The following is a 55,749-nucleotide window of genomic DNA, read 5'->3' as shown; positions in this document are numbered from 1 at the left end:
ATGTAGTCAGGTCGATATCAGCCATGTTGCAGTGCTCCCTTGTCGAGCGGCGCAGGCGACGCCGTCAGCCTGATCTTCCAGGCCGCGATACGCCCGCCCAGGGCTTCCCAGAGCAGCAGATTGGTGAACAGCAGACCTTCAAGAATCAGCGTGGTGGCGTCCGGCAGACCGAGCCGTCGTTGTAGCAGTCCGCCACTGGCTTCCAGCCCGCCAAGCAGGATGGCGCAGACGATAATTGCCAGCGGATGATGGCGAGCGGCGAAGGCCACGAGGATGCCGCTGGTGCCATAGCCTGCGATCAAGGCGGCGTTGGCGCTGCCTTGTACTGCGGTGACCTCGAACATGCCGGCCAGGCCAGCCGCCGCACCGCCCAGCAGGCAACTGAGCATGATCAGCCGGTCCACCGGCAAGCCGATCATCAGCGCGGTCCGCACGTTGCCGCCGACCACGGCGAGGGCAAAACCCTTGACGCTGTGGCGCACCAGCACATACGCCAGCACACAGGCAGCGACGCCCGCCACCAGGCCCCAGTGCACCTCAAAGCTGTCGCTGATCGTGCCGATCATATAGGCATCGTCCAGCGGCGGAGTCGAAGGCTTGTTCAGGCTGGCCGGGTCGCGCAGCGGCCCTTCCACCAACTGCCTGAACAGCGCCAGGGCGATGTACGAAAGCAGCAGGCTGCTGATCGTTTCATTGACCCCGCGCCGCTGGCGCATCCAGCCACTCAGGCCGATCCACAGTGCGCCCACGGTCATTGCGGCGACCGCCATGCAGGCGAGCATCAAACCGGCTGGCAGATGGCTGAGCCACAAGGGGGTCACTGCGGCAGCCAGGCCGCCCAGTACCAGCGCACCTTCGCCGCCGATGATGATCAGCCCGGCCCGCGCGGGCAGGGCAACGCACAGTGCGGTCAGCATCAGCGGCGCGGCGCGTTGCAAGGTGTTTTCCAGGGCGAACCACGAGCCGAACGCACCTTCGCCGACCAGGTGCAGCGCCTGCCAGGCAGGCTTGCCCTGAACCGCCAGAAACAGCCCGAACAGCACGCACGAGGAAAACACTGCCAGCACCGTAGGCAGCCCCGGCAACAACGCGCTGGCCAGGCGGCGCAGACTTATCGATGAACTCATGAACGTTCCTCAGAGCTGGCCAAGCACACCTTCGACCAGGTAATTCATGCTCTCCAGAGCAATGTCGGTCTGGCCTTGGGCAACGCCATCGGCAATCACCACGTTGCCCTTGTTGTCCTTGAGCGGGCCTTTGAAAATCACGAACTGACCGGCCATCATCTGCGCCTTGATGGCATCCGCTTTCTGCCTGGCGTCGGCGGTTACCGCAGGCCCGTAGGCGGACGTCTTGACGAAGCCTTCCTTCAGCCCGCCGCGCAGGAAGTTGATCATCGGCGCACCACTCTGGGCTGCCGCGATGTGAGCACGATAAGGTGTTTCCCAATTCCATTCGGCACCGGTCAGGTAGCCTTTGGGGGCCAGCGCAGCCTGGCTGGCGTGGTAGCCACAGGTCATGACACCGCGTTTTTCAGCGGTCTCGACAATCACCTTGGGCCCGTCGACATGGCAGGTCAGCACGTCACAACCCTGGTCGATCAGGCCGTTGGCAGCTTCTGCTTCCTTGACCGGCAACGACCAGTCACCGGTGAATATCACGGTGGTGACGATGCTTGGGTCGACCGAGCGGGCACCCATGGCGAACGCGTTCAGGTTGCGCAGCACTTGCGGCACAGGTTTGGCGGCGACGAACCCGAGCTTTTTGCTCTTGCTCATGTGCCCGGCAATCACGCCGTTGAGGTATTGCGCTTCATCGATGTAACCGAAAAAGCTCCCCGCGTTCATCGGGTCGCGACCTTTCTGCCACAGACCACCGCAGTGCGCGAAACGTACATCCGGGTACTTTTTGGCGACCTTGACCACGTGCGGTTCGAAGTAGCCGAACGAGGTCGGGAAAATTAACGTTGCGCCGTCCTGACGGATCATGGCTTCCATGGTCTTCTGTACGGCCACGGTTTCCGGAACGTTTTCTTCCTCGATCACTTTGACGTTGGGCAGCGTCTTGATGATGGCCGCTGCCTGGGCGTGGGCCTGGTTGTAACCAAAGTCGTCGCGAGCGCCGACGTAAATAAAACCCACTACCAGCGGTGCATCGGCTGAATAGGCGCGACCGAAAGGCAGCGCTGCGCTCAGGCCGATAATGCCCGCCAACTTGATGAAACTGCGACGATCAACATTCGACATGTGTGCTACCTCTGGTCATTGAGCGATGGAAGATGTGTGCGCAGCGCGGTAGGCGCGCCAGCCTTTGTAGTTGGTGATGTCCAACGCGCCTTCAAGGCCGCCAGGCTCACAGATGAAACCCTTGACCCACTGGCCGTCGGCCAGTTGCAGGGAGCCGATGCCCAGTGGCGCGGGAATGGCCGCGACGAAAGCGCCGAACTGGCTAAGCGGCATTTCCCAGACTTCTATTTCGATGCTTGCGCCTTGTTCAGCCACGCGCACCAATCCAGGTTTCGGCGGCGACGTTTCTGCCAGCGCATACAGGCGGTAATCCGCGCTGGTGGTTGTGGTGCGCAGCAGACGTGCGCCGCCTTCGAGCAACTGCCAGTTGAGTGGCTGGCCGACCAGGTGTGCACCGACAACCGCCACCTGCACGGTCGGGCTGTTATAGGGCAGGGGAGCCATCGCCACGACGTCACGCTGGTCAGCCTGGCCGAACAGCGGCTGCCAGGCTGCGGCGATCTCTGCCAGGCGCTGATCGGCACCGGCCGGGCCAATCAGTGTGATGCCCGCAGGCAGTCCGTCCGCGCGACAATCTGTCGGGATGGCGATGGCGCACATGTTCATCAGGTTGACGAAGTTGGTGTAGTAGCCAAGCTGTGAGTTGAGCGCGACCGGGTTGCCGAGCACCGCTTCGATGGTTGGCATGCACGGCGCGGTCGGCACCACCAGCACATCGATGTCGGTCAGCAACTGCTGCGCAGCGCGAGTCAGTTCTGCCAGGCGATAGCGGGCCTTGAACGTATCCACGGCGTCGAATGAATCCGCGCTCTGCACAATGTCGCGCACCACAGGATGAATATCAGCAGCGTTGCTGGCGAAGAATTCGCCGATGGCAGCGCGGCGTTCTGCCACCCAAGGGCCTTGATACAGCAGGGCAGCTGCTTCGGCGAAGACGTCGAACTCGATAGCGCTGATAGTCACCAGCGGGTCGTTCTGCAGGGCTTCCAGGGTTTTGAGGTAAGCCGCCTTTGCCTGCTCGTCACCAAAGAACTCGCAGTGCCGTGCGACGGCGACACGCCGAACCCTGCGCTGCACCGGCAATGCCTGTACGGCCACACTGGACGCATCCAGCGGGTCGTAAGCTGCAATGACCTGCGCCACCTGCCATGCTTGCATGACATCCCTGGCAAATATGGAGGGGCAGTCCAGCGTGCGGCAGGCAGGCACGATCCCTCGACTGCTGAACAGGCCAAGGCTGGGCTTGAGCCCGACGATGCCGTTGAAACCGGCCGGCACGCGGCCTGAACCTGCGGTGTCTGTGCCCAGTGCAAAACTGACGTAGCCACGCGCTACCGCCACTGCCGAGCCGGAACTCGAACCGCCGCTGACGTAGGCCGGATCATGCGCATTGCGTACCGCGCCGTAGGGCGAGCGAACGCCCACCAGGCCAGTGGCGAATTGATCGAGATTGGTCTTGCCCATCAGGATTGCGCCGCTGTCGAGCAGCAGCTGCACAACGTGCGCATTGTCCTCGGCCACGTAGGCGAACGTCGGGCATGCAGCCGTGGTCGGCATGTGCGCCACGTCGAAATTGTCCTTGACCGCAAAGGGCACGCCGAACAGCGGCAGCCGCTCATAAACCGCATCGCCCAGTTGTACGGCAATGCTCTCCAGCGCCTTTGCCCGCTCGACCAGCTGTGCCAGAGGAACGCGATGAATCCAGACCTCTGCCCGGTCATCCGTATCAATCTGTGCGGTCAGGGTGTGCACCAGTGTCGTCAGCGTGGTTTCGCCCGAGCGGAGCGCCGACTGAAGTTCAGGGATATCGAGTGCGGTCATGGTGGTGTTCATTCATGTATACAAGATGAACTGACGCGTTTGCACGTTACGGGCCAAACTCGGCCGGAGGATGATTTACGGAGAGATTATTGAGAATTGACGGGGTGTTTCGCTGCAGGCATGCGTCATGTTTGCGCCTGAGTGCATCGGCGTGCACAAAGATGGGTCGTGCCAGCCGGGGGCAAATGTATCGCCCTGCGGCTGACATTAACGCGGGGTTCTCAACTCTCGCAGAACCTCAGACGGTTACCGAACGGGTCGCAGACTTCCAGGGTTTTTCCCCAGCCTTGCTGAACGATGTCCGGGCGGGCATAGCCATACTGCTTGCCGATCAGCTCGTCGCGCAATTGCTCGATGTTTTGCGTGGGGATGAACACCGCCGCACCTGGACAGGCATCACCGTGATGCTCGGAGAGGTGCAGGTTCAGCCCGTTACGGCTGATGCCCAGATACAACGGCAGGTCCGCTTCGAAGCGGTGCTCGAATTCGATGCTGAAACCGAGAAAGTCGATGTAAAACTCACGCGCTTTGCGTTCATCGAATATCCGCAGAATCGGGATGGCACTGGTGAAGGTCACGGTGGCTGGCTCCTTTGCAGACATTGCTATTCCTTTATTTGAAATGATGGGCGTGCAGTCATTAATGCCGATGCACGCATTGATACCTGACGGTATCTGCGGCGACAGCCAGGCATCGCTATGCGGGCTGCTTTACCGGGAACGAGACGAACGGTTTTATTTCCTTGAGCACGAACATGCTCTGCATTTCCTTGATGCCGGGTAATCGTCTGACCACGGTCATGGCGAAGTCAGCAAAGGAATCCAGATCGGGCGCTACGACCTGAAGCAGAAAGTCCGCATCGCCGCCGATGCTGTAGCACGCCACGACATCTTCCAGTTGCATGACCTCCTTCTCGAACTTTCTGGCCTCGGCCTCACTATGACTGTCGATGCTGATACGAATGAACACCATCACGCCAAGCCCGATCTTGCGGCGGTCCAGTACGGCTCTGTAACCCTGGATATAGCGATGTTCTTCAAGCTGCCTGACCCGTCGCCAGCAGGGCGAGGCAGACATGCCGATCTGGTCGGCCAGGGTCTGATTGGTGATACGGCCATCCTGCTGCAGCGCCGTGAGTATCCTGACATCAATCGGGCCCAACGTCGGTTTGGTCATAAATACCGTTACTCCGCATAGAGCAGGAAATTTATACCGATTTTAGCCATTCAGCCAGTAAGAACAGATGATTTTTTCCGCATTGAAACGCGTAGTATTTTTCGGCACAGGGGCTCGTCTGATGGAGCTCAGGAACTCTGCAATCAGCGCCATGACTCAAGGAGTGCGACATGCTTGATCTGACTCAGGTTCTTACCTATTCGGCAGCGTTGGGCATCGCCGCCGCCATCCCCGGCCCCGGTATGGCCGCGCTGGTCGCACGGAGTGTCAGCGGCGGGGCGGTGTCAGGCTTTTGCCTGCTGTCCGGGCTGATCCTCGGTGACTTGACCTATCTTTCATTTGCAGTATTTGGCCTTGCCATGATTGCCGAACACTTCAATGCGTTGTTTCAGGTAGTGCGCTGGGGGGCGGCGATTTATCTGTGCTATCTGGCCTGGCAGTTCTGGTTCGCAGATCATCAAGCCATAGACATCGGAAAATCTGCGAGGAAAAAAGAGTTGCTGTCCGCGGCCGCGTCCGGACTGACCATCACCTTGGGCAACCCCAAGACTATTGCCTTTTATCTGGCGCTTTTGCCGTTGGTCATCAATCTTGAAACGGTCTCTTTGCAGACGTGGGGGCTGGTTCTGGTGCCGCTGACGGTGCTGGTACTGCTAGCGGTCGGGGCCGTGTTCATATTTGCCGCCTTGCGCATTCGACATTTGCTGTCGAGTGAGAGTGCGCAAAGAAAACTGTTTCGCGGTGCGGCGGCAATCATGGTTGCGGCGGCAGCTTCGATGCTGGTGCGCTGATCTGCCTGGAGGGTGGATGAGGCCGTTGATGACCTCATCCGGTCGCCGTTACAGCTCTTTCTTCAAATGCTTTTCGATCTGCTCCAGCGACTTGCCCTTGGTTTCCGGCAGGCACAGGAACACGAAAATCAACGAGCCAATGTTGATGGCGGCGAAGATGAAGAACGTCGGGTTGCCGATGGTATCGACTGCAATCGGGAACGTGAACGCTACCGATGCGTTGAACAACCATTGCATCGATACCGCTGTGCCGGTCAGCAGGCCGCGCACCTGCATGGGAAACAGTTCTGACATCAGCAACCAGTAGACCGGCGAGATGCACATCTGCATGAACAGCAGAAACACCAGAATGCAGGCGAGGGCGGTGTAGCTCTGGGTCATGTTCTGGGGCATGAACTGCAACACGCAACCGAGCGCTGCCTGCATCAGAATGACGATGACCAGACCAGTCATCAGCAAATGCCGACGCCCGTAGCGGCCGATGGCCCAGATCCCCAACAGGGTCGCGATGACTGACACCACGCCGTTGCCGATCGTCGCGGTCAACGCAGCGTTGGTGCCCATTCCGGTGTTCTTGAGAATGATCGGCGTGTAGTACATGAACGCGTTCACCCCCGTGAACTGCGCGGTAAAGCCCAGACCTATACCGATCAGCAACAGCTTGATGACCCAGCGCTTACGCAGCAATTCTCTTGCTTTCGGACGATGGCGAGCTTCTTCGTCCTGTGCTTTCATCTCGTCGACTTCGCGCTGCGCGTCCTGTGTGCTGGGGCGCAGTTGCTCCAGCACATCCTGCGCTTCGTCGAAACGGCCTTTGGAGGCCAGCCAGCGTGGCGACGCTGGTACGAAGAACGTACCGACCAGCAGCAACACCCCTGGCACCATGGCGATGGCCAGCATGTAACGCCAGATCCCCGGCGTATGCAGCAAGGCCGCCATCACCGCACTCAGCACATAGGCGAGCAACTGGCCGCTGACGATCATCAATTCGTTACGGCTGACCAACCGCGCACGCCGTGACGGGCCTGCGATCTCGGCGATGAACACCGGCACTGTTGCAGAGCCGCCGCCCACTGCGATACCCAGCAGGAAGCGCGCTGCGATCATGACCGGAATCGACGGTGCAATGGCGGTGCCGAGTGCTCCGGCGATAAACAGCACTGACAGCAGGCGCAATGTGAGGCGACGTCCGAAACGGTCGGAGATATAGCCACTGGCAAGCGAGCCGAATGCGGCGCCGACAATCAGTGACGCGGTGACCATTCCTTCGCTGTAGGCATCCAGACCCAGTCCGCCCTGATCGGCGGGCAGGGTCATGAACGGCAGGGCGCCGGCGATGATGCCAGTGTCATACCCGAACGCCAGCGCGCCCATGGTCGCCACAAGCACGGAGATAAAGATGAGTCGATTCGATGAGGCGCGTTGCCGGCTTTGCTGACCCGCCGCTGCTGAGGTGCTACTAGAAGACATGAATCTGAAGTCCTTGGCTTGAAACCAGCGTTGCGCCAGTACATGGATGTCACGCTTAGGGCGACGTCGGTCGCGCTAGTTCCCTACAAACCCGCTCGGGATTGTTTTCTTGGTGAAAGCCTTGCGCACAAGGCTGCTGAAACGATTAACTTTCTCTGGTCATAATGACAAGAAATTTCGCAATTATTGTCAATAAGACTCAGTCTTTTCGACTCTAGAAAAATGCTTTTCATTGATTTTCAAGTAGTTTTTATCTGGCATGCGCGTTGCTATCACTACAGGAACCTGCCTGAGTATTCCTGGAGTCGATCATGCTCACCACCACCCAGCGCGACATCATCAAAGCCACCGTACCGATCCTTGAGACGGGTGGCGAAGCGCTGACCACGCATTTCTATCGAATCATGCTCGACGGCTATCCCGAGGTTCGCCCCCTGTTCAATCAGGCCAACCAGGCCAATGGCGCACAGCCGCGAGCGCTGGCCAATGCAGTGTTGATGTACGCACGCAACATCGATCACCTGGAAAACCTCGGGCCGCTGGCGTCGCAGATCGTCAACAAGCATGTCGCGCTGCAGATACTGCCGGAGCACTATCCGATTGTCGGTGCCTGTCTGTTACGGGCCATTCGCGAGGTATTGGGCGCAGAGACCGCCACGGATCATGTGATTGATGCCTGGGCTGCGGCGTATCAGCAACTGGCTGACCTGCTGGTCAATGCCGAGCACGACGTTTACCAGAGCATCGCCGCTGCGCCAGGTGGGTGGCGGGGCGCACGGCAATTCAAGGTCACCCGCAAGGTCGCGGAAAGCAGCGAAATTACCTCGTTCTATCTGCAGCCTGTGGATGGTAAACCGGTGATCGCGCACAAGGCCGGTCAGTACATCGGTATTCGTCTGAACCCGGAAAGTGGCGAGGTTCGTCGAAATTACTCGCTCTCTGCGCCGGCCAATGGCCTCGGCTATCGCATCAGCGTCAAGCGCCAGCAAGGCGGGGTTGCCTCCGGCTATCTGCACGACCGGATCATGGTGGATGACACCGTCGAACTGTTCCCGCCCTCGGGCGAGTTTGTCCTCATCGACAGTGCCAGGCCGTTGGTGCTGATCAGCGGCGGCGTTGGCATCACCCCGACGCTGGCCATGGCTGAAACAGCGTTGCGGACAGGCAATCGAGACGTCGTGTTTATCCACTACGCGCGTAACGCCAGCGTACAGGGATTCCAGACTGTCATTGATGAATGGCGCGAGCGCTATCCGCAGTTCGCTGCACACGTCGTGCATAGCGACGTGACGCCCGGCGATGTGTCTGCGGGGCGGCTGACAGGGCGTCCTTCGCTGGCACATCTGAGGCAGTGGTTACCTGCCAGTCGGGATATCGAGGTCTACTTTCTCGGCCCGCAGCCGTTCATGGCCTTCATGAAACGTGCGCTGCACGAGGTGGGCGTACCGGATCGGCAAAGCCATTACGAGTTTTTTGGTCCGGCGCAGGCGTTGGCATAAGCGCTACAGTAAGGCCGCAATTGTATGCAGCCTTTTCAACGAGGCTGCGTCGGTATCTTTTGAAAAGGAGGGCGCAACATGAACCTGGCCGATCAGTACCGTGCCTACATCGCCTGCCTCAACGACCGTCGCTGGCAGGACCTGAGCGATTTCGTCGACGACGGCGTGCACTACAACGGCGAGCGGATCAGTCTGGCCGGTTACCGGGCGATGCTGGAAAACGATGTCAGGATCATCCCCGACCTGCGTTTCAATATCGACCTGCTGGTGGTCGAAGCACCACAGGTTGCCGCCCGTCTGCTCTTCAACTGCTCGCCGCAAGGCCGTTTTCTCGGGCTGGAGGCGCGTGGCCAGCGCATTACCTTCAGCGAAAACGTGTTCTACACCTTTGGCGACGGCAAGATCGTTGGCGTCTGGTCGGTCATTGATAAAGCGGCAGTGGAACGCGAGCTTCGTGGCGAAGCGGCGGGCGCCTCGAGTGACAGAAGCGCCTGAACGATTCCTGTACGTTCATCGAAGTAAAATCATTTCAGGGCACTCCGGGGTAGTAGCGCAGTCTTTTTTAGACACTCTCACCCGGCGGAGCCCGACATGATCACTGTCCATCACCTGAACAACTCACGTTCGCAGCGTATTCTGTGGTTGCTCGAAGAGCTCGACCTGCCCTACGAAATCAAGCGTTATCAGCGCGACCCGAAAACCAACCTGGCGCCACCCGAGCTCAAGGCCGTGCATCCGCTGGGCAAATCACCTGTCATCGAAGATGGTCCGCATGTCGTCATCGAGTCCGGCGCCATTGTCGACTACCTGATTCGCCGTCATGGCGACGGTCGTCTGCAGCCTGACCCTGCCAGCGCTACCTACGACGAATACGTGCAATGGCTGCACTTCGCCGAAGGCTCGGCGATTCTTCCGCTGATGCTCAACCTGTATGTCGGACGCCTGGGTGACGCGGGTGCGCCGCTGCATCCGCGTATCCAGTCGGAGCTGGCCAACTATCTGGGCTATCTGAACGAAGCCCTGGGGCTGACGCCTTATCTGCTTGGCGACGAGTTGAGTGGTGCGGACATTCAGATGAGCTTTATCGGCGAGTTCGCCAAAGCCCAGGGAATGCTGCAGTCCTACCCGAACGTGACCGCGTGGGTTGAACGACTGCAAGGCAGGCCTGCGTACCGCAAGGCGTTGGAGCAGGGCGGGGAATATTCTTTTGCCAAGTAACAGCCGCGTCTGAAGCGCTTGCGCTGCGCATAGTTACGAGAAGTGTTCTCCCGGACACCTCTCGTTCCGCACGCTCTGCGTCGCAAGAGGACGCAGAGCGTCCGGAACGGCATACGACGCGGAGCGCCGCACGATATTGGGGCTGATCGTTCCTCACGCTCCAGCGTGGGAATGCAGTTCTCGACGCTCTGCGTCGCAAGAGGACGCAGAGCGTCCGGAAAGGCATGCGACGCGGAGCGTCGCACGATATTCGGGCTGATCGTTCCGCACGCTCCAGCGTGGGAATGCAGTTCTCGACGCTCTGCGTCGCAGGAGGACGCAGAGCTTCCGGAAAGGCATACGACGCGGAGCGTCGCACGATATTCGGGCTGATCGTTCCGCCGCTCCAGCGTGGGAGTGCAGTTCTCGACGCTCTGCGTTGCAAGAGGACGCAGAGCGTCCGGAACGGCATACGACGCGGAGCGCCGCACGATATTGGGGCTGATCGTTCCGCACGCTCCAGCGTGGGAATGCAGTTCCCGAAGCTCTGCGTCGCAGGAGGACGCAGAGCGTCCGGAAAGGCATACGACGCGGAGCGTCGCACGATAGTTGAGATTATCGTTCCTCACGCTCCGCGTGGGAATGCAGCTTTCGACGCTCTGCGTCGCAGGAGGACGCAAAGCGTCCGGAAAGGCATGCGACGCGGAGCGTCGCACGATATTGGGGCTGATCGTTCCGCACGCTCGAGCGTGGGAATGCAGCTTTCGACGCTCTGCGTCGTCAAGAGGACGTAGAGCGTCCAGAAAGGCATGCGACGCGGAGCGTCGCACGATAGTTGAGATTATCGTTCCTCACGCTCCGCGTGGGAATGCAGCTTTCGACGCTCTGCGTCGCAGGAGGACGCAAAGCGTCCGGAAAGGCATGCGACGCGGAGCGTCGCACGATATTGGGGCTGATCGTTCCGCACGCTCCAGCGTGGGAATGCAGTTCTCGACGCTCTGCGTCGCAAGAGCACGCAGAGCGTCCGGAACGGCACAAGACGCGGAGCGTCGCACGATAGTTGAGATGATCGTTCCGCACGCTCCAGCGTGGGAATGCAGTTCTAGACGCTCTGCGTCGTCAAGAGGACGCAGAGCGTCCGGAACGGCATAAGACGCAGAGCATCGCACGATGGCGCTTACGTTGCGGGTCAGCCTTCGGACGGGCTGATCGAGTCCTGATCCGCTTCTGCCGCCAGCTTCACGCGGTCGGCCTTGCTGATGTATTTGGCCTTGCTCTGCGGGGCCAGTTTGGTGCTGGCCTTTTTGGCATGGGCTTTCAGCAACTGCTGGATTTTCTTGCGACGATTCATGTTCTTCAACTCGCTTGTACAGGCGCGAAGCATAGCAGTTTGCCTGTCGCGCCAGGCACCCGGCTACCCGCCGTTCTGAACCATCTGCCACAACGACGCACCTACGCCGGTAATGCTCTCGCCGGCAATCAGGCCAGCCGCAGCGGTGATGGCGAAGCGTTCGGTAAGCGATGGCCAGCGACAGTTCACCAGCCAGGTGAGCACTGCACCGAGCGCCATCATCAACGACACCGAGGCTGGCAGTACGAAGGCCAGGCCCAGTGCTGCGGCGCTGGGCAGGTACCTGGCGCGGTGAGCGGGCAGTGTGCTGTCAAGGATGCCCAGCAGCAAACCGGCAAGACCACCGATGAAAATTGCCCAGCGGATGCTCGCCGACAGCGAGTCCAGACCGTGCGTCAGCGTCTGCGCCACCGCTTTCCAGGTCGCCACTGCCGGGGCTGGCCACTCTTCGGTGAGCAGCATCGATTGCGGGTCCGGGATCAGCGCCATATAGGCCAGGACCCCGACGATACTGCCGACGAAAATCCCCAGGGTCTGGGCAATCAGCTGTTTACGTGGTGTGGCACCGATCGCCCGGCCTACCTTGAAGTCATTCATCAAATCGGTGCATTGCCCGGCTGAACCGCCGGCCGTGTTGGCGCTCATCAGGTTGATTGGCACCTGACCGGGCGCGACGATGCCGAAGCTCAGTTGCGACAACTGCCCGATTGCCCCGATAGGCGGAATACCCGTGGCACCCACCACGCGAGCCGCCACGGCCGCCAGGCAGATCGCCAGAGGAATGGTCAGCAATGCCATCCATAGATTGATACCGAACAACAGCGCCTGCAGGCTGACGACCAGCAGGATCGCCAGCGCAAAACCGGCGGCCGGTCCGGGCCTGGGCATTGACCAGGGCGTCCCGCCGCTGGCCTTGGTGGAAGCGTGCAGTGTCCACAGGCGGATGGCCAGAGAAGCCAGCGTCGAACAGACCATCAGACTCACGCCTGGCCACAGCAACCATTCCACCAGCGCAGCGAACTGCGGGCCGCTGCTGTCGGCCGGTAACGTCACCAGCCCCTGTTCCAGCAGCCACGGCGCCAGGCCGCCCCAGGCCAGCAAGGCACCGATCAGCAGGGTCAGGCCGACGCGAATACCGATAATCGCCCCGAACCCCACCAGCAGCAGCGAAGGGTCAGCGCTGAAGGTCAGGCGCTCCAGCTGAGCCGTTGGCGACCAGCGCGGGAACGCCCATATGAACGTGTCGATCCATTTGGCCAGCGCCGACAGCAACGCGGTACTGAGCAGGACCTTGAGGCGCGTCGCAGCTTCACGTCCATGATTGTAGATGTGCAGAAGGGTTTCCAGAGTGGCCATGCCTTCGGGAAATTTCAGCGATGTGTCATTGAGCAGTGACGGCCGCAAATACCAGGCAATCCAGATCCCCAGAAAGCTCACCGAGAAGACCCAGGCGATCATCGGGATGGCATCGAGTTGTTGGCCGGTCAGCAAGGTATAAGCCGGAATCGGCGCGACCAGTCCGCCGGAAATGATCGACGCAGCGGCGGAGGCGACAGTCTGATTGATGTTGCTCTCATGCAGCGTCCACGGCAGCTGCGCGGACGAGCGCTTTGACAGCCCTTGCCAGATCGCATAACCGATCAACAGCGCAATGATCGACATGTTGAACGACCAGCCGATCTTCAACCCGGCGTACACATTGGAAGGCGTCAACAGGATACCGAGCACAACCCCGGTAATGACCGCGCGTAGACTGAGTTCACGCTCGACAGGGCTGGCAAGAGGGGTCGCTGGTGAGGTCGAAAGCATGCGAATTCCTTTCGGCAATGAGACAAGGCAACCTATAAAGTGAGCGCCATATCGGCCGAAGGTTCATATGACAGGTTTCGTTGCTTGGTGGCGTGAAGGCATACGTCTGTTCCGATCTTCGCCGACCGGCTAAGCAGGGTGCCTGTTGCAGGAACCTCAGAAAACAGAGTGCCGGAAGGACATCGCCACGCACCCTTTGGTGAGTTACAGGCGGTGAGTTACAGGCCGTGAACCAGAATATCCAGCCCCTCATCAGTGTGGGGAGTCTGGAAGTAGCGGGTGATGAGCCTGAACTGCGCATCTGTAGCCGCAAAGTCATGCTCGGCTCTTTCGTTGCGGGCATGCAGTCTGGCAAGGCAAATATCATCTTCCACATCAAGAAAGTGCAGTCGATGCTTAACCTGCGCGTCGTCAGCCAGGCTGCGAAGCCACTGGCGGTCGGCGAGCGTATTGGCAGGGAAATCCAGAACCACGCACATGCCGGCCTTCAGCATGTCGATGACCAGAGGGCCGATGATGTCGCGAATCCGGTGGGCCAGGCGCACGTAGTCCGCCACTGATGTGATCTCGTCGGGGTAGAGCCGAGAGAGCCATTGATCTTCACTCAGCAGGATCGCTGAATGCTCGGTCGCGATTGATTTTGCCAGTGTCGATTTACCGGATGCGATCTTGCCGCACAGGAGGTGAAGTCTGGTGGCGAGCATCAACGTGTCCTTACTCTGTGGGTGCCTGTCAACCAAGCACATTCAGCCCATCATTGAAATGGCACTCGCGATCATCACCGCCAAGGTTTTCCGGCAGAAAAGCGGTGAGGTCGTAGGGCAAAAGCAGCGTATCCAGCGCCAGAGAGAACGGCACGTCTATCAGCCAGGGCCAGGTCGATGCGACGTCTTTAGTACCCCATGCCCAGCCGTGCCGTGTGCCGGGATAGACGCAACGTTCACCATCGAGGTGATACATCAGGCTCCAGCAGCCGCTCAGTGATATCGACGCAGCGAGTAACAGGCATTGCTTGAACATACATTCCCTTGTTTCCGGATTGATGCAACATGTGCGTCATTCTAGTCGCATAACCCTGCGGCGATCATCCTGCGCACGGCGCGGGCAATATCTTGCGTAGCCTGCGTGGTCTGCTCCCCCGGCAACTGATCGAACATATGTGGCACGCCTGGGTAGACATGCAATTCCACCGGCACCCCCGAGCGTGACAGGCTCAGCCCGAAGGCCAGATCCTCTTCCAGAAACAGATCGAGTGCGCCGACGCCGATAAAGGTGGGCGGCAGATCGCTCAGTTCGTTGGCCAGTGCCGGGGAGAACAGGGCCTTGCGATCATCGTCCAGTGCGTAGTCACCGCGCAGGCATTCCCAGCAAAAATGATTGGCCTGACGCGACCAGCTGAAAGTGCCGGTAGTCGGGTTGGCTGGCGGAGTGTCGGGCGCGCCTGTGCGGTGATCCAGCATCGGGTAGATCAGCACCAGGCCGGCGATTGCCGTAATCCCCCTGTTTCTTGCAAGCAGGGCAAGCGCGGCAGCAAGCCCGCCGCCGGCGCTGTGGCCCATGATCACCACGTGGCCGGTGTTCATGCCGTGCGCCGGCCCATTGCAGAATATCCACTCCAGCGCTGCGTAACAGTCCTCCAGCGGGATCGGGAACGGATGCTCGGGGGCAAGCCGGTAGTCGACGGCAATGACTATTGCCTTGAGCTCGACGGCCAGCTTTGCGAGGTAATCATCGGCCATCTCCGGGCTGCCAAGCACAAAGCCGCCGCCATGGATATACAGGATGACGGGGAGCCCCTTATGAGGGAGCGAAAGGTTCGGGCGATAAAGACACAGCCTGATGCCGTTGTCTGAATCGGAGGAAGTCCAGTGTTGTTCGCTGCATGCTGTGGCGGCGGCTGACCAGGTGGCGCTGACGCGAGCCCTTATCTCGGCAAGCGTGTGCAGTGTCCAGTAGCTCGACGGCTCATCCATGAACGAGCGATAGGCCGGATCCAGTAGTTCATTGGCGTTCAATACGTGCTCCCGAGGCACAAGGGGTATAAGCCCCTGCGCCTGCCAGTGCTTAAAGCCACGCCTTGATTTGCGTACAGACGGCGGGCGTGGAAATGCCATAACGGTCATGCAGTGTAGGCAGCGCGCCAGCGTCGAGAAAAGCGTCCGGCAGTGCGATCTGCCTGAACGTGGGCGTCACGCCATTGCGCAGCAGCACCGTCGCCACTGCCTCGCCCAACCCGCCAATGACCGAATGGTTTTCGGCCGTCACCACCAGTCGGCCTGGCTTTCTGGCCTCAGCGAGAATGGTCTGTTCGTCCAGCGGTTTTATGGTGGGTACGTGCAGCACTGCCACGTCGATACCGTCAGCCTGCAGCTGCTTGGCCGCTTCCAGTGCGCGCATGGTCATCAGGCCGGTGGCAATGATCAGCACGTCGTTGCCAGTGCGCAGTGTCTTGGCTTTGCCGATCTCGAATGTGTAACCGTACTCGTCCAGCACCAAAGGCACGTTACCGCGCAGCAGGCGCATGTACACCGGGCCCTGATGCGCTGCGATCGCCGGTACGGCCTGCTCGATTTCCAGTGCATCACAGGGGTCGACGATCATCAGATTGGGCATGGCGCGAAAGATCGCCAGGTCGTCGGTGGCCTGATGGCTGGGTCCGTACCCGGTGGTCAGGCCCGGCAGACCGCAGACGATTTTGACATTGAGGTTGTCTTCGGCAATCGCCATACAAATGAAGTCATACGCGCGGCGGGAGGCGAACACGGCATAAGTGGTCGCAAACGGTACGAAACCTTCCCGGGCCATGCCGGCCGCTGCGCTCATCAGCAACTGTTCGGCCATGCCCATTTGATAGAAACGCTCGGGATGCGCCTTGGCGAAGATGTGCAGATCTGTGTATTTCGACAGGTCAGCCGACAGCCCGACGATGTCCTGACGTTGCTCCGCGAGTGCCGCCAATGCATGGCCGAACGGAGCCGGGCGAGTGGCCTGACCCTCGGACGCGATAGACGCGATCATCGCCGAGGTGGTCAGTTTTTTCTTCGTGGCCACGGACGGAGCCGAGGTGTGATTGGCAGAACTCATACGGTTTTCCCCTCGTCGAGATTATTCAGTGCGACGTCCCATTCATGCTCATCCACACGGATGAAGTGGGTCTTCTCACGGGTTTCCAGAAACGCCACGCCCTTGCCCATTTTTGTGTCGCAGATGATCACCCTGGGCTGCGTGCCGTCATGCTGGCGCGCCTTGTCGAAGGCGGCCACGAGCGCGTCAAGATCGTTGCCGTCGACCCGTTGGGTAAACCAGCCAAACGCCTGCCAGCGATCGACAATGGGTTCGAAAGCCAGTACTTCACTTGAGTGGCCATCGGCCTGCTGGTTGTTCACATCAATAATCGCGATCAGGTTGTCCAGCTCCCAGTGCGAGGCGGACATGGCCGCTTCCCAGGTGGAGCCCTCGTTCAATTCACCGTCCGACAGCAGGTTGTATACGAAGGAACTGGAGTTCTTGCGCTTCAAGCCCAGGCAGGCCCCCACGGCAATGCCCAGCCCATGACCCAGTGAGCCGCCGGTGATTTCCATTCCCGGGGTATATGTGGCCATGCCTGACATGGGCAGTCGGCTGTCGTCGGAGCCGTAGGTTTCCAGTTCGTCGAGCGGGATGATGCCGGCCTCGATCAACGCCGCGTACAGCGCAATGGCGTAGTGGCCGATCGACAGATAAAAGCGGTCGCGCTGTTCCCAGTCAGGGTCTTCAGGGCGATAGTTCAGCGCGTGAAAATAGGACACGGCGAGCAGGTCCGCAGCGCCCAGCGCCTGTCCGACGTAACCCTGGCCCTGAACCTGACCCATGCGTAATGCGTGCCGGCGAATGTTATGGGCACGCTGCGCCAGTGAGGTGGCTGGCGCAGATAAAGTAGTGGCTGTCATGGTGATTACTCCGTGGACTCAACGATTGACCGAGGCGGCAGGGATGCGCAGCACCAGATAAGCGCCGATGAACAGCACGCCGGTAATCAGGTACATGCCGATGGCGCTTGAGCCGGTCGTGGTGGTGATCCAGCCGATCAGGTAGGGCGAACAGAAGCCCGCGAGATTGGCGAAGCTGTTGATTCCGGCGATCCCGGCGGCCGCCGATACCCCGCCCAGCAGGGTGGTGGGCAGCATCCAGAACATTGATGATGCCGAGAGAATGCCCGCTGCGGCGAGGCACAGACTGAGCACCGACAGCAGCAGATTGCCGCCGAACAGCGCCGCCAGACTCAGCCCGAGCGCGCCTGCGATCATCGGGCCGACCAGGTGCCAGCGGCGTTCTCGATGCTTGTCGCCGCTGCGCCCCATCAACAGCATCACGACGATTGCGCACAGGTAGGGAAGGCTGGTCATCAGGCCGATATGCAGCGGGTCGGAAACGCCCGCGTTGCGAATCAGCGTCGGCAGCCAGAAGGTGATCGCGTACTGGCCCATCACCACGCAGAAGTAGATGCACGCCAGCAGCCACAGACGCTTGTCGCGAATGAAGGCGCCTACCGACGCGTGTACCACTTTCTGGCTGTTGTCTTCTTGCAGCTCCTTGTTGACCAGCTCCTTTTCTTCAGCGGACAGCCATGTCGCCTGATGCACTCCGTCCTTCAGATAGCTCAGGACCAGCAGGCCGACGATCACTGTCGGGATCGCTTCGAGGACGAACATCCATTGCCAGCCGGCCCAGCCATGAACGCCTGCGAAGCGGGTCATGATGTAGCCCGACAGCGGGCCGCCGATCATGCCGGACAGTGGGATGGCGATGAACCACAGCACGGTCATGCGCGCGCGGCGATAAGAGGGGAACCAGTACGTCAGGTACAGCAGCAGACCGGGTGCCAGTCCGGCTTCCGCCACCCCGAGCAGAAAGCGCAGGGCGTAGAACTGCCAGGCGGTTTCGACGAAGGCGAAGAGTGCGGAAATGATCCCCCAGGAGATCATGATGCGGGCGATCCAGCGTCTGGCACCGACCCGGTGAAGAATCAGGTTGCTGGGCACCTCACAAAGAAAATAACCGATGAAAAACATGCCTGCACCCAGCCCGTAGACGGTTTCGCTGAAGGCCAGGTCGTTCATCATCTGCAGCTTTGCGAAGCCGACATTGACGCGATCGAGATAAGCGCACAGGTAGCACAGCATCAGGAACGGCATCAGTCGCCAGGCGGTCTTGCGGTAGGCATTGGCGCGCGTGGTCGACACCGCGTCGAGGGTCATGGTGGTTATCATGATGGTCTGATCTCTTGTTTTTATAGACCGCCAGGCAACCGCCTGGCGTATCGTCGATCCAGAACAAACACAGGCTGTTTGCCAGCCCGTCCACTCGCGGTCAGTGAATCAGCATGCCGCCGTTCACATCCAGCGTGATACCGGTGAGGTAGGACGACAGGTCGCTGGCCAGAAACAGCGCGGCATTGGCCACGTCCTGCGCCGCGCCCAGACGACCCAGCGGGATGCCATCGATAATCGTGTGGCGTCGCTCGTCCTGCATCAGGCCGCCGGTGATGTCGGTATGGATCAGGCCGGGGGCGATGGAGTTGACACGCACCTGATCGGGGCCGAATTCCCGGGCCATGGCTTTGCCGAGGCCCAGTACGCCGGCTTTCGCTGCGCTGTAATGAGGCCCGCCGAAAATGCCGCCGCCGCGCTGGGCGGAGACCGAAGACATGCACACGATACTGCCCGAGGCTTGGGCGCGCATGGTCGGGATCACCGCTTGCGACATGAGCAAGGTGCCGCGCAGGCTGACGTCGAGCACCTTGTCGTAATCGGAAGGGCGGATGTCCAGGGTCTTGATCGGCTGTGTGATACCGGCGTTATTCACCAGGATGTCAATGCGACCGTAGTGCGCGATGATTTTCGTGACGGCCTCGTGAACCTGTTTTTCGTCAGCGACGTTGGCTGCCAGACCCAGATGGCCTTCGCCCAGTGCGGCGGCGGCATCACGTGCCGCGGACTCGTCGAGATCGATAATCACCACGCGTGCGCCGTGGCTGGCGAAGGTGATCGCGGTTGCGCGACCGATACCGCGCGCCGACGCCGCGCCGGTGATCACTGCAATTTTGCCTTGAAGAAGCATGAGGGTTACCTCTGATTATTGTTATGGGTTCGATTCGGGTGATCGATGACTTCAGAGTGTTCCCGGTGCCGGTCCTGAGCAATGCCGCAAAAATCACTGGATGCTGAAAAAAATTCACCTCTCGTCAATTCGGCAGGCGAGTGGTTGAATGAAAGAAACTCAAATAATCGGACACATCGGAGCATCCATGCGGCCTGATGACGATGCACCTCAGAGCCTGCCACCGCTGAAAGCGCTTCAGGCCTTCGAGCAGACGGCGCGCTTTGGCAATCTGGCCAGAGCAGCCGAAGTGCTGGACCTGACGCCGTCGGCAGTCAGCCACCAGCTGGCTCGTCTGGAGGCATTGATTGGTCGCCAGCTGTTCGTTCGGGCCGCCCGTGGTGTGACCCTTACGCCAGTCGGTGAGCAGTACCTGAAAGATGTCTCTGGCGTGCTGCACAGTCTTGCCGTCGCCACCGAGCGTGCCGCCAGTGATGTCAGCCTTGATTGCCTGCGTCTGCATTCCGCGCCCAGTTTCGGGCTGCTGTGGCTGATGCCGAGGCTGGAAGCCTTTCGGGTAAGCCACCCGGACATTCAGATCAACCTGTCGTGTTCCTATGAGTCGTTGCATTTCAGCAGGGACAAGATCGACGTGGATATCCGCCATGGCAGGCCGAACTGGCCAAGCTATGAAGTGCGCACCTTGCGTGACGAGAAATTTGCTGTGCTGGCGTCTCCGCAATTATTGGCGCGGCGCCCGGTAGAGAGCGCCGCAGGCTTGCTCGACTGCGAACTGATTCTCTCCGAAGCCACATTGCTGAAATGGCCTGAATGGTTTGCCCGGCATGGCTTGGCTCGCCCGGAAAAACCCTACGCGCTGAGTTTCGACCGCTCGTACATGACTCTCGAAGCGGCCAGCCACGGGTTGGGGTTTGCGTTGGAAAGTACGCTGCTGGCGCAAAAGTACCTGGCCACTGGCGAGCTGATCGAAGTCGCCCCCCAAACCCTGACTGCACCAGTCGCAGCGCACCATCTGGTATTCCCCAAAGCGCACTCCGGCTTTCCCAGAGTCAGGCGATTTCTGGAATGGATGGAAAGCGAACTGGGGCAGGGATTTGTGTTTTGAATCGCACTGCCTGTGGTCTGGCAATGTGATGCTCAATGTCCGGCGTGCCGACGTGGAGCATGGGCACGCCAGTCAACTGCTTCTAAACGACCAGTCGATGCGGTTGCCAGGCACTGCCCTGCGGGTCTTGCGGGTCAGTCATCAGCTTTTGCCTCGCCGGCGCATCAAACATCGAGCGCAGGTTCTTCTCGATGGTGTTGCACAGGTCTTCCATGCGGATCCGGTGCTGGCTGGCGCCGAACGGGGCTTGCAGGTCAGTGCCGATGCGGTCCATTGCCAGCAGCATGCAGCCGACCACCGTGGATATCGCCGGGGTGAACCAGCCCAGGGTGGTCACCATACTCAGCGGCATGATGATGCAGAACAGGGTGCTGAACAGTCTGGGGAAATAGACGTACGGGTAGGGCAGCGGTGTATTGGCGATGCGCTCCATGCCGCCCTGGCAGTTGGACAGTTCGACCATGGTCGACTCCAGTCGCGCCAGGCGAATGCTGTCGATTCGCCCTCCAGCAAACTCCTCGGAGATCATGGCCGCCGAGCCGTTGAGGATGTCATTGGGAAAGTTGTTGCTCTCTTGTGCGCGCTGAATCTCGGAATCCGATAACAGCCCTTCGAGTCTGGCTTTGCTGACATCGCCTTTCAAATGAGCGCGCAGTGCCCGCAGATAAGCCACGTGGCGATTGAACAGCATTTCTTTCACCGGATTGCCGCGCTCATCGGCATTGCCTTCAATGTTGCCTTCAATCAAGGTCAGCACCTGGCGGCCATAGCTGCGCGAGCTGTTGACCATCGCGCCCCATAACGTGCGTGCTTCCCACCAGCGGTTGTAGGCGCTGGTGTTGCGAAAACTGATCAGCACGATCAATGCCGAGCAAAGAAGCGTGAGTGGCATCAGTGGGAGATCTATCCCCGCACCCTGAATCAACATGAAGTCCATGGTCACGGCCACGTCCCAGAGCAGAAGCCAGAACAGTGACCAGCCAACGTAGGTGACCGTTCTGCTGATGCACAGCCATTTTTTTTCAAAAGGACCAGGCATTGCGGCACTCCTTTGCTGGGTTGGAAGAGGTTTGGCGCGGTCAATCAACACACCACGCTGCAAACTTACTGACCGAGGCTTAAAGCTCGCTTAATTCTCCATGGTGGCGAAACAGTTACGCCTGTCTTGACCATGACGGCCCATGCCAACAGCTGTAACCCCCGGCGACAGTCCAGTCTTCGGACGGACGACGATAATGTATCGATTCGCACGTTAAGCAATAAAAAACTCATCACTCTGCCTATGACTAATTTTCAAGAGCGCAGGTCTAAAACTGCACCGCACAAGCGTTCGGGATTAGACGGGCTCGGAGCGTCTGGTAAATGAACTAGAGCCAGACGGTCTGACTGACGGATCACGGTATTCAATCACCCTCGTACTTTTCCTCTACCTTCAGGGATAAACAGTGATGCGTGCGTATAAAACTCTGACTGCAAAGATCGGCGGCCTTCTTCTTGCGTTGACCATCGTGGGGACTTCATTACCTGCTTACGCTGTAAACGATTGTGATCTGGACAACGACAACAGCACCGACGCCACCTGTGGCGGCAACGACAGAGACCTGGATAACGACAACGTGACTGACGCGGCATTTGGCGGTAATGACAAAGATATGGACAATGACCACCACACCGACGCGGCGTTTGGTGGCAACGACCAGGACCTTGACAACGACAATCACACGGATGCGGCGTTTGGTGGTAACGACAAGGACATGGACAACGATCACCACACGGATGCGGCCTTCGGCGGAAATGACCGCGATCTTGATAACGACAACAACACCGACAAATACGGCGGTGGAGCGTCCTCTGCCGCCAAAAAGTAGCAACGCGACCTGTCGTGTTATTTCGTGGAAGCGAGCGTCTTGCGCTTGCTGATACGGGCAGGTCTTTTGCGCGTGAGCACGCTTGCCGCTTGTTGAGGCAGGCGTTTTCGTATCAAAGGGCAGAGCGGCGTCAGTGACAGGAAGTCACTATTATTTATTCAGCTTGCAGATGACTGAGATTTTTTCGCCACCAGAGTCACACCTTCGGTGAAGCTGTAGCCATAACCGAAGACATATGACTGATCTCCTGAGTTCAAGACAGATCTATCGTGACGTATTTCGTATCGGTATTTGAGCGCATAATCATACGCCCCGGACAATATAGGCAATACCGTTTGAATCTCATAACCGTCAGCATTGAGTCGCGCCACTGCGTCTTCGACGTCTTTCGATAGCCGTTCACCGTCTATCTCACAGTCAGACCAGCCGGTTTGCTGCCATTGGGTCTCTTTTCTCGTTACTTCTTTCTCGCCGAAAAAGCCTTGTTTGATTTCGCCGGTAGGCACCTTAACCGTGACCTCTTCTCCAATGGGTTTGAAGTAAGCTTTTACGTAGACGATCTTGTTCATGGCGTTATCCTTGGTTGTGTGACTTCCGTTCCCACATGCTGCGCCGGAAGGCGACTCTGGGTGTTCTGCGGCCGATTCCGGGCAGGTGGGCAAATCGCGGATTCAGTCAGGGCACTTTCCAGCAGACGAAAAAAAAGACCTTGAAATTCAAGGTCTTTTTTAAAGGTGGTGCCCCGAGGGAGAATCGAACTCCCACTTCTTTCGAAAACGGATTTTGAATCCGCCGCGTCTACCAATTCCGCCATCAGGGCTCAATGGCGGCGAAGTATAAGGATGAGTTTTCTGTTGGTCAACAGGGATTTACGCAGGTTTTTTACTAATGCCGTCAAACCGGATAAACTTCCCGGCCCTGCTAAACGAACCCGATCATGCGCGTCGCTGACTTTACCTTCGAACTCCCCGATTCCCTGATTGCTCGCCATCCACTGGCCGAGCGTCGCAGCAGTCGTCTGTTGACCCTTGATGGGCCGACGGGGGCGCTGGCACACCGTCAATTCACTGATTTGCTCGAGCATCTGCGCCCGGGCGATTTGATGGTGTTCAACAATACCCGTGTCATTCCCGCACGCCTTTTCGGGCAGAAGGCCTCCGGCGGCAAGCTGGAGATTCTGGTCGAGCGCGTGCTGGACAGCCATCGTGTGCTGGCCCATGTGCGCTCCAGCAAATCGCCAAAGCCGGGCTCGTCGATTCTGATCGATGGCGGCGGCGAGGCCGAGATGGTGGCGCGGCACGACGCGCTGTTCGAGCTGCGCTTTGCCGAAGAAGTGCTGCCGCTGCTGGAGCGTGTCGGCCATATGCCGTTGCCTCCTTATATAGACCGTCCGGATGAAGGCGCGGACCGCGAGCGCTATCAGACCGTTTATGCGCAGCGTGCGGGTGCTGTGGCTGCGCCGACTGCCGGCCTGCATTTCGATCAGCCGCTGCTCGAGGCGATTGCCGCCAAGGGCGTGGAAACCGCGTTCGTCACCCTGCATGTCGGGGCAGGTACGTTCCAGCCCGTGCGTGTCGAGCAGATCGAAGATCACCACATGCACAGCGAATGGCTGGAAGTGGGCCAGGACGTGGTCGACGCTGTGGCCGCGTGCCGTGCACGGGGCGGGCGGGTGATTGCCGTCGGGACCACCAGTGTGCGCTCGCTGGAGAGTGCCGCGCGTGATGGCGTATTGAAGCCGTTCAGCGGCGATACCGACATCTTCATCTATCCAGGCCGGCCGTTTCACGTGGTCGATGCCCTGGTGACCAATTTCCATTTGCCTGAATCCACGCTGTTGATGCTGGTTTCGGCGTTCGCCGGTTATCCCGAGACGATGGCGGCCTACGCGGCGGCCATCGAACACGGCTACCGCTTCTTCAGTTACGGTGATGCGATGTTCATCACCCGCAATCCCGCGCCGACGGCCCCACAGGAATCGGCACCAGAGGATCACGCATGAGTCGCACCTGTCGTATGTCTTTCGAGTTGTTGGCCACCGATGGCAAAGCCCGTCGCGGTCGGCTGACCTTCCCGCGTGGCGTGGTGGAAACCCCGGCGTTCATGCCAGTGGGCACCTATGGCACGGTCAAGGGCATGCTGCCCCGTGATATCGAGGCGACCGGTGCGCAGATGATTCTGGGCAATACGTTCCACCTGTGGCTGCGTCCGGGTACCGAGGTCATCAAGGGCCACGGCGACCTGCACGATTTCATGCAATGGCAGGGGCCGATCCTGACCGACTCCGGCGGTTTTCAGGTGTTCAGCCTGGGCGCCATGCGCAAGATCAAGGAAGAGGGCGTGACATTTGCCTCTCCGGTCGATGGTGCCAAGGTGTTCATGGGGCCGGAAGAGTCGATGCAGGTCCAGCGCGATCTGGGTTCGGACGTTGTGATGATCTTCGACGAATGCACGCCTTACCCGGCCGATGAAGATGTGGCGCGTGTCTCCATGGAGCTGTCGTTGCGCTGGGCCAAGCGTTCCAAGATTGCCCACGGCGAAAACACCGCCGCGCTGTTCGGCATCGTTCAGGGCGGCATGCACGAGAACCTGCGCAAGCGCTCGTTGGAAGGCCTGGACGAAATCGGTTTCGACGGTCTGGCGATCGGTGGCCTGTCGGTAGGCGAACCCAAGCACGAGATGATCAAGGTGCTGGACTACCTGCCAGGCCTCATGCCGGCAGACAAACCTCGTTACCTGATGGGCGTAGGCAAGCCGGAAGATCTGGTCGAAGGTGTGCGTCGTGGCGTCGACATGTTCGACTGCGTGATGCCCACCCGCAATGCCCGCAACGGCCATCTGTTCACCGATACGGGCGTATTGAAAATCCGTAACGCGTTCCATCGCCACGACAATACGCCGCTGGACCCGACCTGCGATTGCTACACCTGCAAGAACTTCTCGCGCGCTTATCTGCATCACCTGGACAAGTGCGGGGAAATGCTGGGGAGCATGCTCAATACAATCCACAATTTGCGGCACTACCAGCTGCTTATGGCTGGTTTGCGCGAGGCTATTCAACAGGGTACATTGGCCGCCTTCGTCGATGCCTTCTATGCCAAACGCGGCCTCCCAACGCCGCCTCTGGGTTGAAACAGAACGAGTTTTTCCTGCTTTTTATACTAATTATGTAACTGGAGCGACAAATGAGCTTTTTCATCTCTCCCGCTTTTGCGGATGCTGCTGCACCGGCTGCCGGTCCTGCGGGCAGTGGTTTCGAGTGGATCTTCCTGGTCGGCTTCCTGGTCATCTTCTACCTGATGATCTGGCGTCCACAGGCCAAGCGCGCCAAAGAGCAGAAAAACCTGCTGGGCAACCTGCAGAAAGGCGACGAAGTTGTCACCAGTGGCGGTATCGCGGGCAAAATCAACAAAGTGACCGATGACTTCGTGGTTATCGAAGTGTCTGACACCGTTGAGCTGAAAATCCAGAAGGGCGCCATCGCGGCCACTCTGCCTAAAGGCACCCTGAAAGCGATCTGAGCAACAACTTTTTACCCATCGACGGGGCGCGCAAGGCGCCCCGCGTTTTAAGCGGGCGGCGTGATGCTGAACAAATACCCTCTGTGGAAATACGTACTGATCCTGGCGGTGCTGGTGGTCGGTTTTATTTATTCCGCACCCAATCTCTACCCTGATGATTCTGCCATTCAGATCAGCGGCGCAAGCACTGCGCTGCAGGTCAATCAGGCGGACGTGGATCGTGCAGCCAAGGCGCTTGCCGATGCTGGCATCTCGGTCAAGGCTTCTTCTCTGGCCGAGAATGGCAAGGGCGGTTTGTTGCGTCTGAGCAAGCAGGAAGACCAGTTGCCAGCCAAGGATGTCGTGCGCAAGGCGTTGGGTGACGACTACGTCGTCGCACTGAACCTGGCGCGTACCACGCCGACCTGGTTGCGTAACCTGGGTGCAAGCCCGATGAAGCTCGGTCTCGACCTGTCCGGCGGTGTGCACTTCCTGCTGGAAGTCGACATGGACAAGGCAATCGATGCACGTCTGAAAGTCTACGAAGGCGAAGTCAAATCCCTGTTGCGCAAGGAAAAGGTGCGTTATCGCAGCCTGCCGCAGCTGGGCAATGTGATTCAGCTTGGCTTTACCGACGATGCAGAGCGTGAGCAGGCGCGTGCACTGGTACGCAAGACCTTTACCGATTTCGAAATCACGCCTGCCGAGCTGAACGGTATCCCGGTACTGCGCATGGCGTTGACGCCGGCCAAGCTGGCCGAGATTCGCGAATACTCGATCAAGCAGAACCTGACCACTGTGCGTAACCGGGTCAACGAGCTGGGTGTTGCCGAGCCGCTGGTTCAGCGCCAGGGTGCCAACCGCATCGTGGTCGAGCTGCCGGGTGTGCAGGACACGGCCGAAGCCAAGCGTATTCTGGGCAAGACCGCCAACCTCGAGTTCCGTCTGGGTGCAGGCCCGGATGATTCGAAAGGCACCACCGAGATGTTCGAGTTCCGCGAAGGCGGTCGTCCGGCAGCGGCGGTGGAGCGTGGTCTGATCATTACCGGTGATCAGGTGACTGACGCCAAGGCCAGCTTCGACGAGCATGGTCGTCCTCAGGTGAACATCAACCTCGATGGTCACGGTGGCGAACTGATGAGCCGTGCAACCCGCAGCAATGTGGGGCGCAGCATGGCGGTGATCTTCATCGAGCAGCGTCCGACCACCACCTATACCAAGCAGATGGTCAACGGCGTCGAGAAAGACGTGCCGGTGCAGACCTTCAAGGAAGACAAGAAGATCATCAGCCTGGCGACCATCCAGTCGCCACTGGGCAGCCAGTTCCGGATTACCGGTCTGAACGGCCAGGGTGAATCTTCCGAGCTGGCGCTGCTGTTGCGTGCCGGTGGTCTGGCGGCACCGATGTACTTCGCTGAAGAGCGCACCATCGGTCCTAGCCTGGGTGCCGACAACATCACCAAGGGTATCGACGCTTCCCTGTGGGGCATGCTGTTCGTCTCGCTGTTCATCATGGCGATCTACCGCTTCTTCGGTCTGATCGCTACCGTGGCACTGGCCCTCAACATGGTCATGCTGCTGGCATTGATGTCCTTGCTGGGCGCCACACTGACCCTGCCGGGTATCGCCGGTATCGTGTTGACCATGGGTATGGCGGTGGACGCCAACGTGCTGATCTTCTCGCGTATTCGTGAAGAGATCGCCAACGGCATGACGGTTCAGCGTGCTATCAACGAAGGTTTCGATCGTGCCTACACGGCGATCCTCGACGCCAACCTGACGACGCTGCTGGTCGGCGGCATTCTCTTTGCGATGGGCACCGGCCCGGTCAAAGGGTTTGCGGTGACCATGTCGCTCGGGATCTTTACCTCGATGTTCACGGCCATCATGGTGACCCGCGCTATGGTCAACCTGATCTACGGCGGTCGTGACTTCAAGAAGTTGTGGATTTAAGGGGCTGCCATGTTACGTACCATCAACTTCATGGGCGTTCGCAATGTTGCGTTCGCCATCACGATGCTCCTTACCGCACTGGCGTTGTTCAGCTGGTTCCATAAAGGGCTCAACTTTGGTCTGGACTTCACCGGCGGTACGCTCATCGAGCTGACCTACGAACGTCCCGCCGACCTGGGCAAGGTCCGTCAGGAGCTGGTTTCGGCGGGCTATCACGAAGCCGTTGTACAGAGCTTTGGCGCCACCACTGACTTGTTGGTGCGCATGCCGGGCGAAGACCCGCAGCTGGGCACTCAGGTTGCCGAGGCGCTACGCAAGGCTGGTGCCGATAACCCGGCGGTGGTCAAGCGTGTCGAATTTGTCGGCCCACAGGTGGGTGAAGAGCTGCGCGATCAGGGCGGCCTCGGCATGCTGATGGCGCTGGGCGGTGTGCTGATCTACCTGGCATTCCGCTTCCAGTGGAAATTCGCAGTCGGGGCGATCATCTCGCTGATCCACGACGTGGTGGTGACGATGGGTATCCTGTCGTTCTTCCAGATCACCTTCGACCTGACGGTGCTGGCGGCAGTGCTGGCGATCATCGGTTACTCGCTGAACGACACCATCGTGGTCTTCGACCGGGTACGCGAAAACTTCCGTCTGCTGCGCAAGGCTTCGCTGATCGAGAACATCAACATCTCCACCACGCAGACACTGCTGCGTACCATTGCTACCTCGGTTTCGACCCTGTTGGCGATCGTGGCATTGTGGGTATTTGGTGGTGACAGCCTGGAAGGCTTCTCCATCGCGTTGTTCATCGGTGTACTGGCGGGTACCTACTCGTCGATCTACATCGCCAACGTGGTGCTGATCTGGCTGAACCTGACCACCGAGGATCTGATTCCTCCAGTGGTTGTCGAGAAGGCTGACGACCTCCCGTAGGTCCGGCCATCATAAAAAAGGCGCGAGTGCTGAACTCGCGCCTTTTTTTATGCTCCAAGGCTAGGCATTGCGCAGTCATGCTGCGTTTCGATTGGTCAGGAGGTTCAAGTGAACAAGTCTATGCTTGTTGGTGCTGTGTTAGGTGCTGCTGTCGTGACGGCTGGCGGCGCCGTTGCCACCTATAGCTTGGTCAAGGGTGGTCCTGAGTATGCGGATGTATTGGCGGTAGAGCCGATCAACCAGCAGATCAAAACCCCCCGTGAAGTTTGCAAGGACGTAACCGTTACCCGTCAGGCGCCGGTCAAGGACCAGCACCAGATCGTCGGTAGCGTTATTGGCGCGGTTGCCGGTGGCTTGCTGGGTAACCAGATCGGTGGCGGTAACGGCAAGAAGATCGCTACAGTCGCGGGTGCGGTAGGTGGTGGCTATGCGGGCAACAAGGTTCAGGAAGGCATGCAGGAGCGTGATACCTACACCACTACGCAGAACCGCTGCACAACGGTCAACGATGTGAGCGACAAGGTTGTGGGCTACAACGTCAAGTACAAGTTGAACGAGAAGGTGGGTCAGGTTCGTATGGAGCGTGATCCGGGTAGCCAGATTCCGGTCGACAAGAACGGTCAGCTGATATTGGGTCAGGCGCAGTAACGCCAGCCGCTGAGCTTCACAAGACATAAAAAAACCGGCTTGCGCCGGTTTTTTTATGCCTGCAGCTTAACGCTTGAGCGAAGCTGGCAGGTGCGGTGCGATCGCAGTCAGTACTGCCTTGAAGCACTTGGTGTTGCCGGCAACGATGTGGCCTTTCTCGAGGAAGTCGTGACCACCGGTGAAATCGCTGACCAGACCGCCTGCTTCCTGAATCAGCAGAGCGCCTGCAGCCATGTCCCACTCGGACAGGCCCGACTCCCAGAACGCATCGAAGCGACCGGCAGCTACATAAGCCAGGTCGAGGCTGGCAGCACCGGCGCGGCGGATGCCGGCGGTCTGGCCTACCAGGCTGCGGAACATGCCCAGGTAGTTCTCGATGTTGTCCATCTGGTTGTCACGGAATGGGAAGCCGGTACCGAGCAGGGCGCCTTCCAGGCTCTTGCGCTGGCTGACGCGCAGGCGGCGACCGTTCAAGGCTGCGCCACGACCACGGCTGGCGGTGAATTCTTCCTGGCGGACCGGGTCGAGAACCACGGCGTGCTCAAGGCGGCCGCGGTATTTGCAGGCGATGCTGACGGCAAAGTGCGGGATGCCGCGAACGAAGTTGGTGGTGCCGTCCAGTGGGTCGATGATCCACAGGTAGTCGGTGCCTTCGCCGCTGCCTTCGTGCAGGCCGCTTTCTTCGCCGAGAATGCCGTGAGTCGGGTAGGCCTTGCGCAGAGCGGTGATGATGCTTTGCTCGGCGGCGCGGTCGATCTCTGTTACGTAGTCTTTGGCTTCTTTTTCGTCAACCTTGATGGTATCCAGGCGCTCGATGGAGCGGAAAATCAATTCGCTGGCGCTGCGGGCGGCGCGCAGCGCGATATTCAGCATGGGCTGCATGGATAATTCACCTAAGGTTGTTAAAGAGAGCCGGGCATTCTATGGGCTGATTCGAATTATTTCCAGCCTTGCGTTGTTACGGTTGTCAGGTTCGTGTGTGTTTTTTTGCGTCCGGTGCGGTCGATTCTACTGTTGCGGCCCGCACGGCTTCATAGCGTTAGCCGAGCCGTTTCTGTAAGATTTGCACCCCTAATTCGTGTCAGTGAGCGTTCGCCTTGTTGCAGAACATTCGTGTTGTCCTGGTCGGCACTACCCATCCCGGAAATATCGGCGGGGCTGCTCGCGCCATGAAAAACATGGGGCTTTCGCGCCTGGTGCTGGTCGATCCGCGGATCTTCCCTTCGCCTGATGCCGATGCGCGTGCGTCCGGCGCTACCGACATTCTCGAGGGTGCGCAGGTGGTGGCGACCCTCGAGGAAGCGCTGTTCGGCTGCCGTCTGGTGCTGGGCACCAGTGCGCGGGATCGAAGCCTGCCGTGGCCTATGCTGGATCCGCGTGCCTCGGGTGAAAAAGTCATCGAGCGGGCCGGCGAGGGTGCTGAGGTGGCGCTGGTGTTCGGTCGCGAACATGCGGGCCTGACCAACGAAGAGCTGCAGCGCTGTCACTTCCATGTGCACATCCCGTCAGACCCGACGTTCAGTTCTCTGAATCTGGCGGCTGCCGTACAGGTGCTCAGTTATGAGGTGCGTGTGGCCTGGCTGGCCGCCGCAGAGCAGGGCGAGGCTTCAAGGCCTGCATCGGCGCACGATGCCGAGCTGGCGACGATGGATGAAATGGAAGGTTTCTATACCCACCTTGAAGCCACGCTTGTAGCCATCGGCTTTCTTGATCCCGAAAAGCCACGGCATCTGATGGCCCGGCTGCGCAGGCTGTATGGGCGTAGTGAAGTCGAGCGATCCGAGCTGAGTATCCTGCGCGGTGTGCTCACTGAGACCCAGAAAGCCGCACGCGGTGAACCCTACAAGCGAAAGGATCAGTAATGTTCGAGCGTCTGCGAGAAGACATTCAAAGCGTGTTCCACCGCGATCCTGCGGCGCGCAACGCGTTTGAGGTCCTGACCTGCTATCCGGGGATGCACGCCATATGGCTGCATCGCTTCGCCCACATTCTGTGGCGCAAGGGCTGGAAATGGCCGGCACGGGTGGTGTCGAACTTCGGCCGCTGGATGACCGGTATCGAGATCCATCCGGGTGCGCGCATCGGCCGCCGTTTTTTCATCGACCACGGCATGGGCATCGTGATCGGTGAAACCGCCGAGATCGGCAATGACGTCACCCTTTATCAGGGCGTAACCCTGGGTGGCACCAGCTGGAATGCCGGCAAGCGCCATCCGACGCTGGAAGATGGTGTAGTGGTCGGGGCGGGTGCCAAGGTGCTCGGGCCATTCACGGTGGGGGCGGGTGCCAAGATCGGCTCCAACGCAGTGGTCACCAAGGCCGTGCCTGCGGGCGCAACCGCAGTGGGTATTCCGGGACGGATCATCGTCAAGTCGGACGACGAGGTCGAGGCCAGGCGCAAGGCCATGGCTGAAAAACTCGGCTTCGATGCCTATGGTGTCAGTGCGGATATGCCTGATCCGGTCGCGCGCGCCATTGGCCAGTTGCTCGACCATTTGCAGGCTGTCGACGGGCGTCTTGAGGGCATGTGCGATGCGCTCGGCAGGCTTGGCAGCGATTACCGCGCCAAGGAGCTGCCGGAGCTGCGTGACGAGGTTTTCGACTGCGTCAAGGACTGCCAGGAAGGCAAGATCGGCTAGGTCCCAGGGCGGCCGGGGTGCGTGCCATTGCGCCGCACCTTTGCTATGATGCAGCCCGCACTTTTCGCTAATCCCGACTGTTTTACTTGGTCTAATAGTTGACTCATTTACTCGGGAATAGCATACTCGCTCTCATTCCGAACCTCTGCGGTATACGCCATGCGACTGACTACTAAAGGCCGATACGCTGTAACAGCCATGCTTGACCTGGCGTTGCACGCGCAGAACGGGCCAGTGTCTCTGGCCGACATCTCCGAGCGGCAGGGGATTTCCCTGTCCTACCTCGAGCAGCTGTTCGCCAAGCTGCGTCGCGGCAATCTGGTTTCCAGTGTTCGCGGTCCGGGTGGTGGTTACCAGCTGTCGCGCGACATGAAAGGCATCCAGGTTGCTCAGGTTGTCGATGCAGTCAATGAATCGGTCGATGCCACGCGGTGTCAGGGTCTGGGCGATTGCCACGCTGGCGATACCTGCCTGACCCACCACCTGTGGTGCGATCTGAGCCAGCAGATTCACGAATTTCTAAGTGGTATCAGCTTGGCGGATCTTGTCACTCGCCGTGAGGTACAAGAAGTCGCTCAGCGCCAGGATATGCGCCGTGGTCATAACCACATGTCGCAACTGGGTAAGATCGAAACGTCCGCCGTCGAATGAACGCAGATGAATGAGCGGTGCGCCTGCCTGATAGGAGAGCTTCAATGAAATTGCCAATTTACCTCGACTACTCCGCGACGACCCCTGTCGATCCGCGTGTCGCGCAGAAAATGATCGATTGCCTGACCGTCGAAGGAAACTTCGGTAACCCGGCCTCGCGCTCCCACGTCTTTGGCTGGAAAGCCGAAGAAGCGGTCGAGAACGCCCGTCGTCAGGTCGCCGACCTGGTCAGCGCCGATCCTCGCGAAATCGTCTGGACCTCGGGTGCTACCGAATCCAACAACCTGGCCATCAAGGGTGTTGCGCATTTCTACGCCAGCAAAGGCAAGCACCTGATCACCTCCAAGGTTGAACACAAGGCTGTCCTCGACACCACTCGCCAGCTGGAACGCGAAGGTTTCGAAGTGACCTACATCGAGCCGGGTGAAGACGGTCTGATCACGCCTTCGATGATTGAAGCGGCACTGCGTGACGACACCATTCTGGTTTCGATCATGCATGTGAACAACGAGATCGGCACGATCAACGATATCGCCGCGATCGGTGAACTGACCCGTTCGCGTGGTGTGCTGTTCCACGTCGATGGCGCGCAGTCGACCGGCAAGGTTGAAATCGATCTGGCCAGCCTCAAGGTTGACCTGATGTCGTTCTCTGCTCACAAGACCTACGGCCCGAAAGGCATCGGCGCACTCTACGTCAGCCGCAAGCCGCGTGTTCGCCTTGAAGCGACCATGCACGGCGGCGGTCACGAGCGCGGCATGCGTTCCGGCACCCTGGCCACCCACCAGATCGTCGGCATGGGCGAAGCCTTCCGTATCGCCAAGGAAGAAATGGCTGCTGAAAACGTGCGCATCAAGGCACTCAGCGATCGTTTCTTCAAGCAGGTCGAAAATCTGGAAGAGCTGTACGTCAACGGCAGCCTGACTGCACGCGTACCGCACAACCTGAATCTGAGCTTCAACTACGTCGAAGGCGAGTCGCTGATCATGGCGCTCAAGGATCTGGCGGTATCGTCCGGTTCGGCCTGTACCTCGGCCTCGCTTGAGCCTTCGTACGTACTGCGTGCCCTGGGTCGCAACGATGAGCTGGCGCACAGCTCGATTCGTTTCACCTTCGGCCGTTTCAGCACCGAAGAAGAAATCGATTACGCCGCGCAGAAGGTTTGCGAGGCTGTCACCCGGCTGCGCACACTTTCGCCGCTGTGGGACATGTTCAAAGACGGCGTCGACATCTCCAAGATCGAGTGGGCGGCGCACTAATTTAAAGTCGCCTCCAACACAGGTCATGCGCCATTGCGCGTGACCTGCAGAGCGGCTCCCTGATGTGAGAGGAATAGAATCATGGCTTACAGCGAAAAGGTCATCGACCACTACGAAAATCCACGTAACGTCGGCAAGATGAACGCGGAAGATCCTGATGTTGGCACCGGCATGGTCGGCGCTCCTGCGTGCGGCGACGTGATGCGCCTGCAGATCAAGGTCAACGAGCAGGGCGTTATCGAAGACGCCAAGTTCAAGACCTATGGCTGTGGTTCGGCCATTGCGTCCAGCTCCCTGGCGACCGAGTGGATGAAAGGCAAGACTCTGGATGAAGCAGAGACCATCAAGAACACTCAGCTGGCTGAAGAGCTGGCACTGCCGCCGGTGAAGATTCACTGCTCGGTACTCGCTGAAGACGCCATCAAGGCGGCCGTTCGCGATTACAAGCAGAAGAAAGGTCTGCTGTAAGCAGGCTTTTCAAGAGAGGCTTGCGACAGAGTTAACTGCAACAGGCTAATGCAACAGGCTAAGGAGTTCCGATGGCTATCAGCATGACAGAAGCTGCCGCTAACCACGTACGACGCTCCCTCGAGGGGCGCGGCAAGGGTGACGGCGTTCGTCTGGGTGTCCGCACCACAGGCTGTTCAGGTCTTGCCTATGTGCTCGAGTTCGTCGATGAGGCGGCCAGCGAAGACACCGTGTTTGAAATGCACGGCGTCAAGGTGATCATTGACCCGAAAAGTCTGGTCTATCTGGATGGCACCGAGCTCGACTTCGTGCGCGAAGGGTTGAACGAAGGCTTCAAGTTCAACAATCCCAACTCGCGCGGTGAGTGCGGCTGTGGCGAAAGCTTCAACGTCTGAGGCTTTTATTGTGGGTACTCCCTGTCACTTCGCCCTGTTCGACCTCAAGCCCGAGTTTCAGCTTGATCTTGATCAGTTGGCTACGCGCTACCGCGAGCTTGCGCGCAACGTGCACCCGGATCGTTTTGCGGATGCCCCCGAGCGTGAGCAGCGTGTTGCGCTGGAGCGCTCGGCCAGTCTCAACGAGGCCTATCAGACCCTGAAAAGCCCGCCGAAAAGGGCGCGCTACCTGTTGGCAATGAACGGCAACGAAGTGCCGCTCGAAGTCACGGTGCATGATCCCGAGTTTCTTCTGCAGCAGATGCAATTGCGCGAAGACCTCGAGGACTTGCAGGACGAGGCTGATCTGGCCGGCGTTGCGACCTTCAAGCGTCAGCTCAAGGTCGCTCAGGACGAACTGAACCAGAGCTTCGCGGCCTGTTGGAATGATGCTGCACAACGCGAGCACGCTGAAAAGCTGATGCGGCGTATGCAGTTTCTCGACAAGCTTTCTCACGAAGTGCGCCAGTTAGAAGAGCGCCTCGACGATTAACCCCGCGCGGCTTCGGCCGCGCGCCAGTGATTATTCTGAACAGCATGGCTTTACTGCAGATCGCCGAACCCGGCCTGAGTCCTCAACCGCACCAGCGTCGTCTGGCTGTGGGTATCGACCTGGGCACTACCAATTCTCTGGTTGCTGCAGTACGCAGCGGCCTGTCCGAACCGCTGGCCGATGCAGATGGGCAGGTCATTCTGCCGTCTGCCGTGCGCTATCACGCTGATCGTGTCGAAGTAGGGCAGTCAGCGAAAGTCGCCGCCTCCCAGGACCCGTTCAACACCGTTCTGTCGGTCAAGCGTCTCATGGGGCGCGGTCTGACCGACGTCAAGCAGCTGGGCGAGCAACTGCCGTACCGGTTTGTCGGCGGCGAGTCGCACATGCCGTTCATCGACACCGTGCAGGGGCCGAAAAGCCCGGTCGAAGTCTCCGCCGATATCCTCAAGGTCCTGCGCCAGCGCGCAGAAGCCTCGCTGGGTGGCGAGCTGGTAGGCGCGGTGATCACCGTTCCTGCCTATTTCGATGACGCTCAGCGTCAGGCGACCAAGGACGCTGCCAGACTCGCAGGCCTCAACGTGTTGCGCCTGCTCAATGAGCCCACGGCTGCTGCCGTTGCCTACGGTCTGGATCAAAAGGCCGAAGGCGTCGTTGCCATCTATGACCTGGGCGGCGGAACCTTCGATATCTCGATTCTGCGTCTGACCGGTGGTGTGTTTGAAGTACTGGCCACTGGCGGCGATACCGCTTTGGGTGGCGATGACTTTGATCATGCGATAGCCAGCTGGATCGTTACTGATGCCGGTCTGTCTGCCGATATTGACCCTTCTGCGCAACGCAGCCTGCTGCAGGCTGCCTGCTCGGCCAAGGAAGCGCTGACTGACGCCGAGTCTGTCGAGGTCGTCTACGGCGAGTGGCGTGGCACGCTGACTCGCGAGGCGCTCAATGCGCTGATCGAACCTATGATTGCGCGCAGTCTCAAGGCCTGTCGCCGCGCGGTCCGTGACACCGGTATCGAGCTTGAAGAAGTCGAGGCAGTGGTCATGGTCGGCGGTTCGACCCGTGTTCCACGAGTACGCGAAGCGGTGGCCGAGCTGTTCGGTCGTCAGCCGTTGACCGAGATCGACCCGGATCAAGTGGTGGCCATCGGGGCTGCGATCCAGGCCGATACCCTGGCCGGCAACAAGCGTGACGGTGGCGAACTGCTGCTCCTCGATGTGATTCCGCTCTCGCTGGGGCTGGAAACCATGGGTGGGCTGATGGAGAAGGTCATTCCGCGCAACACCACCATTCCTGTGGCGCGTGGTCAGGAATTCACCACGTACAAGGATGGCCAGACGGCCATGAAGATTCATGTCCTGCAGGGCGAGCGTGAATTGATCAGCGACTGTCGTTCGCTGGCGCGCTTCGAGCTGCGTGGCATTCCGCCGATGGTCGCAGGTGCGGCAAAGATTCGTGTCACCTTCCAGGTAGATGCTGACGGTCTGCTCAGCGTCTCGGCGCGTGAAATGGGCTCGGGCATCGAGTCGAGCATTCAGGTCAAGCCTTCCTACGGGCTGACGGATGACGAGGTCACTCGCATGCTCAAGGATTCCTTCGAGTATGCCGGCGACGACAAGGTCGCTCGTGTGCTGCGTGAACATCAGGTCGATGCCGAGCGCCTGCTCGAGGCTGTACAGGGTGCCCTGGAAGCCGATGGCGAGCGTCTTCTCGACGAGGAAGAGCGTCTGGTCATCAACCTGCAGATGGACGAACTCCGTGAACTGATGCAAGGCACCGATGGTTATGCCATCGAGCAGCAGACCAAGCGTCTGTCGCAGGTGACCGATGCATTTGCTGCCCGACGCCTTGATTCGACGGTAAAAGCCGCACTGGCCGGGCGCAACTTGAATGAGATTGAGGAATAACTGATGCCGCAGGTGATTTTTCTGCCCCACGCCGAGCATTGCCCGGACGGGCTGGTTGTAGAAGTGGAGCCCGGCACGTCTATTCTCGACATTGCCCACGAGCACCACATCGAGATTGAAAGCGCCTGTGGTGGCGTGTGTGCGTGCACCACCTGTCATTGCGTCATTCGCGAAGGGTTCAATTCGCTGAATGAAGCCGATGAGCTGGAAGAAGACATGCTCGACAAGGCGTGGGGGCTGGAACCACAGTCGCGTCTGTCCTGTCAGGCCATTGTCGGCAACGAAGACCTCACGGTCGAAATACCCAAGTATTCGCTCAACCACGCCGCTGAAGCGCCGCACTGATTCAAGGATTGCTCATGAGTCTCAAATGGGTTGATGTGCAGGAAATCGCCATCCAGCTGGCTGAAAGCCACCCGGAAGTAAATCCGCTCACCGTCAGTTTCCCCAGGCTGCGTGATCTGGTCATGGCCTTGCCTGAATTCGATGACCACCGGGACCGCAGCGGGGAAAAGGTCTTGGAGGCGATCCAGACATTGTGGATCGAAGAGCTGGATTGACGTTCAGTAACGCGCGCAGTTAGGCAATACACCAGAACCCGCGTATAATTCGCGGGTTTAATTTTTCGCTTCAATCACTGCTTCTGGAGTTTCACCATGGCTGTTCAACGTACTTTCTCCATCATCAAGCCTGACGCCGTTGCCAAGAACGTAATCGGCGAGATCACCACTCGTTTCGAAAAAGCCGGTCTGCGCGTTGTCGCTTCCAAGCTGAAGCAACTGTCCAAGGCCGAAGCTGAAGGTTTTTACGCTGAGCACAGCGCTCGCGGTTTCTTCGGCGACCTGGTTGCCTTCATGATCTCCGGTCCGGTTGTCGTTCAGGTTCTGGAAGGCGAAAACGCTATCGCTCTGAACCGCGAGCTGATGGGCGCTACCAACCCTAAAGAAGCTGCTGCCGGCACCATCCGTGCTGACTTCGCTGATTCCATCGACGCCAACGCTGTTCACGGCTCCGATTCCGAAGCAGCCGCCGCTCGCGAAATCTCGTACTTCTTCGCAGCTACCGAAGTAACCGCTCGCTAAGTCATTTTTGACTGACGAGTGAAGGGTGAATTCATGATTGCATCGACTGGTAAAACCAACCTGCTGGGGCTGACTCAACAGGAAATGGAGAAATTCTTCGACTCTATCGGGGAGAAGCGCTTCCGTGCCGGTCAGGTCATGAAGTGGATTCACCACTTCGGCGTCGACGATTTCGACGCGATGACGAACGTCAGCAAGGCCCTGCGCGAAAAGCTCAAGGCCTGTGCTGAAGTTCGCGGTCCTGAAGTGGTCAGCGAGGACATCTCCAGCGACGGCACCCGTAAATGGGTCGTGCGCGTAGAGTCCGGCAGCTGTGTCGAGACCGTCTACATTCCGCAGGGCAAGCGCGGCACCTTGTGTGTTTCGTCCCAGGCGGGTTGTGCCCTGGATTGCAGTTTCTGCTCCACGGGCAAGCAAGGCTTCAACAGCAACCTCACCGCCGCCGAAGTCATCGGTCAGGTGTGGATTGCCAACAAATCCTTTGGCAGCGTCCCGGCTACCGTCGACCGTGCCATCACCAACGTGGTGATGATGGGCATGGGTGAGCCGCTGCTGAACTTCGACAATGTCATTGCCGCCATGCATCTGATGATGGATGACCTGGGGTATGGCATTTCCAAACGCCGGGTGACCTTGTCCACTTCCGGTGTGGTACCGATGATCGATGAGCTTTCCAAGCACATCGACGTGTCCCTGGCCTTGTCGCTGCACGCACCGAACGATGCGCTGCGCAACCAGTTGGTGCCGCTCAACAAGAAATACCCGTTGAAAGTGCTTCTCGAGTCCTGCCGTCGCTACATGTCCAGTCTGGGCGAAAAACGTGTGCTCACCATCGAGTACACCATGCTCAAGGACATCAACGACAAGGTAGAACACGCGGTCGAGATGATCGAACTGCTCAAGGACACGCCTTGCAAGATCAACCTGATCCCGTTCAACCCGTTTCCGCACTCCGGTTACGAGCGTCCCAGCAATAACGCGATTCGTCGTTTTCAGGATCTGTTGCATCAGGCCGGTTATAACGTCACTGTGCGCACCACGCGCGGTGAGGACATCGATGCTGCATGCGGCCAACTGGTCGGGCAGGTGATGGACCGCACACGCCGTAGCGAACGCTATATAGCCGTGCGTGAGTTGAGCGCCGAGGCCGATGCGGCCCCTGTTGCGGTGACTCGAACCTGACTGCGAACCTGACCGAGAGAGACTCCATGTCTGTGCGTGCCTCGCTGCTGCTATGTTTTGTCGTCTTGCTGACAGCATGCGTGTCCACAGGCAACGTCAACCCGTTGACGACGGCTCAGGGGCGCGAGGAAGCGCGCAAGGCTTATGTGCAGCTCGGGCTGGGGTATTTTCAGCAGGGGCAGACCGAGCGGGCTAAGGTTCCTCTGAAGAAGGCGCTCGAACTCGACAGCTCCGATGCGCAGGCCAACGCCGCACTGGCTCTGGTATTTCAGACCGAGATGGAGCCGGAGCTGGCAGAGCAGTACTTTCGCAAGGCATTGGCCGCCAGCAATAACGAAACACGTATCGTCAACAATTACGGCAGCTTTCTGTTCGAGCAAAAGCGTTACAAGGAAGCCTACGAGCGTTTTGAACAGGCGGCTGCCGACAACCTGTATCCTGAGCGGTCACGGGTTTTTGAAAGCCTGGGCATGACCTCGCTGAAGCTGGGCAACCGCGAGCAGGCTCGCGAGCAATTTACCAAGGCATTGCGCCTGGACCGGCAGTTGCCAGTATCCTTGCTGGAAATGGCTCAGCTGTCCTACGAAGACAAGCAATATGTGCCAGCGCGTGACTATTACGACCGTTTTAGCCAACTCAGCGAGCAAAATGCACGTAGTCTATTGCTCGGTACACGGTTGGCGAAGATATATGATGATCGTAACAAGGCAGCCAGCTATGGTCTGCTGTTGAAAAGACTCTATCCCGGTACGCCGGAATATCAGCAATACCTGTCGGAGCAATGATGAAAGCGGCGCATCCCGAAGTTGTAGCAACCAATCGCGTGAACCCTGGAGAAACCCTGCGCCAGGTCCGCGAGAGCAGGAGCTGGTCGCTGCCAGATGTGGCCTTGAGACTCAATCTCACCGTGACCTCCCTGACCAATCTGGAGAACGGCCAGTTTGAAAAGCTGCCCGGGCATACGTTCGCCCGGGGGTATGTGCGCGCCTACGCCAAACTGCTTGACCTTGATCAGACGGCGCTGGTCGAGCAGTTCGATCAGTTCACCGGCACCGACGGCAAAGGCAGTTCGGTTCACGCGCTGGGCCGTATCGAAGAGCCGGTCAGGCTGTCGCACAACATTCTGCGTATTGTCAGCCTGCTGTTGCTGGTGATCCTGGTCGGCGGCGGTTTCTTCTGGTGGCAGGATCAGGCCACCTTGCGCGGCAAGGACCAGTCCGGGCTGAACATGGAGCATGTCGAAGTCGAAAGCGCTGACGGCACTACGCAGATTCACCCGCTTGACGAGCCGGAAGAGCCTGCTGTGGCCGAAACGCCTGCCTCCGGACAAACTTCCTTGCCGTTGAATACCGGTGCGCCTGCCAGTGAGGCACCCGCTGCTGCGCCTGCGGCCCCGGCTTCCAACGCTACAAGTCACGCAACCGCACAACCACAGACGCCTGCTGCCGCCACGCCACCGGCGAGCACGCCGCAAGCTCCCGTTGCTGCGCCGACCGTGCCTTCGATGCCGACTGCACCTGCCGAGCAGCCAGCGCCTGTCATGGCGGGTGCCGGTCAGGTGACCGTACAGTTCGTTGCCGATTGCTGGACCCAGGTCACTGACGGAAACGGCAAAGTGCTGGTCAGCGGTCTCAAGCGCAAGGGCGACAGCCTGGATGTCAGCGGCAAGCCACCGTTGACCCTGCGTCTTGGCTATGCGCGCGGCGCGCAGGTCAGCTACAACGGTCAGTCTGTGGATGTAGCACCTTTTACCAGCGGCGAAACTGCTCGCCTGAAGCTAGGGCAATAAGTCATGCACGGCGAATCTCCAATCAAGCGTCGCGAATCCCGAAAAATATGGGTCGGTTCCGTACCGGTCGGTGGTGATGCGCCGATCGCGGTGCAGAGCATGACCAACAGCGACACCAACGATGTGGCCGCTACCGTGGCGCAGATCAATCGTCTGGAAGCCGCGGGTGTCGACATCGTGCGTGTGTCGGTGCCGGACATGGACGCTGCCGAAGCCTTTGGCCGCATCAAGCAACTGGTCAAGGTGCCGCTGGTCGCCGATATCCACTTCGATTACCGCATTGCCCTGCGTGTGGCGGAGCTGGGCGTTGACTGTCTGCGTATCAACCCGGGCAATATCGGTCGTGAAGACCGTGTCCGTGCCGTGGTCGATGCTGCGCGTGATCGGGGCATCCCGATCCGCATCGGCGTCAATGCCGGTTCGCTGGAAAAAGACCTGCAGAAGAAGTACGGCGAGCCTACGCCAGAGGCCCTGGTAGAATCTGCGCTGCGCCATGTCGAGCACCTGGAGCGCCTGAACTTTCCGGACTTCAAGGTCAGCGTCAAGGCTTCCGATGTCTTCATGGCTGTCGCTGCCTATCGTCTGCTGGCCAAAGAGATTGTTCAGCCGCTGCACCTGGGCATCACCGAAGCCGGTGGCCTGCGTTCTGGTACGGTGAAATCGGCTGTCGGTCTCGGTATGCTGCTTGCCGAGGGAATTGGCGATACTATCCGCATCTCGCTGGCGGCTGACCCGGTCGAGGAAGTGAAGGTCGGGTACGACATCCTCAAATCGTTGCGCCTTCGTTCGCGTGGAATCAACTTCATCGCCTGCCCGAGCTGCTCGCGGCAGAACTTCGATGTGGTCAAGACCATGAACGAGCTGGAAGGTCGCCTCGAGGATTTGCTGGTTCCGCTGGATGTCGCGGTCATCGGTTGTGTGGTCAATGGTCCGGGCGAAGCCAAGGAGGCGCATATCGGCCTCACCGGTGGCACGCCGAACCTGATCTACATCGACGGCAAACCCGCGCAGAAACTGACCAATGACAATCTCGTGAATGAGCTGGAACGCTTGATTCGCGAGAAAGCGGCTGAAAAAGCCGAAGCCGACGCCTCGGTCATCGTGCGCGGCTAACCCGGATTGCTAAGGATTTTCTGTGAGTAAGTCTCTACAAGCCATTCGTGGCATGAACGACATTCTGCCCGAGCAGACGCCACTGTGGCGTCACTTTGAAGGCACTGTTGCACGTCTGCTGGATAACTACGGTTACCGGCAGATTCGTATGCCTATCGTCGAATTCACCGAGCTGTTCAAGCGCTCCATCGGTGAAGTGACCGATATCGTCGAGAAAGAGATGTACACCTTCGCCGACCGCAACGGCGACTCTCTGACCCTGCGCCCTGAAGGCACTGCCGCGTGCGTGCGCGCAGTCCTCGAGCACGGCATCACTGGCGGCGGCCAGGTTCAGAAACTGTGGTACATCGGTCCGATGTTCCGTCACGAGCGTCCACAGAAAGGCCGTTATCGTCAGTTTCACCAGATCGGTGTAGAAGTTTTCAACCTTGACGGTCCGGATATCGATGCCGAACTGATTGTCATGACCTGGCGCCTGTGGGGCCTGCTGGGCATTCGCAACGCCGTCAAGCTTGAGCTGAACAGCCTGGGCACCAGCGAGGCGCGTGCGCGTTACCGCGATGCGCTGGTCGAATACCTCTCGGCACGTCTCGACCAACTGGACGAAGACAGCCAGCGCCGACTGAAAACCAACCCGCTGCGCGTGCTGGACACCAAGCACCCTGAAACCCAGGCTGTGCTGGTCGATGCGCCGAAACTGGCGGACTATCTGGATGACGAATCCCGCGTTCACTTCGAAGGCCTGAAGGCCCGTCTGGACGCAGCCGGTATTCCTTATGTGATCAATCCGAAGCTGGTGCGTGGCCTGGATTACTACAGCAAGACCGTTTTCGAATGGGTCACCGATCAACTCGGTGCTCAGGGTACGGTCTGTGCAGGCGGTCGTTACGATGGACTGGTCGAGCAGATGGGCGGCAAGCCTACTGCAGGCGTCGGTTTCGCGATGGGTATCGAGCGACTGGTTCTACTGCTTGAAACCCTTGAGCAGGTGCCGGAAGAAATTGCCCGTCAGGTCGATGTCTACCTGTGCGCGTTTGGCGAAGCGGCCGAACTGGCGGCCCTGGCACTTACCGAAAAGGTGCGTGATCAGTTGCCGACCCTGCGGTTGCAGGTCAACGCCGGTGCCGGCAGCTTCAAGAGCCAGTTCAAGAAAGCCGACAAGAGCGGTGCGCTGTACGCGCTGATCCTCGGCGAAGAAGAACTGGCGGCAAAGGTCATTGGCGTCAAACCCCTGCGTGGCCAGGGTGAACAACAAAATATTTCCTGGGATGCTCTGTCAGAGCACCTGGCCTCCTGCGTCGTGCAGGGTTGAAGCTGATTTAACAGCCGTTTAGCGAATAGGAGTATTGGGGTGTCGGGTACCGAAGATGAAGAGCTGGCGGTAATGAAGGACTGGTGGCAGCGCAACGGCAAACCTCTGTTGACCGGTGGTCTGCTGGCGCTGGTCGTGGTTCTGGGTTGGCAGTTCTGGCACAGGTATCAGGCCAGCCAGTCGCAAGGCGCCTCGATGCTTTATCAGCAGTTGCTGGAAACCGCACTGACGCCCAGTGGCCAGGCAGACACCGCACGTGTCGCCGAGATCTCCGGCAAACTGAAAAGCGAATTCGGTGGCACTACCTACGCACAGTTCGGTAGCCTGTTCGTCGCCAAGGTGGCGGTCGATGCCGGCAAGCTGGATGATGCTGCAGCCGAGCTGAAAACCGTGGCCGACAAGCCTGCCAACGACACGCTGGGCGAGATTGCCCGTCAGCGTCTGGCGCGCGTGCTGGCTGCGCAGAACAAGACCGATGACGCGCTGAAGCTGCTCGACGGCGATGCCGACAAGGCTTTCCTCGCCAGTCGTGAAGAACTCAAGGGTGACCTGCTGGTACAGCTGGGTCGTACCGACGAGGCGTATGCTGCATACCAAAAGGCCAAATCTGCTCTGTCCGAAGACGCAGCAGTGGGTGGCCTGCAAATGAAGCTCGACGATCTGGCGAAAGGGGATGCGTGACGTGATTCGTTGGAAACATGCAGCATTGCTGGCTCTGGCCATTCTGGCCGCGGGTTGCAGCAGCAACAGCAAAAAGGAATTGCCTCCGGCCGAGCTGACCGACTTCAAAGAAGAAGTGGTTTTGCACAAGCAGTGGAGCCGTTCCGTTGGCGACGGCCAGGGCAAGACTTACAACATGCTCGTGCCGGCCATTGATGGCGACCGCATCTATGCGGCTGACGTCACTGGAGAAGTCGTGTCGCTGGACCGTCTGACCGGCGACGTGATCTGGAAGAAGGATCTCGACCTGCCCGTTTCCGGTGCAGTCGGCGTGGGCTATGGCCTGGTAATGATCGGCACCCTCAAGGGTGAAGTGATTGCCATGGACGCCACGTCCGGTGAGGAAAAGTGGCGCGCTCGCGTGACCAGTGAAGTACTGGCTCCGCCTGCCACCAACGGTTCTGTGGTTGTTGTCCAGACTCAGGATGACCGCATCGTCGGTTTCGACGCTTCTACCGGTTCGCAGCTCTGGATCTACGAAAGTACGCCAGCGGTGCTTACCCTGCGCGGCACGGGTGCTCCACTGGCAACCAACCGTCTTGCCGTGGCAGGTCTGTCGACCGGCAAGGTAGTCGCTCTGGATATCACCAACGGCGTGCCGATCTGGGAACAGCGTGTTGCTATCCCGCAAGGTCGCTCGGAACTGGATCGCGTTGTCGATATCGACGGCGGCCTGCTGCTGTCCGGCGGTACCCTGTACGTCGCTACCTATCAGGGTCGCGTCGCCGGTCTCGATCTGGAAAGCGGTCGTGTGCTCTGGCAGCGTGATGCTTCGAGCTACTCGGGTGTCGCCCAGGGCTTTGGCAGCGTCTACGCCACTCTGGCCTCCGGTACTGTCGAAGGTATCGACGAGCGTTCGTCCTCTGCACTGTGGAGCAACGAATCACTGGCTCGCCGCCAGCTCGGCGCACCGGAAGTGTATTCCAGCTATGTAGCGGTCGGTGACATGGAAGGCTACCTGCACCTGTTGAGCCAGGTGGACGGTCGTTTTGTCGGTCGCGAACGTATCGACAGCGACGGCCTGCGTGCTCGTCCGCTGGTGGTTGGGGACATGATTTACGTGTATGGCAACAGCGGCAAACTGGAAGCCCTGACCATCAAGCAATAAGTGTCCATGCCCGGGGCCAATGGCCCCGGGTGCCCTTGCTTCGGCAAGGCTGCGGTGCCTTTGTGGCATCGCCCCGAACTCCGGCCGCTGCCCTGCAGCGGCTTTTGTATTTTCTGAAATAACGAAGTGGAGAGCCGCATGGTTCCCGTAATCGCCCTGGTGGGTCGACCGAACGTCGGCAAGTCCACCATGTTCAATCGCCTGACCAGGACTCGCGACGCCATTGTCGGCGATCTGTCCGGTCTTACCCGTGATCGCCAATACGGAGAGGCGAAGTGGCAAGGGCGCTCCTATATTCTGATCGACACCGGCGGTATCTCCGGTGACGAGCATGGCATGGACGAAAAGATGGCCGAGCAGTCGCTGCTGGCCATTGAAGAAGCCGATGTGGTGCTGTTTCTGGTGGACGCCCGTGCGGGCTACACCGCTGCTGATCAGATGATTGGTGAGCACCTGCGCAAGCGCAACAAGCGTTCCTACGTGGTTGCCAACAAGATCGACAACATCGACGAGAACCTGGCGCGTGCCGAGTTCAGCCCGATGGGTCTGGGTGACGCCATTCCGGTGGCCGGTGCCCACGGTCGTGGCATCTCGCAGATGCTCGAAATCGCCCTGCGGGAATTCCCCAGGGACGAGGACGAGCCTGAAGAGGGCGTTGAGGTCGAGGAGGTCGCCGAAGGTCAGGAAGCCAAGCGCATTCCCGGCCCGAGCGAGAAAGACGGCATCAAGATTGCCATCATTGGTCGTCCCAACGTGGGCAAGTCGACGCTGGTCAACCGCATGCTGGGTGAAGACCGGGTTATCGTCTATGACGAGCCAGGCACCACGCGCGACAGTATCTACATTCCCTTCGAGCGTAACGAAGAGAAGTACACGCTGATCGACACCGCCGGTGTGCGCAAGCGCGGCAAGATCCACGAGGAAGTCGAAAAGTTCTCGGTGGTCAAGACGCTGCAGGCCATCAAGGACGCCAACGTGGTGATCTTTGTGATGGATGCCCGCGAAGGTGTGGTCGACCACGACCTGAACCTGCTGGGCTTCGCCCTTGAAGCGGGTCGTGCGCTGGTCATCGCGCTGAACAAGTGGGACGGCATGACGCCGGGCGAACGCGATTTTGTGAAGATCGAGCTGGAGCGCCGGTTGTTCTTCGTCGACTTCGCCGACATCCACTTCATCTCCGCGCTGCACGGCACGGGCGTGGGCAACCTGTATCAGTCGGTACAGAACTCGTTCAAGTCCGCGGTCACACGCTGGCCGACCAGCCGCCTGACCCAGATTCTCGAAGATGCGGTCAGCGAGCATGCGCCACCGATGGTCGGCAGCCGCCGCATCAAGCTGCGCTACGCCCACCTGGGTGGTGCCAACCCGCCGCTGATCGTGATCCACGGTAACCAGGTCGAGAAGGTACCCAAGTCCTACGTCCGTTACCTGGAAAACACTTACCGGCGTGTGCTCAAACTGGTCGGTACGCCGATCCGTATCGAGTTCAAGGGCGGCGAGAACCCGTATGAAGGCAACAAGAACACGCTCACCGACCGTCAGGTCAACAAGAAGCGTCGGATGATGTCGCACCACAAGAAGGCCGACAAGAAGCGCCGCGACAAGCGCTGAGTCGGCATCGGGAAAAAGGCGCTTCGGCGCCTTTTTTTGTGTCCGTTTAATGGGCTATCCTGCCTGACCCGTGCCGCCCGGTGCCGGGAGATTGCAGGGAAAGGGTTCCATGATCGACAGCAAGTTGCCCAACGTGGGCACCACTATCTTCACCGTCATGTCACAGCTGGCCGCCGAAACCGGCGCTATCAACCTGTCCCAGGGGTTTCCCGATTTTGACGGCCCGCAGGCGCTGCGTGATGCGGTTTGCCGACACGTCACTCAAGGACATAACCAATACTCACCGATGACCGGGCTGCCTGCGCTTCGTCAGCAAGTCGCGGCAAAGATCGCCCGCAGCTATGGCCGTACGGTCAATCCGGACAGCGAAATCACCATCACGCCGGGTGCCACGCAGGCGATTTTCTGTGCGATCCACAGCGTTATTCGTGCTGGCGACGAAGTGATCATCTTCGACCCTTGCTATGACAGCTACGAGCCTGCCGTCGAACTGGCCGGTGGGCGCTGCGTTCATGTGCAACTGGGGCTGGATGACTTCTCCATCGACTGGCAAAAGCTGAGCGATGCGCTGAGCCCGCGTACCCGCATGATCGTCATCAACAGCCCGCACAACCCTAGTGGCGCGTTGATCAGCCGTGCAGAGCTCGATCGACTGGCCGCGCTGATTGCTGATCGTGATATTTACCTGCTCAGCGACGAGGTCTATGAACACCTGGTGTTCGACGGCGCACGTCATGTCAGTGTGCTCGACCACGAAGCGCTGTATCAGCGTGCCTTCGTCGTCAGCTCGTTCGGCAAGACGTATCACGTTACAGGCTGGAAAACCGGTTACGTGGTCGCGCCTCCTGCGCTGACGTCCGAGCTGCGCAAGGTGCATCAGTATGTGAGCTTCTGCGGTGTCACGCCGTTGCAGTACGCGTTGGCCGATTTCATGGCCGAGCACCCGGAGCATGTCGATGAGCTGCCAGGCTTCTATCAGGCCAAGCGCGACTTTTTCTGTGGTCATCTGGCCGAGTCGCGTTTCAGCTTCCGGCCGGTGGGCGGGACTTATTTCCAGTTGGTCGATTACTCGCAGATCAGGCCCGACCTCAATGACGTCGACATGGCCTTGTGGATGACCCGTGAGCATGGTGTGGCGAGCATTCCGATTTCTGTGTTCTATCAAAGCCCGCCAGCGGGGCAGCGCCTGATCCGCTTGTGCTTCGCCAAGCAGGAAGAGACGCTGCGTCAGGCGGCGGAGAAACTATGCGCGATATAAGCGGGCTGCCGAACCTGGACCTGGCGCTGATCCAGACCACGCTGGCGTGGCATGATCGCGAGGCCAATCTCGAGCATTTCGAGCAATTGCTGGATCAGGCGCGTGGCGCGGATCTGGTGATCCTGCCGGAAATGTTCACCACCGGTTTCTCGATGGAGTCCGAGGCCCTGTCAGAGCCTGAAGCCGGGCCTACATCGGCATGGCTATTGGCGCAGGCCAGGCGCATCGACGCCGTGGTGACCGGCAGCGTCATGATGCGCGCTGCCGATGGCAGTCATCGCAATCGCCTGCTGTGGGCACGACCGGACGGTGAGCTGCTGCATTACGACAAGCGCCACCTGTTTCGTATGGCCGGTGAGCACCAACACTACACGCCGGGTGATCGCCAGGTGATGTTTGAGCTCAACGGCTGGCGCGTGCGCCCGCTGATCTGCTACGACCTGCGCTTTCCGGTCTGGAGTCGTGATGCGCAGGACACCGACCTGTTGCTGTACACCGCCAACTGGCCGGGTGCGCGGCGCCTGCACTGGAATCGCCTGCTGCCTGCCAGAGCCATTGAAAACCTGTGCTATGTGGCGGCAGTCAATCGCGTCGGGTCTGATGGGAAGGGCTTTGCATACACCGGTGACAGTCAGGTCCTGGATTTCCAGGGCGAGAGCCTGTTGAGCGTGGGCGAAGCGGACGGCGTGTTCAGGGCAACGCTCAGCGCGGCAGACCTGCAAGCCTATCGCACACGGTTTCCAGCGGGTCTGGATGCGGACTCTTTTAATATTGAATAAAAGTGCTTCAGAATGTTTCAGGTCGGCCGATAGCTGTTCCAGACCTCCAGGAGACCGTCATGACTACTATCAATACATCCACGCTGAACAGTTACTCAAGCTCGTTGACGCTAGCGGTCAAACCTGCCGACGCTGAAACGAACAAAGCTGTCACTGCCGCTGCGACCTCGACGACTGAAACAGAGAAAAGCTCTGATCAGGCGTCAACTGAAGGTGGCAAGGCCGGTGCGGCGGGTGGCGGTGGCAGTGTTGGTGGCTCCAGCGAATCGTCTCTCAATCAGACGATCGAACAGATAAAGCAGCAGATCAAGGACGCTCAGAAGCAACTCGCCGAGCAGAAGGCGCAGTTGGCTGCCGCCCAAAGCGGTAAGGGCTCGGCGGAAGAAAAAGCTCAGAAATCCATGGCGATTCAGGGTCAGATAGCGACTATCAGCGCCAACCTGCAGACGCTGCAGGCCTCGTTGTTGCAGCTGGAAACCGGTGGCGGTGTAAATACCACCGCGTAATATCGCCTGTCGGGCGTCCGCAGTGACGCTCATCAAGCCCACGCACGTTGTTGCGTGGGCTTGCAGTTGCGGACGCTTTGCGTCCGCTCCTGCTCAGGCGGCGCAGCGTCCAGCGTTGCCTGTCACTCGTTCACGTTCATGAACTTGCGGGCCCACTCGACGTAGTCTTCAGGCTGCGTGTAGGTGTGAGTCAGTTCAGTCGCGCTCATGTTCGATTCGCTGCCCAGGATCTGGCGCTGCTCGCGCAGGCAGTCATAGGTGGCCTTGATCGCGGCGAAGTACGCAGCGTGGCCATGCACGCAAACCCTCACGCCCATCTCGGCAAGACGCGCGTTGTCGTGCAGTTCCGGGTTGCCGTACGTCACCAGCATCAGCGGCACGGTCACGCCTTCGGATATCTGTGCCAGGTGATCGAAGTCACGAATGCCGACGATGGTAATGCCGTCAGCACCGGCAGCCTGGTACTGCTGAACACGGCTGATAGCTTCCTGAACCGGAATGATCGCTGCGTTGGTACGAGCGAAAATCGACATTTCCGGATCGATACGCGCTTCCAGCGCTGCGCGGATCTTGCCAACGCCTTCTGCAGTGGAAATCAGGTCAGTGGATTTGCGTCCGAACTGCGCCGGCAGCAGGGTATCTTCGATCGTCAGTGCAGAGATGCCGGCACGCTCCAGTTCGACAACGGTGCGCATGACGTTAAGGGCATTGCCATAACCATGGTCTGCGTCCGCGATGACCGGGAGCTGTGCGACACGGCCGATGCGCGTGGCCTGTTCAACGAATTCGCTCAGGGTGATCAGCGCGAAGTCAGGGGCTGCCAGGACTTGCAGCGACGCCACGGAGCCGCCGAGGATGCCTACTTCAAAGCCCAGATCCGCTGCGATTCGCGCTGACATGGGGTCGAACACCGAGGCTGTGTGAAAGCAAGAGTTCGACGAGGTGAGCGCACGGAAGCTGCGGCGCAAATCTTGATGGGAAGCCTTGGGCATAATCGCTCCAAATGTGATTGGATCAGCTCAGCGTACCGAGGCCGATGGTAATTTCAATGCACGGTGGGTCTGCCCGAGCATTCTTTTCGTCCGGAAATCAATGCAGTAGTCGTCTTGGTTTTATAGGAAAGGTGCAGCTGGCAGGTAAGTCCGAGCAGGCATCGTCAGCATATGAATTGCTGTTGGATTGGGCGCGCTCTGGAGTAAGGGCAGCATGCTACCACAGCATAAATGAAAAAGATTATGCCGAAACAGGCAGGGTCATGCGCGGAATGCAAGAGGTGGGTGCAGCGTGTGGCGGGGAAGGGAGAGGGCGATGCGGATGGCGGACCTGCGTCCGCCATCCGGCTATCGAATCAGGCAGCCTTGGCCTGGGTCTGGCTGAGTGAACGATTCAGGGCACTGAACAGGGCGCGGAAGCTCGCAGTGGTGATGTTTTCGTCGATGCCCACACCATGCACGGCGCGCTCGCCATTCACGCGCAGCTCGATGTAGGCGGCCGCCTTGGCAGTGGTGCCCGAGCCGATCGCGTGCTCGTTGTAGTCCATGATTTCCACGGCCACTGGCAGACCGGCAACCAGTGCTTCCAGGGCGCCTTTGCCCTTGCCACGCCAGTGCTGGGTCTCGCCGTCGACGTGTACCTCGGCATCCACCGAGCTGTTGCCGTTCTCTTCCTGCAACTTATGGCTGATCAGCGCATAAGGAACGTTGGCTTGCAGGTATTCACGACGCAGCAGCGAGTGAATCTGCTCGGCGGTCATCTCCAGGCCCAGACGATCGGTTTCACCCTGAACCACCTGGCTGAACTCGATCTGCATGCGGCGTGGCAGGGAAATGCCATATTCCTGTTCCAGCAGGTAAGCGATGCCACCCTTGCCCGACTGGCTGTTGACGCGAATCACCGCCTCATAGCTGCGACCGATGTCGGCCGGGTCAATCGGCAGGTAAGGCACTTCCCACAACTCGCCTTCCTTCTGCTGGGTGAAACCCTTGCGGATCGCATCCTGGTGCGAGCCGGAGAACGCGGTGTGAACCAGGTCGCCAACGTACGGGTGACGTGGGTGCACCGGGATCTGGTTGCACTCTTCGACGACCTTGCGCACACCGTCGATGTCCGAGAAGTCCAGCCCGGGATTGATGCCCTGGGTGTAGAGGTTCAGCGCCACGGTGACCAGATCGACGTTACCGGTCCGCTCGCCGTTACCGAACAGGCAGCCCTCGACGCGATCCGCACCGGCCATCAGGCCCAGCTCGGTAGCAGCAACGCCCGTACCACGGTCGTTGTGGGTATGCAGGCTGATCAGCACGCTGTCGCGGCGGGTAATGTTGCGGCCAAACCACTCGATCTGGTCCGCGTAAATGTTGGGGGTCGCCACTTCCACGGTGGCCGGGAGGTTGAGGATCACCTTGTTCTCGGGCGTCGGGTTCCATACCTCGATCACCGCATCGCAGACTTCCTTGGCGAACTCCAGTTCGGTCGCACTGAAGGTTTCCGGCGAGTACTGGAAGGTCCACTGGGTTTCAGGCTGTCGTGCTGCATATTCGACGAACAGCTTGGCCGCGTTGACCGCGATCTCTTTCACGCCGGCCTTGTCCTGATTGAAGACAATGCGGCGGAACGACGGGCAGGTCGCGTTATACAGGTGGACGATTGCTTTCTTGGCGCCGCGCAGCGATTCGAAGGTGCGGGCGATCAGGTCTTCGCGAGCCTGAGTGAGTACCTGGATGGTGGTGTCATCCGGGATGTGACCGTCTTCGATCAGAGTACGCACGAAGTCGAAGTCAGTCTGCGAAGCCGATGGAAAGGATGCCTCGATTTCCTTGACGCCGACGCTGACCAGGGTTTTCCAGAAGCGCAGCTTCTTGGCTGCGTCCATCGGCTCGATCAGCGACTGGTTGCCGTCGCGCAAGTCGGAGCTGCACCAGATCGGCACTGCGTCGATGGTCTTCGAAGGCCAGGTGCGGTCAGGCAGATCGATGGTCGGGAACGCACGGTACTTCTTCGAGGGGTCTTTGAGCATGGTCATCAGGAAATCCTTTTGTATTCACGGGGCCGGGGTTGGGCGGCCTGCCGTTCTGGATAGATAGCACAGGGAATTGCGAACACAGGGACGAGGCACAGCACGCTAGCCAGGCAGTCGGGCGCTGACCAGGCTGAGGCACCGGTGTTGGCGCAACAGAATAAGGGTTTGAGAGCTTTTCATGAGGCCAACCGTAACCATTGGCATGGATGATGGCAAGCATTTGAAAAAGATTGGAATAAATTCTCGAAAAGGCGTCTTTAGCGATTTTTTATAGCGGAATCTGAAGCTTTATATGCAGGTTGTTGTTGGACGAAAGCGATGTGCGCAATGAGGGGGCAGGCGAGTGAGCGCCGTAGCGCTCGCTCACCAACAGGCTTACGGCTGAAACGCGCCGATGAAGATCGCCGGGTCCACGCGCGCATCGTTGAGGCTGACGTTCCAGTGCATATGCGGCCCGGTTGCGCGACCGGTTGCGCCGACTTTGCCAACCACTCCGCCACGCGGTACGAGATCGCCGACCTTCACGTCGATCTTCGACATATGGCAAAACATGCTGATGAAGCCCTGCCCGTGATCGACGAATACGGTGTTGCCGTTGAAGAAGTAATTACCGGTCAGGATGACCTTGCCCGCTGCCGGGGATTTGATCGGTATGCCGGCCGGCACAGCGAAGTCCAGGCCTGAATGCGGGTTGCGTTCTTCGCCATTGAAGAAGCGACGCACGCCGAACTTGCTCGACAACGGGCCGTTGACCGGCTTGTCCAGAATCAGATTGCTTGGCGTGCCTGGGCTGAAACTGCGGTAAGCGCGCAGTTGTTCGGCCAGTTCGCCCTCGATACGTTTGTTGTCTTCAGGGTTGGGATTGACCTGACGTTTGTTCTTGAGCGTGATGTGCTGTTCCGGGTATTTCTTGCTGCCAACGGTGAAGTTGAGCGTGCGCCCGCCGGACGTGACTTGCTGGGTACCGGGTTTGACGGTCAGCGGAATGCCGACGATGGCCAGCCAGTGCGTGCCCTGTTCCTTGACCACCAGCACCGGTTTGCCTTGATAGGTGGCGGTCGGTGCCTGAGCGCCCGTGCCCAGATCGATGACCGCCACGCCGCCGGGCACCGGCTTGTCGAGTGCGCGGGTAATAAAGCTGTCGGCGTGGGCGGGGAGACAGAGCAGCAGGGCGAACAGCGGGGCGATAAAACGTAGCATCAGGCAGTCAGTCCAGAAGGGAGAGGGTCACGGGTGTGAGGTGATTGTCTTCGACGCGCACTTGCAGTTCGCCTTCGCCGAGCCTGGCGGTAAGCCGCTGGCCCGTTTGCGTCTGGGCAGCGTTACGGATCGCGTGGCCGCGCTCGTCGAGCAGGATGCTGTAACCGCGTCCCAGTGTGGCGAGCGGGCTGACCACGTTGAGCGTCTGCACCTGACTTTGCAGTTGCAGCTTGCGTGCCTTGATCTGTTCGCGAATGGCTCTCGGCAGACGCTCGGCCAGGGCATCCAGACGTTGGCGCAAAAAGGCCAGGGTCCGGCCTGGATGCTGGGCAGCAAGGCGGCTCTGCATGTGCGCCAGACGCACCTGACGTTGATGCATGTTCTGTTCAAAGGCGCGGCGCAGGCGCATGTCCAGGTCATCCAGGCGTTGCGACTGCTGACGCAAGCGTTCGCCAGGGTGACGCAGACGCCGGGAAATACCCTCGAGACGCAGCCGCTCGCGCATCAGACGGTCCTGCATGCGACTGACCAGTCGCCGGTGCAGGTTGTCGACGCGTCGATGCAGGTCGCTGGAATCCGGGGCGAGCAGTTCGGCGGCAGCGGAGGGCGTCGGTGCACGCACGTCGGCGACAAAGTCGCTGATGGACACATCGGTTTCGTGCCCGACAGCGCTGACAATCGGCGTCACGCACGCGTCGATGGCGCGGGCGACCGCTTCTTCGTTGAAGCACCACAGGTCCTCCAGCGAGCCGCCGCCACGGGCGAGGATCAGCGCATCGAAGCCCCTGCTGTCGGCCAGCTTCAGCGCGCGGACAATCTGGTTGATCGCCTCGCGGCCCTGAACGGCTGTGGGAATCAGGGTCAGCTCGACCCGTGGCGCGCGACGGCGGAACACGCTGATGATGTCGCGGATCACCGCCCCGGTCGGAGAGCTGATAATTCCGATGCGTTGCGGGTGCAGCGGCAGCGCGATTTTGCGCTCTGCGCTGAACAGGCCTTCGTCGCTGAGCTTGGCTTTCAGCGCATCGAACGCCAGGCGCAATGCACCATCACCGGCAGGTTCCACCGTATCGAGAATCAGCTGATAGTCGCCGCGGCCTTCAAACAGCGAGACCTTGCCGCGCACCTTGACCTGCAAGCCGTCCTTGAGTGCCTGACGCACACGCGCCGCGCTCTGCCGGAACAAGGCGCAGCGTACCTGCGCGCCAGAGTCCTTCAGCGTGAAGTACACATGGCCCGACGCCGGGCGCGAGAGGTTGGAGATCTCGCCCTCGACCCAGATACTGCTGAACACGTCTTCCAGCAGAACGCGCGCGCGGCCGTTGAGCTGGCTGACAGTAAGGACTTCCCGGTCGAGGCCGAGTCTTGCGAAAGGGTCTTTGATCATGCCGGGCATCATAATGGCAATGCCGGTCTGGCGCACAGGCCTGTCTCGTCGGTAAAGGCAGGATTGCTTCTTGACCTGAATGGCCAGCCCATTAAGCTGCGGCCTCGAACAGCTTTAAGCGACGCTCCGTTATGAACACCCAAAGCATCATCGTCCCGCAAATTTCCACCTTTCCCGGGCACGAGGCCAGGGCGCGGCTGATCCTGCGCTGGCTGGTCAAGCTCGATGTGGTCGAGCCGGAGCTGACCACTTGCGGACGTACCTATAACAAGATGGCCTACGCGGTAGCACCGGGAGCGAAGCGTGTGGTGAAGAACCCCGACGCATTGCCGTTCGGGCAGGTCGTCAACGGCCTGGAAATCGTCACCAAACGCTGCATCTA

The 55,749-nt window shown here is 59.5% G+C and carries 58 protein-coding genes and 1 tRNA gene (2 of these 59 running past the window's edge); 35 read left to right on the top strand and 24 right to left on the bottom strand.

The window, feature by feature from the left end; translation table 11 throughout:
* The 6 genes from BLR20_RS09605 to BLR20_RS09580 all read right to left on the bottom strand — a co-directional run.
* Positions 1–25: the 5' portion of an ABC transporter permease gene (locus BLR20_RS09605; RefSeq protein WP_010429016.1), read on the bottom strand. Its footprint begins 896 nt before the window's first position; the window shows 25 of its 921 coding nt (coding positions 1–25); its start codon is at positions 23–25; its stop codon lies off the left edge, out of view.
* Positions 18–1,127 carry an ABC transporter permease gene (locus BLR20_RS09600; RefSeq protein ID WP_032615728.1) on the bottom strand — a complete coding sequence of 370 codons (1,110 nt, stop codon included), beginning with the start codon at positions 1,125–1,127 and terminating at the stop codon, positions 18–20. Before BLR20_RS09600 ends, BLR20_RS09605 begins: the two co-directional genes overlap by 8 nt.
* A gap of 9 nt (positions 1,128–1,136) precedes the next feature.
* Positions 1,137–2,246, bottom strand: a complete 1,110-nt coding sequence (locus tag BLR20_RS09595) for a BMP family ABC transporter substrate-binding protein (protein WP_054992936.1) — start codon at positions 2,244–2,246, stop codon at positions 1,137–1,139.
* 15 nt (positions 2,247–2,261) lie between these two features.
* Positions 2,262–4,067 (bottom strand): allophanate hydrolase, encoded by a 1,806-nt coding sequence (atzF, locus tag BLR20_RS09590; protein ID WP_054992937.1) that lies wholly within the window; start codon positions 4,065–4,067, stop codon positions 2,262–2,264.
* Between the two features lie 221 nt (positions 4,068–4,288).
* Positions 4,289–4,669, bottom strand: a complete 381-nt coding sequence (locus tag BLR20_RS09585) for a glyoxalase superfamily protein (RefSeq protein ID WP_010429005.1) — start codon at positions 4,667–4,669, stop codon at positions 4,289–4,291.
* Between the two features lie 94 nt (positions 4,670–4,763).
* Positions 4,764–5,243: an Lrp/AsnC family transcriptional regulator gene (locus BLR20_RS09580; protein ID WP_010429001.1), complete on the bottom strand. Its 480-nt coding sequence runs from the start codon at positions 5,241–5,243 to the stop codon at positions 4,764–4,766.
* A 170-nt stretch (positions 5,244–5,413) separates the two neighbouring features.
* Here BLR20_RS09580 and BLR20_RS09575 point away from each other — a divergent pair, with 170 nt between their 5' ends.
* Positions 5,414–6,034: a LysE family translocator gene (locus tag BLR20_RS09575; RefSeq protein WP_010428998.1), complete on the top strand. Its 621-nt coding sequence runs from the start codon at positions 5,414–5,416 to the stop codon at positions 6,032–6,034.
* 48 nt (positions 6,035–6,082) lie between these two features.
* On the opposite strand, the gene BLR20_RS09570 is transcribed toward BLR20_RS09575, so the two are convergent.
* Positions 6,083–7,504 carry a sugar porter family MFS transporter gene (locus BLR20_RS09570; RefSeq protein ID WP_054992938.1) on the bottom strand — a complete coding sequence of 474 codons (1,422 nt, stop codon included), beginning with the start codon at positions 7,502–7,504 and terminating at the stop codon, positions 6,083–6,085.
* Between the two features lie 311 nt (positions 7,505–7,815).
* On the opposite strand from BLR20_RS09570, the gene hmpA reads away from it, so the two are divergent.
* From hmpA to BLR20_RS09555, 3 genes are all read left to right on the top strand, one after another.
* Complete coding sequence (hmpA, locus tag BLR20_RS09565; RefSeq protein WP_054992939.1) at positions 7,816–9,003, top strand: NO-inducible flavohemoprotein; 1,188 nt, start codon at positions 7,816–7,818, stop codon at positions 9,001–9,003.
* A 78-nt stretch (positions 9,004–9,081) separates the two neighbouring features.
* Positions 9,082–9,498, top strand: a complete 417-nt coding sequence (locus BLR20_RS09560) for an ester cyclase (RefSeq protein WP_054992940.1) — start codon at positions 9,082–9,084, stop codon at positions 9,496–9,498.
* Between the two features lie 96 nt (positions 9,499–9,594).
* Positions 9,595–10,221, top strand: a complete 627-nt coding sequence (locus BLR20_RS09555) for a glutathione S-transferase family protein (RefSeq protein ID WP_004406575.1) — start codon at positions 9,595–9,597, stop codon at positions 10,219–10,221.
* A 1,168-nt stretch (positions 10,222–11,389) separates the two neighbouring features.
* On the opposite strand, the gene BLR20_RS09540 is transcribed toward BLR20_RS09555, so the two are convergent.
* The 9 genes from BLR20_RS09540 to BLR20_RS09500 form a co-directional block, all read right to left on the bottom strand.
* Positions 11,390–11,551 (bottom strand): DUF2986 domain-containing protein, encoded by a 162-nt coding sequence (locus tag BLR20_RS09540; protein ID WP_074594668.1) that lies wholly within the window; start codon positions 11,549–11,551, stop codon positions 11,390–11,392.
* A gap of 63 nt (positions 11,552–11,614) precedes the next feature.
* Complete coding sequence (locus BLR20_RS09535; RefSeq protein ID WP_054992942.1) at positions 11,615–13,360, bottom strand: OPT family oligopeptide transporter; 1,746 nt, start codon at positions 13,358–13,360, stop codon at positions 11,615–11,617.
* A gap of 218 nt (positions 13,361–13,578) precedes the next feature.
* Positions 13,579–14,064 carry a P-loop nucleotide/nucleoside kinase family protein gene (locus BLR20_RS09530; protein ID WP_054992943.1) on the bottom strand — a complete coding sequence of 162 codons (486 nt, stop codon included), beginning with the start codon at positions 14,062–14,064 and terminating at the stop codon, positions 13,579–13,581.
* A 28-nt stretch (positions 14,065–14,092) separates the two neighbouring features.
* Positions 14,093–14,380 (bottom strand): YceK/YidQ family lipoprotein, encoded by a 288-nt coding sequence (locus BLR20_RS09525; RefSeq protein WP_054992944.1) that lies wholly within the window; start codon positions 14,378–14,380, stop codon positions 14,093–14,095.
* A gap of 41 nt (positions 14,381–14,421) precedes the next feature.
* Positions 14,422–15,375 carry an alpha/beta hydrolase gene (locus BLR20_RS09520; RefSeq protein ID WP_054992945.1) on the bottom strand — a complete coding sequence of 318 codons (954 nt, stop codon included), beginning with the start codon at positions 15,373–15,375 and terminating at the stop codon, positions 14,422–14,424.
* A 49-nt stretch (positions 15,376–15,424) separates the two neighbouring features.
* Entirely contained in the window at positions 15,425–16,444 is a 1,020-nt protein-coding gene (locus BLR20_RS09515) for a transketolase family protein (RefSeq protein ID WP_010428354.1), read from the bottom strand.
* A complete protein-coding gene (locus BLR20_RS09510) occupies positions 16,441–17,289 on the bottom strand; it encodes a transketolase (protein ID WP_054992946.1) in 849 nt (282 codons plus the stop codon). Before BLR20_RS09510 ends, BLR20_RS09515 begins: the two co-directional genes overlap by 4 nt.
* A gap of 18 nt (positions 17,290–17,307) precedes the next feature.
* Entirely contained in the window at positions 17,308–18,609 is a 1,302-nt protein-coding gene (locus tag BLR20_RS09505) for an MFS transporter (protein ID WP_003409041.1), read from the bottom strand.
* A gap of 100 nt (positions 18,610–18,709) precedes the next feature.
* Positions 18,710–19,459 carry an SDR family NAD(P)-dependent oxidoreductase gene (locus tag BLR20_RS09500; RefSeq protein ID WP_032613754.1) on the bottom strand — a complete coding sequence of 250 codons (750 nt, stop codon included), beginning with the start codon at positions 19,457–19,459 and terminating at the stop codon, positions 18,710–18,712.
* A 187-nt stretch (positions 19,460–19,646) separates the two neighbouring features.
* On the opposite strand from BLR20_RS09500, the gene BLR20_RS09495 reads away from it, so the two are divergent.
* Positions 19,647–20,564, top strand: a complete 918-nt coding sequence (locus tag BLR20_RS09495; protein ID WP_010428338.1) for a LysR substrate-binding domain-containing protein — start codon at positions 19,647–19,649, stop codon at positions 20,562–20,564.
* A gap of 82 nt (positions 20,565–20,646) precedes the next feature.
* Here the strand turns inward: BLR20_RS09495 and BLR20_RS09490 are convergent, their stop codons facing one another.
* Entirely contained in the window at positions 20,647–21,603 is a 957-nt protein-coding gene (locus tag BLR20_RS09490) for a bestrophin family protein (RefSeq protein WP_010428336.1), read from the bottom strand.
* Between the two features lie 409 nt (positions 21,604–22,012).
* Here BLR20_RS09490 and BLR20_RS09485 point away from each other — a divergent pair, with 409 nt between their 5' ends.
* Complete coding sequence (locus BLR20_RS09485) at positions 22,013–22,432, top strand: hypothetical protein (RefSeq protein WP_054992947.1); 420 nt, start codon at positions 22,013–22,015, stop codon at positions 22,430–22,432.
* Positions 22,433–22,590: 158 nt separating this feature from the next.
* Here the strand turns inward: BLR20_RS09485 and BLR20_RS09480 are convergent, their stop codons facing one another.
* The gene (locus BLR20_RS09480; protein ID WP_010428329.1) at positions 22,591–23,001 is read right to left on the bottom strand and encodes a hypothetical protein; all 411 of its coding nucleotides are present in this window, start codon (positions 22,999–23,001) and stop codon (positions 22,591–22,593) included.
* 166 nt (positions 23,002–23,167) lie between these two features.
* Positions 23,168–23,252: transfer RNA gene (locus BLR20_RS09475), tRNA-Leu, on the bottom strand.
* A 117-nt stretch (positions 23,253–23,369) separates the two neighbouring features.
* On the opposite strand from BLR20_RS09475, the gene queA reads away from it, so the two are divergent.
* The 6 genes from queA to BLR20_RS09445 all read left to right on the top strand — a co-directional run bounded on the left by queA (position 23,370) and on the right by BLR20_RS09445 (position 29,454).
* Complete coding sequence (gene queA / locus BLR20_RS09470) at positions 23,370–24,434, top strand: tRNA preQ1(34) S-adenosylmethionine ribosyltransferase-isomerase QueA (RefSeq protein WP_054992948.1); 1,065 nt, start codon at positions 23,370–23,372, stop codon at positions 24,432–24,434.
* Positions 24,435–24,448: 14 nt separating this feature from the next.
* Complete coding sequence (gene tgt / locus BLR20_RS09465) at positions 24,449–25,564, top strand: tRNA guanosine(34) transglycosylase Tgt (RefSeq protein WP_086004366.1); 1,116 nt, start codon at positions 24,449–24,451, stop codon at positions 25,562–25,564.
* Between the two features lie 53 nt (positions 25,565–25,617).
* On the top strand, positions 25,618–25,953 hold the full coding sequence (gene yajC / locus BLR20_RS09460) for a preprotein translocase subunit YajC (RefSeq protein WP_002552468.1): 336 nt from the start codon (positions 25,618–25,620) through the stop codon (positions 25,951–25,953).
* 63 nt (positions 25,954–26,016) lie between these two features.
* A complete protein-coding gene (gene secD, locus BLR20_RS09455; protein WP_003409102.1) occupies positions 26,017–27,885 on the top strand; it encodes a protein translocase subunit SecD in 1,869 nt (622 codons plus the stop codon).
* A gap of 9 nt (positions 27,886–27,894) precedes the next feature.
* Positions 27,895–28,806 carry a protein translocase subunit SecF gene (gene secF, locus BLR20_RS09450; RefSeq protein ID WP_003314165.1) on the top strand — a complete coding sequence of 304 codons (912 nt, stop codon included), beginning with the start codon at positions 27,895–27,897 and terminating at the stop codon, positions 28,804–28,806.
* A 108-nt stretch (positions 28,807–28,914) separates the two neighbouring features.
* The gene (locus BLR20_RS09445) at positions 28,915–29,454 is read left to right on the top strand and encodes a glycine zipper 2TM domain-containing protein (protein ID WP_002552471.1); all 540 of its coding nucleotides are present in this window, start codon (positions 28,915–28,917) and stop codon (positions 29,452–29,454) included.
* 66 nt (positions 29,455–29,520) lie between these two features.
* Here the strand turns inward: BLR20_RS09445 and suhB are convergent, their stop codons facing one another.
* On the bottom strand, positions 29,521–30,336 hold the full coding sequence (suhB, locus tag BLR20_RS09440) for a type III secretion system regulator SuhB (protein WP_003314166.1): 816 nt from the start codon (positions 30,334–30,336) through the stop codon (positions 29,521–29,523).
* A gap of 215 nt (positions 30,337–30,551) precedes the next feature.
* On the opposite strand from suhB, the gene trmJ reads away from it, so the two are divergent.
* The 22 genes from trmJ (at position 30,552) to BLR20_RS09325 (ending at position 49,764) form a co-directional block, all read left to right on the top strand.
* Entirely contained in the window at positions 30,552–31,316 is a 765-nt protein-coding gene (gene trmJ, locus BLR20_RS09435; protein ID WP_032613743.1) for a tRNA (cytosine(32)/uridine(32)-2'-O)-methyltransferase TrmJ, read from the top strand.
* Positions 31,316–32,092, top strand: a complete 777-nt coding sequence (cysE, locus tag BLR20_RS09430) for a serine O-acetyltransferase (protein ID WP_032613741.1) — start codon at positions 31,316–31,318, stop codon at positions 32,090–32,092. The genes trmJ and cysE overlap by 1 nt, the downstream gene beginning before the upstream one ends.
* A gap of 159 nt (positions 32,093–32,251) precedes the next feature.
* Positions 32,252–32,743, top strand: a complete 492-nt coding sequence (gene iscR, locus BLR20_RS09420) for a Fe-S cluster assembly transcriptional regulator IscR (protein WP_002552474.1) — start codon at positions 32,252–32,254, stop codon at positions 32,741–32,743.
* 44 nt (positions 32,744–32,787) lie between these two features.
* Positions 32,788–34,002 carry an IscS subfamily cysteine desulfurase gene (locus BLR20_RS09415; RefSeq protein WP_003409112.1) on the top strand — a complete coding sequence of 405 codons (1,215 nt, stop codon included), beginning with the start codon at positions 32,788–32,790 and terminating at the stop codon, positions 34,000–34,002.
* A gap of 81 nt (positions 34,003–34,083) precedes the next feature.
* Positions 34,084–34,470, top strand: a complete 387-nt coding sequence (iscU, locus tag BLR20_RS09410) for a Fe-S cluster assembly scaffold IscU (protein WP_002552476.1) — start codon at positions 34,084–34,086, stop codon at positions 34,468–34,470.
* 71 nt (positions 34,471–34,541) lie between these two features.
* The gene (gene iscA / locus BLR20_RS09405; RefSeq protein WP_003365093.1) at positions 34,542–34,865 is read left to right on the top strand and encodes an iron-sulfur cluster assembly protein IscA; all 324 of its coding nucleotides are present in this window, start codon (positions 34,542–34,544) and stop codon (positions 34,863–34,865) included.
* A gap of 10 nt (positions 34,866–34,875) precedes the next feature.
* Positions 34,876–35,397 carry a co-chaperone HscB gene (gene hscB / locus BLR20_RS09400; protein ID WP_032613738.1) on the top strand — a complete coding sequence of 174 codons (522 nt, stop codon included), beginning with the start codon at positions 34,876–34,878 and terminating at the stop codon, positions 35,395–35,397.
* Between the two features lie 44 nt (positions 35,398–35,441).
* Positions 35,442–37,304, top strand: a complete 1,863-nt coding sequence (gene hscA / locus BLR20_RS09395; RefSeq protein ID WP_032613736.1) for a Fe-S protein assembly chaperone HscA — start codon at positions 35,442–35,444, stop codon at positions 37,302–37,304.
* 3 nt (positions 37,305–37,307) lie between these two features.
* On the top strand, positions 37,308–37,649 hold the full coding sequence (gene fdx, locus BLR20_RS09390) for an ISC system 2Fe-2S type ferredoxin (RefSeq protein WP_003314175.1): 342 nt from the start codon (positions 37,308–37,310) through the stop codon (positions 37,647–37,649).
* Between the two features lie 14 nt (positions 37,650–37,663).
* Entirely contained in the window at positions 37,664–37,864 is a 201-nt protein-coding gene (gene iscX / locus BLR20_RS09385; RefSeq protein WP_032613734.1) for a Fe-S cluster assembly protein IscX, read from the top strand.
* A gap of 96 nt (positions 37,865–37,960) precedes the next feature.
* Positions 37,961–38,386 (top strand): nucleoside-diphosphate kinase, encoded by a 426-nt coding sequence (gene ndk / locus BLR20_RS09380; RefSeq protein ID WP_002552482.1) that lies wholly within the window; start codon positions 37,961–37,963, stop codon positions 38,384–38,386.
* A 33-nt stretch (positions 38,387–38,419) separates the two neighbouring features.
* Positions 38,420–39,568 carry a dual-specificity RNA methyltransferase RlmN gene (rlmN, locus tag BLR20_RS09375; protein ID WP_003314177.1) on the top strand — a complete coding sequence of 383 codons (1,149 nt, stop codon included), beginning with the start codon at positions 38,420–38,422 and terminating at the stop codon, positions 39,566–39,568.
* A 26-nt stretch (positions 39,569–39,594) separates the two neighbouring features.
* Positions 39,595–40,353, top strand: coding sequence for a type IV pilus biogenesis/stability protein PilW (gene pilW / locus BLR20_RS09370; RefSeq protein ID WP_054992949.1), 759 nt, complete (start codon positions 39,595–39,597; stop codon positions 40,351–40,353).
* A complete protein-coding gene (locus tag BLR20_RS09365) occupies positions 40,353–41,357 on the top strand; it encodes a RodZ domain-containing protein (RefSeq protein ID WP_054992950.1) in 1,005 nt (334 codons plus the stop codon). The genes pilW and BLR20_RS09365 overlap by 1 nt, the downstream gene beginning before the upstream one ends.
* A gap of 3 nt (positions 41,358–41,360) precedes the next feature.
* Positions 41,361–42,470 carry a flavodoxin-dependent (E)-4-hydroxy-3-methylbut-2-enyl-diphosphate synthase gene (ispG, locus tag BLR20_RS09360; protein ID WP_003365075.1) on the top strand — a complete coding sequence of 370 codons (1,110 nt, stop codon included), beginning with the start codon at positions 41,361–41,363 and terminating at the stop codon, positions 42,468–42,470.
* 22 nt (positions 42,471–42,492) lie between these two features.
* On the top strand, positions 42,493–43,782 hold the full coding sequence (gene hisS, locus BLR20_RS09355; RefSeq protein ID WP_032613729.1) for a histidine--tRNA ligase: 1,290 nt from the start codon (positions 42,493–42,495) through the stop codon (positions 43,780–43,782).
* A gap of 39 nt (positions 43,783–43,821) precedes the next feature.
* A complete protein-coding gene (locus BLR20_RS09350) occupies positions 43,822–44,463 on the top strand; it encodes a YfgM family protein (protein WP_002552488.1) in 642 nt (213 codons plus the stop codon).
* Complete coding sequence (gene bamB / locus BLR20_RS09345) at positions 44,456–45,610, top strand: outer membrane protein assembly factor BamB (protein ID WP_010428301.1); 1,155 nt, start codon at positions 44,456–44,458, stop codon at positions 45,608–45,610. The genes BLR20_RS09350 and bamB overlap by 8 nt, the downstream gene beginning before the upstream one ends.
* Before the next feature lie 138 nt (positions 45,611–45,748).
* Positions 45,749–47,221 carry a ribosome biogenesis GTPase Der gene (gene der, locus BLR20_RS09340; protein WP_003365072.1) on the top strand — a complete coding sequence of 491 codons (1,473 nt, stop codon included), beginning with the start codon at positions 45,749–45,751 and terminating at the stop codon, positions 47,219–47,221.
* 109 nt (positions 47,222–47,330) lie between these two features.
* Positions 47,331–48,479 (top strand): pyridoxal phosphate-dependent aminotransferase, encoded by a 1,149-nt coding sequence (locus tag BLR20_RS09335; RefSeq protein ID WP_010428300.1) that lies wholly within the window; start codon positions 47,331–47,333, stop codon positions 48,477–48,479.
* Entirely contained in the window at positions 48,467–49,258 is a 792-nt protein-coding gene (locus tag BLR20_RS09330) for an amidohydrolase (RefSeq protein WP_010428298.1), read from the top strand. The genes BLR20_RS09335 and BLR20_RS09330 overlap by 13 nt, the downstream gene beginning before the upstream one ends.
* Positions 49,259–49,317: 59 nt before the next feature.
* Entirely contained in the window at positions 49,318–49,764 is a 447-nt protein-coding gene (locus BLR20_RS09325; RefSeq protein WP_010428296.1) for a FlxA-like family protein, read from the top strand.
* A 122-nt stretch (positions 49,765–49,886) separates the two neighbouring features.
* On the opposite strand, the gene BLR20_RS09320 is transcribed toward BLR20_RS09325, so the two are convergent.
* The 4 genes from BLR20_RS09320 to xseA form a co-directional block, all read right to left on the bottom strand.
* Positions 49,887–50,756, bottom strand: coding sequence for an isocitrate lyase/PEP mutase family protein (locus BLR20_RS09320; RefSeq protein ID WP_010428294.1), 870 nt, complete (start codon positions 50,754–50,756; stop codon positions 49,887–49,889).
* 356 nt (positions 50,757–51,112) lie between these two features.
* Complete coding sequence (gene leuA, locus BLR20_RS09315) at positions 51,113–52,783, bottom strand: 2-isopropylmalate synthase (protein WP_054992951.1); 1,671 nt, start codon at positions 52,781–52,783, stop codon at positions 51,113–51,115.
* A gap of 372 nt (positions 52,784–53,155) precedes the next feature.
* Positions 53,156–53,980: a peptidoglycan DD-metalloendopeptidase family protein gene (locus BLR20_RS09310; RefSeq protein WP_054992952.1), complete on the bottom strand. Its 825-nt coding sequence runs from the start codon at positions 53,978–53,980 to the stop codon at positions 53,156–53,158.
* A gap of 7 nt (positions 53,981–53,987) precedes the next feature.
* Positions 53,988–55,367: an exodeoxyribonuclease VII large subunit gene (gene xseA, locus BLR20_RS09305; protein WP_162235646.1), complete on the bottom strand. Its 1,380-nt coding sequence runs from the start codon at positions 55,365–55,367 to the stop codon at positions 53,988–53,990.
* Between the two features lie 131 nt (positions 55,368–55,498).
* Between xseA and BLR20_RS09300 the strand changes: the two genes are divergently transcribed.
* Positions 55,499–55,749: the start of a hypothetical protein gene (locus BLR20_RS09300; RefSeq protein WP_046719836.1), read on the top strand. It continues 298 nt past the right edge of the window; the window shows 251 of its 549 coding nt (coding positions 1–251); its start codon is at positions 55,499–55,501; the stop codon falls past the right edge of the window.

This window comes from Pseudomonas congelans (genome assembly GCF_900103225.1).
GTDB lineage: Bacteria > Pseudomonadota > Gammaproteobacteria > Pseudomonadales > Pseudomonadaceae > Aquipseudomonas > Aquipseudomonas congelans.
This window is presented reverse-complemented; position numbering and strand designations above follow the sequence as displayed.

Excerpts from the sequence above, each read along its gene's own strand:
- BLR20_RS09600 (WP_032615728.1), bottom strand. The coding sequence starts at position 1,127 with ATGAGTTCATCGATAAGTCTGCGCCGCCTGGCCAGCGCGTTGTTGCCG.
- BLR20_RS09480 (WP_010428329.1), bottom strand. The coding sequence starts at position 23,001 with ATGAACAAGATCGTCTACGTAAAAGCTTACTTCAAACCCATTGGAGAA.
- BLR20_RS09570 (WP_054992938.1), bottom strand. The coding sequence starts at position 7,504 with ATGTCTTCTAGTAGCACCTCAGCAGCGGCGGGTCAGCAAAGCCGGCAA.
- suhB (WP_003314166.1), bottom strand. The coding sequence starts at position 30,336 with ATGCAGCCCATGCTGAATATCGCGCTGCGCGCCGCCCGCAGCGCCAGC.
- iscX (WP_032613734.1), top strand. The coding sequence starts at position 37,664 with ATGAGTCTCAAATGGGTTGATGTGCAGGAAATCGCCATCCAGCTGGCT.
- cysE (WP_032613741.1), top strand. The coding sequence starts at position 31,316 with ATGTTCGAGCGTCTGCGAGAAGACATTCAAAGCGTGTTCCACCGCGAT.
- BLR20_RS09555 (WP_004406575.1), top strand. The coding sequence starts at position 9,595 with ATGATCACTGTCCATCACCTGAACAACTCACGTTCGCAGCGTATTCTG.
- BLR20_RS09510 (WP_054992946.1), bottom strand. The coding sequence starts at position 17,289 with ATGACAGCCACTACTTTATCTGCGCCAGCCACCTCACTGGCGCAGCGT.
- xseA (WP_162235646.1), bottom strand. The coding sequence starts at position 55,367 with ATGATCAAAGACCCTTTCGCAAGACTCGGCCTCGACCGGGAAGTCCTT.
- BLR20_RS09575 (WP_010428998.1), top strand. The coding sequence starts at position 5,414 with ATGCTTGATCTGACTCAGGTTCTTACCTATTCGGCAGCGTTGGGCATC.
- BLR20_RS09530 (WP_054992943.1), bottom strand. The coding sequence starts at position 14,064 with ATGCTCGCCACCAGACTTCACCTCCTGTGCGGCAAGATCGCATCCGGT.
- BLR20_RS09500 (WP_032613754.1), bottom strand. The coding sequence starts at position 19,459 with ATGCTTCTTCAAGGCAAAATTGCAGTGATCACCGGCGCGGCGTCGGCG.
- BLR20_RS09485 (WP_054992947.1), top strand. The coding sequence starts at position 22,013 with ATGCGTGCGTATAAAACTCTGACTGCAAAGATCGGCGGCCTTCTTCTT.
- queA (WP_054992948.1), top strand. The coding sequence starts at position 23,370 with ATGCGCGTCGCTGACTTTACCTTCGAACTCCCCGATTCCCTGATTGCT.
- BLR20_RS09540 (WP_074594668.1), bottom strand. The coding sequence starts at position 11,551 with ATGAATCGTCGCAAGAAAATCCAGCAGTTGCTGAAAGCCCATGCCAAA.
- hmpA (WP_054992939.1), top strand. The coding sequence starts at position 7,816 with ATGCTCACCACCACCCAGCGCGACATCATCAAAGCCACCGTACCGATC.
- BLR20_RS09310 (WP_054992952.1), bottom strand. The coding sequence starts at position 53,980 with ATGCTACGTTTTATCGCCCCGCTGTTCGCCCTGCTGCTCTGTCTCCCC.
- bamB (WP_010428301.1), top strand. The coding sequence starts at position 44,456 with ATGCGTGACGTGATTCGTTGGAAACATGCAGCATTGCTGGCTCTGGCC.
- BLR20_RS09490 (WP_010428336.1), bottom strand. The coding sequence starts at position 21,603 with ATGCCTGGTCCTTTTGAAAAAAAATGGCTGTGCATCAGCAGAACGGTC.
- BLR20_RS09560 (WP_054992940.1), top strand. The coding sequence starts at position 9,082 with ATGAACCTGGCCGATCAGTACCGTGCCTACATCGCCTGCCTCAACGAC.
- BLR20_RS09595 (WP_054992936.1), bottom strand. The coding sequence starts at position 2,246 with ATGTCGAATGTTGATCGTCGCAGTTTCATCAAGTTGGCGGGCATTATC.
- BLR20_RS09365 (WP_054992950.1), top strand. The coding sequence starts at position 40,353 with ATGAAAGCGGCGCATCCCGAAGTTGTAGCAACCAATCGCGTGAACCCT.
- ndk (WP_002552482.1), top strand. The coding sequence starts at position 37,961 with ATGGCTGTTCAACGTACTTTCTCCATCATCAAGCCTGACGCCGTTGCC.
- iscU (WP_002552476.1), top strand. The coding sequence starts at position 34,084 with ATGGCTTACAGCGAAAAGGTCATCGACCACTACGAAAATCCACGTAAC.
- BLR20_RS09505 (WP_003409041.1), bottom strand. The coding sequence starts at position 18,609 with ATGATAACCACCATGACCCTCGACGCGGTGTCGACCACGCGCGCCAAT.
- leuA (WP_054992951.1), bottom strand. The coding sequence starts at position 52,783 with ATGACCATGCTCAAAGACCCCTCGAAGAAGTACCGTGCGTTCCCGACC.
- BLR20_RS09585 (WP_010429005.1), bottom strand. The coding sequence starts at position 4,669 with ATGTCTGCAAAGGAGCCAGCCACCGTGACCTTCACCAGTGCCATCCCG.
- fdx (WP_003314175.1), top strand. The coding sequence starts at position 37,308 with ATGCCGCAGGTGATTTTTCTGCCCCACGCCGAGCATTGCCCGGACGGG.
- BLR20_RS09330 (WP_010428298.1), top strand. The coding sequence starts at position 48,467 with ATGCGCGATATAAGCGGGCTGCCGAACCTGGACCTGGCGCTGATCCAG.
- BLR20_RS09535 (WP_054992942.1), bottom strand. The coding sequence starts at position 13,360 with ATGCTTTCGACCTCACCAGCGACCCCTCTTGCCAGCCCTGTCGAGCGT.
- pilW (WP_054992949.1), top strand. The coding sequence starts at position 39,595 with ATGTCTGTGCGTGCCTCGCTGCTGCTATGTTTTGTCGTCTTGCTGACA.
- ispG (WP_003365075.1), top strand. The coding sequence starts at position 41,361 with ATGCACGGCGAATCTCCAATCAAGCGTCGCGAATCCCGAAAAATATGG.
- BLR20_RS09580 (WP_010429001.1), bottom strand. The coding sequence starts at position 5,243 with ATGACCAAACCGACGTTGGGCCCGATTGATGTCAGGATACTCACGGCG.
- rlmN (WP_003314177.1), top strand. The coding sequence starts at position 38,420 with ATGATTGCATCGACTGGTAAAACCAACCTGCTGGGGCTGACTCAACAG.
- atzF (WP_054992937.1), bottom strand. The coding sequence starts at position 4,067 with ATGACCGCACTCGATATCCCTGAACTTCAGTCGGCGCTCCGCTCGGGC.
- hscA (WP_032613736.1), top strand. The coding sequence starts at position 35,442 with ATGGCTTTACTGCAGATCGCCGAACCCGGCCTGAGTCCTCAACCGCAC.
- BLR20_RS09320 (WP_010428294.1), bottom strand. The coding sequence starts at position 50,756 with ATGCCCAAGGCTTCCCATCAAGATTTGCGCCGCAGCTTCCGTGCGCTC.
- BLR20_RS09495 (WP_010428338.1), top strand. The coding sequence starts at position 19,647 with ATGCGGCCTGATGACGATGCACCTCAGAGCCTGCCACCGCTGAAAGCG.
- secD (WP_003409102.1), top strand. The coding sequence starts at position 26,017 with ATGCTGAACAAATACCCTCTGTGGAAATACGTACTGATCCTGGCGGTG.
- BLR20_RS09415 (WP_003409112.1), top strand. The coding sequence starts at position 32,788 with ATGAAATTGCCAATTTACCTCGACTACTCCGCGACGACCCCTGTCGAT.
- iscR (WP_002552474.1), top strand. The coding sequence starts at position 32,252 with ATGCGACTGACTACTAAAGGCCGATACGCTGTAACAGCCATGCTTGAC.
- BLR20_RS09325 (WP_010428296.1), top strand. The coding sequence starts at position 49,318 with ATGACTACTATCAATACATCCACGCTGAACAGTTACTCAAGCTCGTTG.
- BLR20_RS09335 (WP_010428300.1), top strand. The coding sequence starts at position 47,331 with ATGATCGACAGCAAGTTGCCCAACGTGGGCACCACTATCTTCACCGTC.
- tgt (WP_086004366.1), top strand. The coding sequence starts at position 24,449 with ATGTCTTTCGAGTTGTTGGCCACCGATGGCAAAGCCCGTCGCGGTCGG.
- iscA (WP_003365093.1), top strand. The coding sequence starts at position 34,542 with ATGGCTATCAGCATGACAGAAGCTGCCGCTAACCACGTACGACGCTCC.
- BLR20_RS09515 (WP_010428354.1), bottom strand. The coding sequence starts at position 16,444 with ATGAGTTCTGCCAATCACACCTCGGCTCCGTCCGTGGCCACGAAGAAA.
- der (WP_003365072.1), top strand. The coding sequence starts at position 45,749 with ATGGTTCCCGTAATCGCCCTGGTGGGTCGACCGAACGTCGGCAAGTCC.
- yajC (WP_002552468.1), top strand. The coding sequence starts at position 25,618 with ATGAGCTTTTTCATCTCTCCCGCTTTTGCGGATGCTGCTGCACCGGCT.
- BLR20_RS09525 (WP_054992944.1), bottom strand. The coding sequence starts at position 14,380 with ATGTTCAAGCAATGCCTGTTACTCGCTGCGTCGATATCACTGAGCGGC.
- secF (WP_003314165.1), top strand. The coding sequence starts at position 27,895 with ATGTTACGTACCATCAACTTCATGGGCGTTCGCAATGTTGCGTTCGCC.